This window comes from Nonomuraea sp. NPDC059194, from assembly GCF_042754765.1.
Classification (GTDB): domain Bacteria; phylum Actinomycetota; class Actinomycetes; order Streptosporangiales; family Streptosporangiaceae; genus Nonomuraea.
Genome location: NZ_JBHZBH010000004.1, coordinates 56,534 through 112,116, shown reverse-complemented (window position 1 = coordinate 112,116; position 55,583 = coordinate 56,534). Strand labels below are relative to the sequence as shown.

Annotated in this window: 51 protein-coding genes (2 of these 51 running past the window's edge); 22 read left to right on the top strand and 29 right to left on the bottom strand. The window is 71.1% G+C overall.

The window, feature by feature from the left end; genetic code table 11:
- Positions 1–1,489 carry the 3' portion of a glycoside hydrolase family 15 protein gene (locus ACFXJ8_RS07760; RefSeq protein ID WP_379643039.1) on the top strand. Its footprint begins 341 nt before the window's first position, so the window shows 1,489 of its 1,830 coding nt (coding positions 342–1,830); the start codon falls outside the window, past its left edge; it ends in the stop codon at positions 1,487–1,489.
- Here ACFXJ8_RS07760 and ACFXJ8_RS07755 read toward each other — a convergent pair.
- Complete coding sequence (locus ACFXJ8_RS07755; protein ID WP_379643038.1) at positions 1,486–2,121, bottom strand: TetR family transcriptional regulator; 636 nt, start codon at positions 2,119–2,121, stop codon at positions 1,486–1,488. The two genes, ACFXJ8_RS07760 and ACFXJ8_RS07755, sit on opposite strands and share 4 nt — an antisense overlap.
- 57 nt (positions 2,122–2,178) lie before the next feature.
- On the opposite strand from ACFXJ8_RS07755, the gene ACFXJ8_RS07750 reads away from it, so the two are divergent.
- Together ACFXJ8_RS07750 and ACFXJ8_RS07745 are read left to right on the top strand one after the other, a co-directional pair.
- Positions 2,179–2,667 carry a hypothetical protein gene (locus ACFXJ8_RS07750; RefSeq protein WP_379643037.1) on the top strand — a complete coding sequence of 163 codons (489 nt, stop codon included), beginning with the start codon at positions 2,179–2,181 and terminating at the stop codon, positions 2,665–2,667.
- Between the two features lie 91 nt (positions 2,668–2,758).
- On the top strand, positions 2,759–3,694 hold the full coding sequence (locus ACFXJ8_RS07745; RefSeq protein WP_379643036.1) for an Acg family FMN-binding oxidoreductase: 936 nt from the start codon (positions 2,759–2,761) through the stop codon (positions 3,692–3,694).
- 15 nt (positions 3,695–3,709) lie between these two features.
- Here the strand turns inward: ACFXJ8_RS07745 and ACFXJ8_RS07740 are convergent, their stop codons facing one another.
- Entirely contained in the window at positions 3,710–5,047 is a 1,338-nt protein-coding gene (locus ACFXJ8_RS07740; RefSeq protein ID WP_379643035.1) for an MBL fold metallo-hydrolase RNA specificity domain-containing protein, read from the bottom strand.
- A 96-nt stretch (positions 5,048–5,143) separates the two neighbouring features.
- Between ACFXJ8_RS07740 and ACFXJ8_RS07735 the strand changes: the two genes are divergently transcribed.
- Entirely contained in the window at positions 5,144–5,413 is a 270-nt protein-coding gene (locus tag ACFXJ8_RS07735; protein ID WP_379643034.1) for a DUF1876 domain-containing protein, read from the top strand.
- A gap of 17 nt (positions 5,414–5,430) precedes the next feature.
- Here the strand turns inward: ACFXJ8_RS07735 and ACFXJ8_RS07730 are convergent, their stop codons facing one another.
- On the bottom strand, positions 5,431–6,276 hold the full coding sequence (locus ACFXJ8_RS07730; RefSeq protein ID WP_379643033.1) for a universal stress protein: 846 nt from the start codon (positions 6,274–6,276) through the stop codon (positions 5,431–5,433).
- An 84-nt stretch (positions 6,277–6,360) separates the two neighbouring features.
- Positions 6,361–6,792, bottom strand: coding sequence for a pyridoxamine 5'-phosphate oxidase family protein (locus ACFXJ8_RS07725; protein WP_379643032.1), 432 nt, complete (start codon positions 6,790–6,792; stop codon positions 6,361–6,363).
- A gap of 210 nt (positions 6,793–7,002) precedes the next feature.
- On the opposite strand from ACFXJ8_RS07725, the gene ACFXJ8_RS07720 reads away from it, so the two are divergent.
- Positions 7,003–7,710: a hypothetical protein gene (locus ACFXJ8_RS07720; protein WP_379643031.1), complete on the top strand. Its 708-nt coding sequence runs from the start codon at positions 7,003–7,005 to the stop codon at positions 7,708–7,710.
- 468 nt (positions 7,711–8,178) lie between these two features.
- Here the strand turns inward: ACFXJ8_RS07720 and ACFXJ8_RS07715 are convergent, their stop codons facing one another.
- On the bottom strand, positions 8,179–8,892 hold the full coding sequence (locus tag ACFXJ8_RS07715) for a type 1 glutamine amidotransferase domain-containing protein (protein ID WP_379643030.1): 714 nt from the start codon (positions 8,890–8,892) through the stop codon (positions 8,179–8,181).
- Positions 8,893–9,753: 861 nt separating this feature from the next.
- Here ACFXJ8_RS07715 and ACFXJ8_RS07710 point away from each other — a divergent pair.
- From ACFXJ8_RS07710 to ACFXJ8_RS07700, 3 genes are read left to right on the top strand one after another with little or no spacing between them, the layout of a single operon-like run.
- Positions 9,754–10,509: a beta-phosphoglucomutase family hydrolase gene (locus ACFXJ8_RS07710; RefSeq protein WP_379643029.1), complete on the top strand. Its 756-nt coding sequence runs from the start codon at positions 9,754–9,756 to the stop codon at positions 10,507–10,509.
- A complete protein-coding gene (locus ACFXJ8_RS07705) occupies positions 10,506–12,899 on the top strand; it encodes a glycoside hydrolase family 65 protein (RefSeq protein WP_379643028.1) in 2,394 nt (797 codons plus the stop codon). The genes ACFXJ8_RS07710 and ACFXJ8_RS07705 overlap by 4 nt, the downstream gene beginning before the upstream one ends.
- Before the next feature lie 24 nt (positions 12,900–12,923).
- Entirely contained in the window at positions 12,924–13,274 is a 351-nt protein-coding gene (locus tag ACFXJ8_RS07700; RefSeq protein ID WP_379643027.1) for an STAS domain-containing protein, read from the top strand.
- Positions 13,275–13,328: 54 nt separating this feature from the next.
- Here the strand turns inward: ACFXJ8_RS07700 and ACFXJ8_RS07695 are convergent, their stop codons facing one another.
- Positions 13,329–13,670 carry an Lsr2 family protein gene (locus ACFXJ8_RS07695; protein WP_379643026.1) on the bottom strand — a complete coding sequence of 114 codons (342 nt, stop codon included), beginning with the start codon at positions 13,668–13,670 and terminating at the stop codon, positions 13,329–13,331.
- Between the two features lie 246 nt (positions 13,671–13,916).
- Between ACFXJ8_RS07695 and ACFXJ8_RS07690 the strand changes: the two genes are divergently transcribed.
- Both ACFXJ8_RS07690 and ACFXJ8_RS07685 read left to right on the top strand, forming a co-directional pair.
- Positions 13,917–14,261, top strand: coding sequence for an isoamylase early set domain-containing protein (locus tag ACFXJ8_RS07690; protein ID WP_379643025.1), 345 nt, complete (start codon positions 13,917–13,919; stop codon positions 14,259–14,261).
- 122 nt (positions 14,262–14,383) lie between these two features.
- Complete coding sequence (locus tag ACFXJ8_RS07685; RefSeq protein ID WP_379643024.1) at positions 14,384–14,926, top strand: hypothetical protein; 543 nt, start codon at positions 14,384–14,386, stop codon at positions 14,924–14,926.
- Here ACFXJ8_RS07685 and ACFXJ8_RS07680 read toward each other — a convergent pair.
- From ACFXJ8_RS07680 to ACFXJ8_RS07670, 3 genes are all read right to left on the bottom strand, one after another.
- Complete coding sequence (locus ACFXJ8_RS07680; protein WP_379643023.1) at positions 14,862–15,236, bottom strand: hypothetical protein; 375 nt, start codon at positions 15,234–15,236, stop codon at positions 14,862–14,864. The genes ACFXJ8_RS07685 and ACFXJ8_RS07680 overlap by 65 nt on opposite strands.
- 203 nt (positions 15,237–15,439) lie before the next feature.
- The gene (locus ACFXJ8_RS07675) at positions 15,440–15,835 is read right to left on the bottom strand and encodes an STAS domain-containing protein (protein WP_379643022.1); all 396 of its coding nucleotides are present in this window, start codon (positions 15,833–15,835) and stop codon (positions 15,440–15,442) included.
- 119 nt (positions 15,836–15,954) lie between these two features.
- Positions 15,955–17,205 carry a hypothetical protein gene (locus tag ACFXJ8_RS07670; protein ID WP_379643021.1) on the bottom strand — a complete coding sequence of 417 codons (1,251 nt, stop codon included), beginning with the start codon at positions 17,203–17,205 and terminating at the stop codon, positions 15,955–15,957.
- Positions 17,206–17,525: 320 nt separating this feature from the next.
- Here ACFXJ8_RS07670 and ACFXJ8_RS07665 point away from each other — a divergent pair, with 320 nt between their 5' ends.
- Positions 17,526–18,398: a hypothetical protein gene (locus ACFXJ8_RS07665; RefSeq protein WP_379643020.1), complete on the top strand. Its 873-nt coding sequence runs from the start codon at positions 17,526–17,528 to the stop codon at positions 18,396–18,398.
- A 34-nt stretch (positions 18,399–18,432) separates the two neighbouring features.
- Entirely contained in the window at positions 18,433–18,891 is a 459-nt protein-coding gene (locus ACFXJ8_RS07660; RefSeq protein WP_379643019.1) for an ArsR/SmtB family transcription factor, read from the top strand.
- A gap of 12 nt (positions 18,892–18,903) precedes the next feature.
- Here ACFXJ8_RS07660 and ACFXJ8_RS07655 read toward each other — a convergent pair whose 3' ends face one another.
- On the bottom strand, positions 18,904–19,608 hold the full coding sequence (locus tag ACFXJ8_RS07655) for a DivIVA domain-containing protein (protein WP_379643018.1): 705 nt from the start codon (positions 19,606–19,608) through the stop codon (positions 18,904–18,906).
- 241 nt (positions 19,609–19,849) lie between these two features.
- Here ACFXJ8_RS07655 and ACFXJ8_RS07650 point away from each other — a divergent pair, with 241 nt between their 5' ends.
- The gene (locus ACFXJ8_RS07650; RefSeq protein WP_379643017.1) at positions 19,850–21,049 is read left to right on the top strand and encodes an MFS transporter; all 1,200 of its coding nucleotides are present in this window, start codon (positions 19,850–19,852) and stop codon (positions 21,047–21,049) included.
- Between the two features lie 88 nt (positions 21,050–21,137).
- On the opposite strand, the gene ACFXJ8_RS07645 is transcribed toward ACFXJ8_RS07650, so the two are convergent.
- The 5 genes from ACFXJ8_RS07645 to ACFXJ8_RS07625 all read right to left on the bottom strand — a co-directional run bounded on the left by ACFXJ8_RS07645 (position 21,138) and on the right by ACFXJ8_RS07625 (position 26,926).
- Complete coding sequence (locus ACFXJ8_RS07645) at positions 21,138–21,650, bottom strand: GNAT family N-acetyltransferase (RefSeq protein ID WP_379643016.1); 513 nt, start codon at positions 21,648–21,650, stop codon at positions 21,138–21,140.
- 250 nt (positions 21,651–21,900) lie between these two features.
- Positions 21,901–24,177: a hypothetical protein gene (locus ACFXJ8_RS07640; protein WP_379643015.1), complete on the bottom strand. Its 2,277-nt coding sequence runs from the start codon at positions 24,175–24,177 to the stop codon at positions 21,901–21,903.
- A gap of 71 nt (positions 24,178–24,248) precedes the next feature.
- Positions 24,249–25,508, bottom strand: a complete 1,260-nt coding sequence (locus tag ACFXJ8_RS07635) for a glycosyltransferase (protein WP_379643014.1) — start codon at positions 25,506–25,508, stop codon at positions 24,249–24,251.
- Between the two features lie 223 nt (positions 25,509–25,731).
- Positions 25,732–26,481, bottom strand: coding sequence for a Mut7-C RNAse domain-containing protein (locus tag ACFXJ8_RS07630; protein WP_379643013.1), 750 nt, complete (start codon positions 26,479–26,481; stop codon positions 25,732–25,734).
- Between the two features lie 43 nt (positions 26,482–26,524).
- On the bottom strand, positions 26,525–26,926 hold the full coding sequence (locus ACFXJ8_RS07625; protein ID WP_379643012.1) for a winged helix-turn-helix transcriptional regulator: 402 nt from the start codon (positions 26,924–26,926) through the stop codon (positions 26,525–26,527).
- A gap of 117 nt (positions 26,927–27,043) precedes the next feature.
- Here ACFXJ8_RS07625 and ACFXJ8_RS07620 point away from each other — a divergent pair, with 117 nt between their 5' ends.
- Positions 27,044–27,937 carry an NADP-dependent oxidoreductase gene (locus ACFXJ8_RS07620; RefSeq protein ID WP_379643011.1) on the top strand — a complete coding sequence of 298 codons (894 nt, stop codon included), beginning with the start codon at positions 27,044–27,046 and terminating at the stop codon, positions 27,935–27,937.
- Positions 27,938–27,990: 53 nt separating this feature from the next.
- Here the strand turns inward: ACFXJ8_RS07620 and ACFXJ8_RS07615 are convergent, their stop codons facing one another.
- The 8 genes from ACFXJ8_RS07615 to ACFXJ8_RS07580 form a co-directional block, all read right to left on the bottom strand.
- Positions 27,991–30,909 carry a YbhB/YbcL family Raf kinase inhibitor-like protein gene (locus tag ACFXJ8_RS07615; RefSeq protein ID WP_379643010.1) on the bottom strand — a complete coding sequence of 973 codons (2,919 nt, stop codon included), beginning with the start codon at positions 30,907–30,909 and terminating at the stop codon, positions 27,991–27,993.
- A gap of 138 nt (positions 30,910–31,047) precedes the next feature.
- Positions 31,048–32,430 carry an amidase gene (locus tag ACFXJ8_RS07610; protein ID WP_379643009.1) on the bottom strand — a complete coding sequence of 461 codons (1,383 nt, stop codon included), beginning with the start codon at positions 32,428–32,430 and terminating at the stop codon, positions 31,048–31,050.
- A 16-nt stretch (positions 32,431–32,446) separates the two neighbouring features.
- Positions 32,447–33,199: an ABC transporter ATP-binding protein gene (locus ACFXJ8_RS07605; RefSeq protein ID WP_379643008.1), complete on the bottom strand. Its 753-nt coding sequence runs from the start codon at positions 33,197–33,199 to the stop codon at positions 32,447–32,449.
- Entirely contained in the window at positions 33,196–34,122 is a 927-nt protein-coding gene (locus ACFXJ8_RS07600) for an ABC transporter ATP-binding protein (protein WP_379643007.1), read from the bottom strand. Before ACFXJ8_RS07600 ends, ACFXJ8_RS07605 begins: the two co-directional genes overlap by 4 nt.
- A 2-nt stretch (positions 34,123–34,124) precedes the next feature.
- On the bottom strand, positions 34,125–34,976 hold the full coding sequence (locus ACFXJ8_RS07595; RefSeq protein WP_379643006.1) for an ABC transporter permease: 852 nt from the start codon (positions 34,974–34,976) through the stop codon (positions 34,125–34,127).
- Complete coding sequence (locus ACFXJ8_RS07590) at positions 34,976–35,950, bottom strand: ABC transporter permease (protein WP_379643005.1); 975 nt, start codon at positions 35,948–35,950, stop codon at positions 34,976–34,978. The genes ACFXJ8_RS07595 and ACFXJ8_RS07590 overlap by 1 nt, the downstream gene beginning before the upstream one ends.
- Positions 35,920–37,533, bottom strand: coding sequence for an ABC transporter substrate-binding protein (locus tag ACFXJ8_RS07585; protein WP_379643004.1), 1,614 nt, complete (start codon positions 37,531–37,533; stop codon positions 35,920–35,922). The genes ACFXJ8_RS07590 and ACFXJ8_RS07585 overlap by 31 nt, the downstream gene beginning before the upstream one ends.
- A 46-nt stretch (positions 37,534–37,579) precedes the next feature.
- Complete coding sequence (locus tag ACFXJ8_RS07580) at positions 37,580–39,214, bottom strand: amidohydrolase (RefSeq protein ID WP_379643003.1); 1,635 nt, start codon at positions 39,212–39,214, stop codon at positions 37,580–37,582.
- Between the two features lie 108 nt (positions 39,215–39,322).
- On the opposite strand from ACFXJ8_RS07580, the gene ACFXJ8_RS07575 reads away from it, so the two are divergent.
- From ACFXJ8_RS07575 to ACFXJ8_RS07550, 6 genes are all read left to right on the top strand, one after another.
- Positions 39,323–40,021, top strand: a complete 699-nt coding sequence (locus ACFXJ8_RS07575; RefSeq protein WP_379643002.1) for a TetR/AcrR family transcriptional regulator — start codon at positions 39,323–39,325, stop codon at positions 40,019–40,021.
- A gap of 197 nt (positions 40,022–40,218) precedes the next feature.
- On the top strand, positions 40,219–40,641 hold the full coding sequence (locus ACFXJ8_RS07570; RefSeq protein WP_379643001.1) for a hypothetical protein: 423 nt from the start codon (positions 40,219–40,221) through the stop codon (positions 40,639–40,641).
- A complete protein-coding gene (locus ACFXJ8_RS07565) occupies positions 40,641–40,943 on the top strand; it encodes an SH3-like domain-containing protein (protein WP_379643000.1) in 303 nt (100 codons plus the stop codon). Before ACFXJ8_RS07570 ends, ACFXJ8_RS07565 begins: the two co-directional genes overlap by 1 nt.
- Positions 40,943–41,635 carry a thiocyanate hydrolase subunit gamma gene (gene scnC / locus ACFXJ8_RS07560; protein ID WP_379642999.1) on the top strand — a complete coding sequence of 231 codons (693 nt, stop codon included), beginning with the start codon at positions 40,943–40,945 and terminating at the stop codon, positions 41,633–41,635. Before ACFXJ8_RS07565 ends, scnC begins: the two co-directional genes overlap by 1 nt.
- A complete protein-coding gene (locus ACFXJ8_RS07555; protein ID WP_379642998.1) occupies positions 41,632–41,928 on the top strand; it encodes a ScnB in 297 nt (98 codons plus the stop codon). The genes scnC and ACFXJ8_RS07555 overlap by 4 nt, the downstream gene beginning before the upstream one ends.
- A gap of 224 nt (positions 41,929–42,152) precedes the next feature.
- A complete protein-coding gene (locus ACFXJ8_RS07550; RefSeq protein WP_379642997.1) occupies positions 42,153–45,557 on the top strand; it encodes a M28 family peptidase in 3,405 nt (1,134 codons plus the stop codon).
- On the opposite strand, the gene ACFXJ8_RS07545 is transcribed toward ACFXJ8_RS07550, so the two are convergent.
- Together ACFXJ8_RS07545 and ACFXJ8_RS07540 are read right to left on the bottom strand one after the other, a co-directional pair.
- The gene (locus ACFXJ8_RS07545) at positions 45,554–48,334 is read right to left on the bottom strand and encodes an ATP-binding protein (RefSeq protein WP_379642996.1); all 2,781 of its coding nucleotides are present in this window, start codon (positions 48,332–48,334) and stop codon (positions 45,554–45,556) included. The genes ACFXJ8_RS07550 and ACFXJ8_RS07545 overlap by 4 nt on opposite strands.
- 140 nt (positions 48,335–48,474) lie before the next feature.
- Positions 48,475–48,642, bottom strand: coding sequence for a hypothetical protein (locus tag ACFXJ8_RS07540; RefSeq protein WP_379642995.1), 168 nt, complete (start codon positions 48,640–48,642; stop codon positions 48,475–48,477).
- Positions 48,643–48,800: 158 nt separating this feature from the next.
- Between ACFXJ8_RS07540 and ACFXJ8_RS07535 the strand changes: the two genes are divergently transcribed.
- Positions 48,801–49,121: a GYD domain-containing protein gene (locus tag ACFXJ8_RS07535; protein ID WP_379642994.1), complete on the top strand. Its 321-nt coding sequence runs from the start codon at positions 48,801–48,803 to the stop codon at positions 49,119–49,121.
- A 133-nt stretch (positions 49,122–49,254) separates the two neighbouring features.
- On the opposite strand, the gene ACFXJ8_RS07530 is transcribed toward ACFXJ8_RS07535, so the two are convergent.
- Entirely contained in the window at positions 49,255–50,535 is a 1,281-nt protein-coding gene (locus ACFXJ8_RS07530; RefSeq protein WP_379642993.1) for an ATP-binding protein, read from the bottom strand.
- A 313-nt stretch (positions 50,536–50,848) separates the two neighbouring features.
- Between ACFXJ8_RS07530 and ACFXJ8_RS07525 the strand changes: the two genes are divergently transcribed.
- The gene (locus ACFXJ8_RS07525; RefSeq protein ID WP_379642992.1) at positions 50,849–51,766 is read left to right on the top strand and encodes a diacylglycerol/lipid kinase family protein; all 918 of its coding nucleotides are present in this window, start codon (positions 50,849–50,851) and stop codon (positions 51,764–51,766) included.
- Positions 51,767–51,794: 28 nt separating this feature from the next.
- On the opposite strand, the gene ACFXJ8_RS07520 is transcribed toward ACFXJ8_RS07525, so the two are convergent.
- The 3 genes in view from ACFXJ8_RS07520 to ACFXJ8_RS07510 are tightly spaced (at most 15 nt apart) and all read right to left on the bottom strand, a layout consistent with a single transcriptional unit that may run on beyond the window.
- On the bottom strand, positions 51,795–53,798 hold the full coding sequence (locus ACFXJ8_RS07520) for a dipeptide ABC transporter ATP-binding protein (RefSeq protein ID WP_379642991.1): 2,004 nt from the start codon (positions 53,796–53,798) through the stop codon (positions 51,795–51,797).
- Between the two features lie 15 nt (positions 53,799–53,813).
- Positions 53,814–54,725 carry an ABC transporter permease gene (locus tag ACFXJ8_RS07515; RefSeq protein WP_379642990.1) on the bottom strand — a complete coding sequence of 304 codons (912 nt, stop codon included), beginning with the start codon at positions 54,723–54,725 and terminating at the stop codon, positions 53,814–53,816.
- Positions 54,722–55,583, bottom strand: the 3' portion of a protein-coding gene (locus ACFXJ8_RS07510; protein WP_379642989.1) for an ABC transporter permease. The gene runs 98 nt beyond the window's last position; the window shows 862 of its 960 coding nt (coding positions 99–960); its start codon lies off the right edge, out of view; the stop codon is at positions 54,722–54,724. The genes ACFXJ8_RS07515 and ACFXJ8_RS07510 overlap by 4 nt, the downstream gene beginning before the upstream one ends.

The following is a 55,583-nucleotide window of genomic DNA, read 5'->3' as shown; positions in this document are numbered from 1 at the left end:
CCGGTTGATCCGGCGGGTGACCTGCGTCCGCGGATCGCTTCCGTTCCGGGCGCGGGTGGCGCCGCGCTTCGAGTACGGCACCCAGCCGCACACGCTTCGTTTCTCGGAGGGCCAGGCGCTGTTCGAGTCGCCCTCCCTGACTCTCGCGCTGTCGGCCACGGTGCCGATGGAAGCCGACGGTTCGGACGTGTGGTCGGAGTTCAAGCTCCACGAGGGCGAATGCGCCGTCTTCGCCCTCGACCGCGTCGGCGAGGGAGTGGCGCCACGGTCATGCGTGAGGACAGAGGCCGAGGCGCAGTTCGTCGCCACCGTCGACTTCTGGCGGCGGTGGCTGTCCGCCTCGCGCTACCGCGGCCGGTGGCGGGAGATGGTCCACCGTTCCGCGCTGGTCCTGAAGCTGCTGACGTACGCCCCGACGGGTGGCATCGTGGCCGCGCCGACCACCAGCCTGCCGGAGGAGATCGGCGGCGAACGCAACTGGGACTACCGGTACGTATGGGTCCGTGATGCCGCGTTCTGCGTCTACGCCCTGCTCAGGCTCGGCTTCACCGACGAGGCCGAGGCGTTCATGCGCTTCCTGACCGCGAACGTGTGCACCTGCTCGTCCAGCGCGTCGGGACCCCTGCAGATCATGTACGGCATCGACGGACGCGGCGACCTTCCCGAACGCCGGCTCGACCACCTCGACGGCTACGAGGGATCCTGCCCGGTCCGCGTCGGCAACGCCGCCGTCGGTCAGCTCCAGCTCGACATCTACGGCGCGCTCGTCGACGCCATCTACCTTTACGACAAGTGGGGCAAACCCATCTCCAGCGACAGCTGGGACTACGTCAACACCCTCGTCGACTGGGTCTGCGACAACTGGGACCAGCCCGACGAGGGCATCTGGGAGACCCGCGGCGGGCGCAAGGACTTCCTGTTCTCGCGCCTCATGTGCTGGGTGGCCATCGAGCGGGCCATCCGCCTGGCCAACCACCGCGGACTGCCCGCCGACCTGCCCCGCTGGCAGCGGGCGCGCGACACGATCTACCAGCAGATCATGCGCCGCGGCTGGTCACCCAAGCTGCAAGCGTTCGCCCAGCACCTCGACGGCGAGGTCCTCGACGCCTCGGTGCTGATGATGCCGCTGGCCAAGTTCGTCTCGCCGACCGATCCGAAGTGGCTGTCCACCCTGGCGGCGCTCGGCGACCGCCTGGTGTCGGACTCGCTGGTCTATCGCTACGACCCCGAGGCGAGCCCGGACGGCCTGAGCGGCACGGAGGGCACGTTCTCGATCTGCTCGTTCTGGTACGTCGAGGCGCTCGCCCGCGCCGGGCGGCTCGACGAGGCCAGACTGGCCTTCGAGAAGATGCTCACCTATGCCAACCACGTCGGCCTGTTCGCGGAGGAGATCGGGCACACGGGGGAGCAGCGCGGCAACTTCCCGCAGGCCTTCACCCACCTGGCGCTGATCAGCGCCGCGTTCAACCTCGACCGCGCCCTCGGCTAGCCTGTCGCCGCCCGCGAGGTCTTCGCTCCGGTCACCCGGACGCCGGCGAGTAGCTGCCGGATCGCCGTGGAGTACTCGGCTCTGACCCTGGGCTTGTCCGCTTCGGGCGCCTCGGCCAGCGCCATCCCCGCGGCGCCGAGAATGTGGAAGGTGATGCGGGTCATCGGCTCCACCGGCAGCGGCGGGAGCTCGCCGTCGTCGACGAGCGCCTTGATGAGCTGCTCGATCAGCCCGTAGGCGTACTTCTCCTCGCACTCCTTCCAGCGCCGCCACCCCAGCGCGATGGGAGCCTCCTGCCAGACCACGCGCCCGTAGTCGGGATCGCAGCAGTGGTCGAGGAAACGCTCCGTGGCCGCCATCGCCGCCTCCCAGGTGCCGGCCGCCTGCGCGCCCGACTCGATCACCTGGCGGACCATCTCCGTCTCCAGCTCCTCGACCACCGCCTCGAACAGCGCGGTCTTGTTGGCGAAGTGGTGGTAGACCGCGCCGCGGCTGGCCTGGATGTCGGCCGCGACGTCCTCAAGCGCCGTACCGGCGAAGCCATGCTCGGCGAAGCGACGGGTGGCCGCTTCGAGCAGCGCGGACCTGGTCGCCTGAGCGTACTGATCGCGCCGGCGCTTGACAGATGACATGCGCTTAGCATACGACATACATCGTGTATGTCACCGACACTGAGTAGGTCGAGACAGATGTCATGGAGTCAGTCGCGCCGCCGCCACCAACTGGTCCATGCCGTGCTGGCCGGCATCGCCGAGACAGGGCGGCCGATCGTTCCGGCCGAGCTCGCGGCGGAGGTCTCCGCCGAATTCGGCGGCTCCGAGGAGTTCCTGCGTGAGGTGCAGCGCCGCTGGTACCGGGCCTTCGACGCCCGGCTCGACGCCGTGCTCGAAGACCCGCCGCACGACCTGCGCGCCCCTCTCGTCCGGCTGTGGCACGAGCTCGCCGACGCCATGCCGGCCGCCAGGCTCCTGCTGGACGCGCACGCCGGCCACCCGGCTCTGGCCGAGCTGGACGCGCACCACCGTCGCACGCTGGACGCCGCGACCGGCGTCGACCTGGACGACCTGGACCTGACGCGGCCCGTGCCGCCACCCCGGCGTTCACCGGCCGCCCGCCGGTGTCCGACGCGCCTGCCGCTGTACGCGGCCTTTCGCCGACTCAGCTCGGGCAACCCCTGACGATGGGCCCTGAGGAGGGTGACTTTCGGCCCTGACCTGGGCGCCTGGCCGCGTGATGCGCTGGAGCCGACACCGCTGGGAGGTGATGGCCATGCAGGCCGAGGCGATCCGCGCGGCGCTGGAGGCCGCGACCTGGGCTCCGTCCGTGCACAACACGCAGCCGTGGACGTTCGCGGTCGCCGGTGAGGAGATCGGCGTCCGCGCCGACGCCGATCGCAAGCTGCGCGCGGGCGACCCCGAGGGCAGGGAGATGCTCATCGGCTGCGGCGCGGCGCTGTTCAACATCCGCACCGTGCTCCGGAGCAGAGGGCGGGCCCCCGTGACGCGGATCCTGCCCGACCCCGACAGGGCGAACCTGCTGGCGACCGTACGGCTCGGCGAGGTCGTGACACCGGACGAGACCACCCGCCTGCTCTGCGCCGAGATCGAGCGCAGGCGCACCCACCGCGCGGGATTCACCACCCTGCCCGTCCCCGGCAAGCTGGTCGAGGCCCTGGTACGGCAGGCGGCCGCCGAGAACGTCAAGCTGATGCCGATCGGCGACGAGCGGGCCGTCCGCGTGCTCGCCGCCGTCACGCAGGCCGCCCAGGCGGCGCGCGCCGAGGACGCCGAGGTGCGCAGGTGGGGGCGGGCGCCGGGCAGCCCGCGCAAGGACGGGGTTCCGGCGGACGCCTATCCGCACGAGCCCTCCGACACCGGCTTTCCCCAGCGGGACTACGCGTGGGGGATCGAGAGCGATCAGCCCGCGGCCACGGCGACGGGTGTGGTGGCGGTCATGACGACGCCCAGGGACTCCAGGCAGGAGTGGATCGCGACCGGCCAGGCCCTGCAGCGGGTCCTGCTCTACGCGTGCGCCTACGGGGTGAGCGCCGCCTTCCACACCCAGTCCCTGGAGCTGCCGCACCTGCGCGAGTTCCTGCGGGAAGAGGTGTGCTCGGGCGAGTACCCCCAGATGATCATGCGGCTCGGCTTCACCTTCGAGGCGAGCCGCGGCGTCCGCCGCCCGCTGTCGGAAGTTCTCGACTGACGGCCGGAAACCGGCTCAGAGCAGGACGCGTTCGTCCGGCCGTGGCACCACCGCGTGCCAGCCGAGCTGGTCGTGGATCCGGTCGCGCAGCGCCCGGGCGGCGTCGGGTTCGCCGTGGACCACGTAGGTCACCGCGGGCGGCCGGGCGGCGGTCGACAGCCAGGCGATGGTGTCGGCGGCGTCGGCGTGGGCCGACAAGCCCGGAAGGCTCACGATCTCGGCGCGAACGGGGACGTAGCGTCCGTGGATCTTGAGGGAGGTCGCGCCGTCCGCCAGGTCGCGGGCTCGGGTGCCGAGGGCGGCGAATCCGGCGATCAGCACCGTCATCCGCGGGTCGGGCAGCAGGTGGTGGAGGACCCGGCCGCCCGAGGCGGAGACGATGACGCACGGATGGTATTCCTCGGCCACTGTCAGCTCGCGCACCCAGCTCGGGTCGATGGTGTCGCGCGTCAGGCCGGGACGCAGCTCGGCCTCGCGCGCGGCGATGGCGTCGAGGTGGACGTTCCGGGCGGCCAGACCCATGGGGCTGTCCGCGTAGACGGGGATTTCGGGAATGCGGCCCGCCTGGCGGAGCTCGCGCAACCGGTAGACGATCACCTCGATCTGGTCGGCGGCGAGGGCGGGGATGAGCACGCGGCCGCCGCGATCGGCGGTCCTGGTGACGGCCTTCGCCAGGTCGTCGAGCGTGGCGTTGTCGTCGTGGCGGCGGTCGCCGTAGGTCGACTCGACGAGCAGGACGTCGGCTCCCGGCAGCGGCACCGGGGGCTGCAGCAGGGGATGAACGGATCTGCCCAGGTCGCCGCTGTGCACGATCGTCTTCCCCGCGTCCAGAACGAGCTGCGTCCACGACGAGCCGAGGATGTGTCCCGCCCTGTGCAGAGACAGCCGGGCGCCGTGTAGCCGGACGGGCGTGTCGTGCTCGACCGGGACCAGCCTGGCCAGCGCGCGGGTGACGTCCTCGTCGTCGTAGAGGGGCAGGGCGGGATCGTGGACGGACCAGCCGACGGCGTTGGCGTGGTCGGCCTCGTCCACCATGAGCCGGGCGTTTTCGCGCAGCGCGATCGCGGTCAGCTCGGCCGTGCGGGGCGTGGTGTGGACGGCGCCGCCGAAGCCCTGCCGTACCAGAACGGGCAGGTAGCCGCAGTGGTCGAGGTGGGCGTGGCTGAGCACGACGGCCGAGATGGTAGACGGCGGGATCGGAAAGGCCGCCCAGTTGCGGCGCCTCAGCTCGCGCGAGCCCTGGAACAGGCCGCACTCCAGCAGGATCCGCGTGTCGCCGGGCAGGTCGAGCAGGAACCTGCTGCCCGTGACCGTGCCGGCCCCGCCGAGGAACGTCAAGCTCGAAGAAGACATATCTCCAGCCTTCCCCCCTGGTGAACAGGCTCTCCATGCGAGTGAAATGGGAGGTGAGGCCCTACCGGGCGGCGTCGCGACACGAGGGGCATCGTCATGGAAGCCAAGAAGTGGACCGTGCAGATCTACATCACCGAGGACGGCGACGACACCTCGGCCAAGGCGGTCCTCACCACCAAGGACGGCACGCACCTGTCCGGAACCGGCAGTGCCCGCCGCAACCCCGCCGACCCCGCCGTCGCCGAGATCGGCGACGAGCTGGCCGCCTCCCGCGCACTGGCCGACCTCGCCGACCGGCTGGCGGTCGTCACCCAGCACGACATCGCTCGCTTCGTCGACACCCCGACGCCCAGCTGGTCCTGGTAGCCGCGCGCATCACAAGGTCAACGGCGGACCACGGCCACCGGGCAGTGAGCGTGGCAGAGCACGCCGTGGCTCACCGAGCCCAGCACCGCCGCGGCGAACTGGCCGCGCCCCCTGCTCCCGACGACGACCAGGGTCGCGTTCTTGGAGGCGTTGACCAGGGCGGCAGCCGGGTGGGCGCAGACGACGTCCTTGGTGAAGGACACCTCGGGGTGCTTGTCCCGCCAGGGCGCCAGCAGGTCGGCGACCAGTTCGGCCTGCTCCTGCTGGGCCGCGAGCGGGTCGAAACTCATGACGTGCGGCGGAACCTGCCACGCCCGCACCACGCGCAACGGCGCCTGGCGCAGGGCCGCCTCGGTGACGGCGTATTCGAGGGCGGCCTCGGAGTCGGCGGAGCCGTCCACCCCGACCACGATTTCCGCTTGAGCGGCGGCTCCCTGAGCGGCGGCTCCTTGAGCGGCCGCCGCCGGCCGTACGACGACGACCGGGCGGTGCACCCGGCCGGCGACGCCGAGGCTCACCGAGCCGAGCAGCGCGCTGGCGAACCCGCCGAGGCCACGGCTGCCGACCACGAGCTCGTCGGCGTTCTCGGCCAGCGCGCGCAGCTCGGTGGCGGGATGACCGGCCAGGAGCCGTACCGTGACCTCGACCGCGGGGCCGAGCTCCCGGGCGGAGCGCGCCGCCTCGGCCAGCAGCCGCTCGGCGACCTCTCTCGGCGGGTTGTACGGCACGTCGGCGCGGGCGGTTTCGAGCACGTGCGCGATCTGCAGCCGCGACCTCTTGAGCGCGGCGTCCTGCGCCGCCCACATGACGGCGCGGGTCGCCCCCGCCGAGCCGTCCGTCCCGACGACGATCACTGCGTTCATGGGCCGGCCTCCTTCGCCCCTCTGAGCGGCCTGAGCGGCATCGTCCGCTCAGGTCCCCTGCCCGGTGGCGCTCAGGAGGAACCGTTATGCGGGGGTCGCGGATTCGTGGGCAGCGATGATCCGCCGCCCGGACACCTGCTCGATCCGGATCACGATGTAGTGGCTCCTGTCACCGGGCGCCCAGGGTCGCAGCGGCAGCTCGGCGAGCCGGGCCCGCTCCGCCTCGTCCTGTACGGCCCGCGCCCGCCCGACCGCGGTCACCGACCAGCCGGTACGGGCAAGGGTGTCGAAGTCGTCGGCCTCGAAGGCCACCACGGCGTGCCTGGTGGCCGCGGCGAGCTTCGAGCCGGGGTTGGTCCTGATCACGATGTGCCCGTCGCGCAGGCAGAAGTTGACCGGCTGTACGGCGGGCAGCGCGTGGTCGGTGAAGACGATCCGGCCGATCTCCGCCGACGACAGCAACTCCAGGCACTCTGCCCGGGAGAGCACCTGAAGGCCGGAATCGTCCACACGCATACTGTCCAGTTTCTCCGGTCAGGTGGCGGCCGATGAAGGGACTAAAGTCCCGACCTGCCGGTCTTTCCGACCGGGGCCCGCCGCGCGCCCTTCGAGCGCCGCCCGAGGGGCGGGCAAAGCGTTCTTGGGCGAGGGCGGGCGAAAAATGGCTGACCGGTGCTTGAGGCTCATCCTGGGCCGGACGAATCATCGATATTGGGGGTGATTCTCATGGACATCAAGGAGAGTCACGAGCTTCGATGGGGCGGAATGGCCGGTATCGGCGCTCTCGTGGTGGGACTCATCGGGCGTCTGGTGATGGGCAACGCGCCGAGCATCAGCGACAGCACCACGACGATCGCCGGATACCTGGCCGCGTACCGAACCCAGATCCTGACCGCGGCGCTGCTGTTCGCCGTCGCCCTGATGCTGTTCCTGTGGTTCGGCGTCGCGCTGGCGACCGCCTTCCGGCGGGCCGACGAGAGCAGCGACACTCCCGCGCTGGTGCTGGCCGGGTTCGTGGTCGTCACCGTGATCGGGTTCATCGGGGTGGCGGTCTTCGCCGGGATGACCTACGCCATGGTGGCCAATCCGCCGCTGCTGGCGATCGCGGCCGGGCCGTACACGGCGCTGACGGTGATGGGCGGCATCGCCGGGGTCGCCATGGCCGCCACCTTCGCGGCCGTCGCCGCCGCGATCCTGCACACGAAGGTGTTCCCGAAGTGGATGGCCTGGTTCGCCATCGCGGTCGCCGCGATCAGGCTGCTGGCCGCCGCCATGGTGGGCAACACGGGCGGGGTGCTGGCGCCGGACGGCCCGCTGGTGGTGATCCTTCCTGGGCTGCTGACAGCGGCGTGGGTGCTGGTCGCGAGCTGGCTGCTCATCCGCGAGCACCTGCCCCTGCCCTCCGCCGGCGCCAAGCCCGTGATGGGCCACTGAACCCAGGCACGCCTCCGGCCACGCGGGGGAGGGCCGAGCCGAATGGCCGCTGATTGGGGTGAAGCCGCATGTCCTGACCCGCAAGACCCTCGGGGGCATCCAGACCGATCTCCTAACCCGGTACTCACCGCTCCCGAGGACGCCCCCATGCACGACACCGAGCCCCGCCCCCGCTGCTGCACCTCAGACCGGGGCAGTGGGAGCTAGCCTGGCCAGGCCGTGCAGCGGAGCCGGGTCGCCGTGCAGATAGGCGTCCGCAGCCGCAGTAGCCTCCCGCCCGAACACCGGCTCAGAGAGCGAGCCCGAGAGCGATCATCGCGACAATCGTGGGCCATTGGAGATGCCCAGGCAGGTGCAGAGCCAGGAACCACGAGCGCGTGACCCAGGCCGAGGTCGGATTGCGGCCAACGCCGCCGAGGCTGCGAGGAGCAGGACGATGTGCGCCCGCAGTGAGGCGCCTCTCTTGGTCTATGCCGCGGCGGTGAGCCGCTTGACCACCGCTTCGGCGACGGCTCTGGCGCTGCCCGGGTTCTGTCCCGTGATCAGACGTTCGTCCTCGACCACGTACGGCTCGAACGGCTTGTCGGCCGTGCTGTAATTGGCCCCGAGCTTCTTCAGCTCCTCTTGAAGGTTGTAGGGGACGGCATCCGCCCTGTTTGCCAACTCTTCTTCCGGCCACGAGAATCCGGTGACCCGTTTTCCCTTAACCAGAGGGTCGCCGTTTTCGAGTGTCACCTTAAGGAGACCTGTACCGCCATGACAGACGGTTGAGACAATTCTGCCGCTCTCATAGAATTGTGCCATCAGATCCTCCAGATCCCCGCTCTGCGGGAAGTCGAACATGACCCCGTGGCCCCCGGTGAGATAGATGGCGTCGTAGTCCTCGAGATTCACCTCTGAGATCTTCTTGGTTTCCTCGAGGAGGTCCATGAACTTTCTGTCCCTGTAGCGCTTCTCGGTGCCAAGCTCTGCTAGGACCTCGTGAGACAGGCTCTCCGGGTCCAGCGGGATCTTCCCGCCGAGCGGGCTTGCGATGTCCATTGACAGTCCCGCCTGCTCGGCGACGTCCCAGAAGTGGGTGAGCTCGCCAAGCCACAGGCCCGTCCTCATGCCGACCTTCTCATATTCGCCGACGTTGGTGACGATAATCAGAATCTTCTTTGTCGCGGCCATGATGACCATCCCCCGATTTTCGTGAAGTGCGTTTCCCCTCTTCGGACGATATGCCTCGGGGGTTGAGATTTGAATACCAACCGCGATTCGTCCACTTGCTCCGCCAGGTTGTACAGCCGAGCCTGTTCGACCGTGGCGTCCCACTCCCGCTGGGTCTCCAATACGCACGGTCCAGCCTCGATCTCATGAGAGCCAACGGGTCGCCGTTCGGCAGACTCGGGACAGGTAGCCACCGGCAGGTGAGCACCCCCTCGATCTGGACCGAGAGTCCCGACGAAAGACCGTGCCCCTGCCCGGTAACCGGGTGAGTTGATCGCTGAGGCCAAGCAGCAGGCGAAGGAGACGACGGCCGCCACAAAGGCTGCCACCGCCGCTGTTCCCGCCCAGGCCGACGACCGTCCCGGAAACGGCTGCGCGCCACCGTCGAGCGGATGCACCCCGGCGACACCCTGGTCATCGACAAACCCGACCGCGGCGCCCGCAGCGTGAAGGAGCTGCTGGTCCGCCAAGCACCTCGGCGTCGGCCGCTCCACCCTGTACCGGGCGCTGGAGTCCCACGGCGAACCGCACCTCCCGCCCCATCCGGCACCGAGATCGGCCAGGTCCCTCCCATCGAGCCCTCCGCCGCACCCGCGGCAGGAGACATGACGGCCGCCGAGAGGGCTGCTGTCGAAGCCGCTTCCGCATCCAGGCGGCATTCTCCCGGCGACGCGACCGGAGGCAACCGACGCGGGAGTCACCCTGACGGCGAGCTGATTTCGTGCCCTTCCTTTACCTCGGCGACGGGTCGGCCAGGTGGGCCGGTGCGACTTGCCGGGCACGTCTCCCAAGGGGGCCGACCGTAGGGAATGCCTACCGTGGGGGGATGACGTGAAAGGGAGCGACCTTGGACTGCCCGACGGGGTGAGCGCGTGCCTGTTCGACCTGGACGGCGTGCTCACCCAGACGGCGACCGTGCACGCCGCCGCGTGGAAGGAGATGTTCGACGGCTACCTGCGGGAGCGGGCCAGGTCGCTCGGCGAGCCGTACGTCCCGTTCGACCCCGAGGCCGACTACGACACCTACGTCGACGGCAAGCCCCGCGCCGACGGCACGCGGTCGTTCCTCGCCTCCCGCGGCATCGACCTGCCGGAGGGAAGGCCCGACGACCCGCCCGACGCCGAGACCGTGCACGGCCTGGGCAACAGGAAGAACGAGATCGTGCTGCGCCTGATGAAACAGGACGGCGTGCGGCCATACGACGGTTCGGTGCGCTACGTCCAGGCGGTGCGGGAGGCGGGGCTGCGCCGCGCGGTGGTCTCCTCCAGCGCCAACTGCCGCGACGTGCTCGCCGCGGCCGGCATCGAGGACCTGTTCGAGGTGCGCATCGACGGCCGCACCATCGAGCGGGAGCAGCTGGCGGGCAAGCCCGCGCCCGACACCTACCTGGCCGCCGCCCGCGCTCTTGGGATGGACGCGACCGCGTGCGCGGTGTTCGAGGACGCCCTCGCCGGAGTCGCGGCGGGCAGGGCCGGCGGGTTCGGGTTCGTGGTCGGCGTCGACAGGGTCGGGCAGGCCGCCGAGCTCAGCGCGCACGGCGCCGACGTCGTCGTGACGGACCTGGCCCAGCTCCTGGAGCAGCGATGATCAGCCACCCGGCGTTCCCTGTCGAGCCGTGGCGGCTGCGCGCCACCCACCTCGACCTGGACGTGCTGCCCCAGTACGAGTCGCTCTTCGCGCTGTCCAACGGCCATATCGGCTGGCGGGGCAACCTCGAGGAGGGCGAGCCGCACGGCCTGCCAGGCTCCTACCTCAACGGCGTCTACGAGTTGCGGCCGCTGCCGTACGCGGAGGCCGGCTACGGCTATCCGCAGTCCGGCCAGACCCTCATCAACGTGACGAACGGCAAGCTGATCCGCTTGCTCGTCGACGACGAGCCGTTCGACGTCCGCTACGGAGAGCTGCGCTCGCACGAGCTCGAACTCGACCTGCGCGCCGGGGTGCTGCGCCGCCGCGCCGAATGGGCCTCCCCGGCCGACGACGTGGTGCGCGTCTCCACCACCAGGCTGGTGTCCTTCACGCAGCGCTCCGTCGCGGCGATCTGCTACGAGGTGGAGTCGCTGGCGGGCCCGGTGCGGCTGGTGGTGCAGTCGGAACTCGTCGCCAACGAGCCGCTTCCGCTGCCCGGCGGCGATCCCCGGGTCGCCGCCGTCCTGGAGGCCCCGCTGCTCGGGCTGGAGCACGCGGCCAAGGACACCCGTGCCGGGCTGGTGCATCGTACCCAGCGCAGCGGCCTGTGCGTCGCCGTGGGGATGGACCACGTCATCGGGGGTGTACCGGGCGTCCAGGTGAGCGCCGAGAGCATGCCGGACCTCGGGCGGGTGACGGTGACGGCGTCCCTGCAGCCGGGCCAGCGGCTGCGGTTGATCAAGTTCGTGGCGTACGGCTGGTCGGGGTCGCGCTCGCGGCCGGCCGTACGCGATCAGGCCGCCGCCGCCCTCACCGGCGCGGCACAGACCGGATGGGACGGCCTGCTGGCCGAGCAGCGCGCCTACCTCGACACGTTCTGGGCGAACGCGGACGTGCAGGTCGACGGCGACGCCGAGATCCAGCAGGCGGTGCGCTTCTCGCTGTTCCACGTGTTGCAGGCAGGGGCGCGGGCCGAGGGCAGGGCGATCCCGGCCAAGGGCCTGACCGGTCCTGGCTACGACGGGCACTGCTTCTGGGACACCGAGGCGTACGTGCTGCCCCTGCTCACCCAGGTCGTACCCGACGCCGCCGCGCACGCCCTGCGCTGGCGGCACTCCACGCTGCCGCTGGCCGTGGAACGGGCGAGCCAGCTGGGCCTGCGTGGGGCGTGCTTCCCGTGGCGGACGATCGACGGCCAGGAGTGCTCGGGCTACTGGCCGGCCGGCACCGCGGCCTTCCACGTCAACGCCGACATCGCCGACGCGGTCATCCGCCACGGCAACTGCACGGGGGACGAAGACTTCGAGCGCGGAGTCGGGCTGGAACTGCTGGCCCAGACCGCGCGCCTGTGGCGGTCACTGGGACACCACGACGCGCAGGGCCGCTTCCACATCGACGGGGTCACCGGCCCCGACGAGTACAGCGCCATCGCCGACGACAACGTCTACACCAACCTGATGGCCCAGCAGAACCTGGTCGCCGCAGCCGACACCGCGGGCCGCCACCCCGACCGCGCCCGCGAACTGGGCATCGACGACGAGGAGATGGCCGGCTGGCGCGAGGCCGCGGAGACGATGCACATCCCCTACGACGAGACGCTGGGCGTTCACCCCCAGGCGGCCGGGTTCACCGGGCACGAGGAGTGGGACTTCGAGGCCACCACCGACGAGCAGTACCCGCTGCTGCTGCACTTCCCCTACTTCGACCTCTATCGCAAGCAGGTGGTCAAGCAGGCCGACCTGGTCCTGGCCATGTTCCGGCGCGGGGACGCCTTCACCGCCGAGCAGAAGGCCCGCAACTTCGCCTACTACGAACGGCTCACCGTCCGCGACTCCTCGCTGTCGGCCAGCGCCCAGGCGGTGCTCGCCGCCGAGGTCGGGCAGCTGCGGCTGGCCTACGACTACGTGGCAGAGGCCGTGCTCATGGATCTCGACGACCTGGAGCACAACACCGGCGACGGCCTCCACATCGCCTCGCTGGCCGGGAGCTGGATGGCCCTGGTCAACGGCCTGGCCGGGATGCGCCGCCGCGAAGGCAAGCTGACCTTCGCCCCGAGGCTGCCCGACGGGCTGACCCGGCTCGCCTTCAGCCTCCTGATGCGCGGCAGCAGGCTGGGAGTGCAGGTGGACGCGGCCACCGCCACCTACACGCTGATCGACGGCGACCCGCTCCCCGTCGTTCACCACGGCAAGCCGATCACCGTCACCCGCGGCAGCCCGATCGCCTGCCCGATCCCCGCCGTGCCGCCGCCCGGCCCCGCGCCGCGGCAACCGCGCGGACGCGAACCCTCACGGCGCCGCCTGAGACCGGCCGAGGGTGATCCGTCCCCGAGCACAGGGACAGGTTGACGATCACACGGCTATGGTTGCTGCATGCCGTCTCTGATGCTCACCTGCCGGCACCGTCCGGGTGTCGCGTTGATCAGTGTGACCGGGGAGATCGACACGACCACCAGCGGCCAACTGGACGCCTACATCCAGCAGGCCCGCCGGCAACCGGGCGACCACCTGGTGTTCGACCTGGCCGAGATGCCCTTCATGGACAGCACCGGCCTGCGGGTGCTGCTCAACACCTACACCTTCACCAGCCGGCACGGCGGCACCGTGCGGCTGGTGGCCCTGCAACCGGCTCCTTCACGCATTCTTCAGATCACCGGGGTCGACTCCCACCTACCCGTCCACGCCACCGTCGCCGACGCGCTGGCCGCCCTGCAGATCGAGTAGTCGCGCATTCTCATATCGCTTTACCGGACGATTTCGCGAGATATTCCGCGGGATTCAGTGGGCGGCTTCGTACTGCTCGACAATCGCGGAGGAGATCCGGCCCCGCTCGCTTACCTGGAGCCCTTGGGCTTTGGCCCACTGGCGAATCTCGGCGCTCTTCTCGCGGCTCATCGTGGCGCCACCGCGGGTGCCGCCGCGTCCGGCGCGCACGCCCCTGGGCTGGACGACCTTCCTGGCCTTGATGATGAACGGAGCCAGCGCCGCGTGCAGCTTGTCGGCGTTGGTCGCCGAGAGGTCGATCTCGTACTGCTCGCCGTCAAGGGCGAACTTGGTCGTCTTGTCGGCGGCGCTGCCGTCGAGGTCGTCGACGAAAGTCTCCACAATCTGCTTAGCCATGATCACTCTCTCACGTCTTTATGTGAAGACGAGCCCAGCTCGGGTCTTCTTGCGTCAACTATGGGGCGCGGCGGTAGGCACACAGGCCACCTGTGCGCGCGTTGCATGAACCTTATACCTGACGGAGGGCGTCCCTGGCGCGGTCAAAAGGCGGTCATGTACGGCGTGGCTCAGCGGCCGGGTACGCGGCCCGCAGGTAGGACGGCAGAAAGGATCGCCAGTCATCACTGCATGCAGGGGGATAAGATGATCTCGCGCAGTAAGCCGGACAAGCGGGCCATGGTCACGCTCACCTTCACCTTGCCCGCCGAAGTCAGCGGGCCCATCTCGGTCGTCGGCGACTTCAACGACTGGGACCCCTACGCCCACCCGATGACCGTCGGCGACGACGGCAGGCACAGCGTCGCCGTCCAGGTGCCGCAGGGGCTCAGCTTCGCCTTCCGCTACCTGCGTGACGGGGGCTTCTGGTTCGACGATCCGCAGGCCGACGCGTACGACCCCCGGGGCGGCATCCTGCACGTCCCCGCGGCGACGTCCGGCCGTTCCGCCACCGGCAGCGACAAGCAGGCCGCCGAGCCGGTTTCGGCATAGCAGCCGCCCGACCCGCTGACCGGTTCGCCGCCGCCCCGCCTTCCCGTGACCGACCCAGGACAGGGGCGGCGGTCGGCGAACCCGCTCGTTTCGTCCCGCCTCCAGCGGGCAGGCGGGCTGGCATGCTTCGCCAACTGGTCAGAGGGGCGTTCGCCGGGGTGACGGCCACCACGGCGATGAGCGCGGTCATGCTCGCCGGAGACAAGGCCGGGCTGATGGGGGACCAGCCGCCCAAGCACGTCGTCCGCGGCCTGCTGCCCGGCCATCCCGGCCGGGCGAAGACGGGGGAGAAACCGCTGGCGGTGCTGGCGCACTACGCCTTCGGGGCCGGCGCGGGGGCGCTGCTCGGGCTGGTGACCCGCGGGCGCGGGACGGCGTGGCCGGTCGGGGCCGCGTACGGCCTGGCGATCTGGCTGGCCGGCTACGAGGGATGGGTGCCCACCCTGACGGCGATGCCGCCCGCGCACCGCGACCAGCCCGGCAGACCTCTGGTGATGGCGCTCGGCCACGTGGTGTTCGGCTCGGTGCTCGCCCACTCGCTGCGCCGCAGGGCACAGGCCGAGGTCGGAAAGGCCCTCCAGGACGTCGCGGAGCCGGCGATCACGGCGCGCGGTCGAACAACTGCAGTATCTGCTGCAGGTGGTCACGGTAGGCGCACAAGGTAGTGCGCAGGCGCTCGGTGTCCTTGTCGTCCCGCCAATCGTCGCGCAGGTCGGCCAGGGTGCCGAACAGCAGCGAACACGCCGAGCCCGTCACCTCGTCGAGCAGCGTGTCCGCCCGTTCCAGCGCTCCGCGCGGGTCCTCCATGAAGAAGGCCTGCACATCCCGCCAGCGTTCCTGGATGCCGTCGAAGTAGCTGTCCAGCGGGCACGGCGAGGCCGCCGTTCCGTCCGGCGGCGCCTCCCTGGCCCTGGGCAGGCCCTCCACCGCATAGTCGTCGGAGATCACGGCCGAGCGCTGAACGTGCACGGTCACGTCGGGGCGAGTGTCCACCTCGGTCACTTCCTCGGACGCACGCGACCCGCTGGCGCGTACGACATGCGGCACAGGCCGCTGCTATCGCGACCTCTTCCTGCGGGAGCCACGCTGGTCGGCCCATGCCCCTGGCCAGGCAAAACGAAACCGCCGGATCGCCAAAAGAGCGGCGACGGAGGGAAAGGGTTTCTTTGACCGGCCCGTCACGCCGACGAGGCGCCCTCACTGCCGGCGCCGGTCCTGGAGGCCCGGATCTGCGCGTTCAGCACCGCGGCGATGGCCTGCTCGACGCTGGCGTGCACCGGCAACTGGGTGTCGACCTGGGTGATCTCCATGATGCGCCGGGGCTCGGAGCGCAGCGCGGCCAGCTGTACCGTGCCGTCGTGCCGCCTGGTGAAGCGGGCGGCGTCGAGGAGCACCTGAAGGCCGACGCTGGCGATGAAGGTCATCTCGGCGAGGTCGAAGACCAGGTGGTCACTCGGATGCAGGCGGGCTTCGCGGATGAAGGTCTCGAGCTCGTCCGCCGTCGCGATGTCGATCTCACCGGCGATCGCGACCACGGTGATGCCAGGCAGGTGTTGGCAGGAAAGGTGCAGCATTCCCATCGCCTCCAGCAACGCCAGACGCGGAATCGGCCAGCTGGGTGTGATACAGCTCACATCAGACTAGCGAGATGTCGGTCGTGGGGCTATAGGGGAAAACCCTGAGCCGCCCCGGATCAACCGAGGCGGGCGATGACGGCGCGGCGCCAGAAGCCGCCGTCCGCCGACAGCTGTCCGACGGCCCAGACCGTCCCGCCGCGCGGCGCGCCCGCCAGCGCCTCCAGATCGAAGAACTGCGAGCGCCTCAGCCCTGGTACGGCAAGCAGGCGAGCCGGGCGAATCCGCCGGCCGGCGGCGTCCAGGCGCCAGGTGTCGCGGAAGCCGGGACTCCCGGTCGCGAGCAGGATCCCGCCTGATCCGTCTCCGGCGAGCTCGGGACAGCAGTAGCGCGAGCTGGGGGCCGCGTGCTTGGTCCACCGGGCGCCGTCCCAGTGCAGCAGGATCGCCGGCGGGTCGTCCGGCTCGTTGTCCACCTCGCCGTGGTTGAAGGTGTGCGTGCCCGTGGCCCACACGTCGTCGCCGGACAGCGCGACCACCCCGTCCAGCCCGGCGCTGCCCTCTGGAGGCTTCGGCTCGGCGAACGCGTAGGCCGGCGTGGGCACCAGCCGCCAGGCCCGGCCGTCCCAGTGCATCGCGGCGGGCTGGCTCAGCTCGTCGTCCGATATCGCCGGTCCCGAGTGTCGCGCGCCCACGGCCCACAGATCCCCTGGCCCGGTGCCGCTGAGCGACTCGGCGTCCGCCGGGAGCCGTACCGTGCGCCAGGCTCGCCCGTCCCAGTGCCTGGCGTAGGGCTGTTCGACGCCGTGGACGGTCCACGCGTCGTCGCGGCCGAGCACCTCGAAGTCGGCGACATTCCCGGTGTCGAGCTCGGCCGCGATCGGCTGCCAGTGCGAGCCGTCCCATCTGAAGGCCGTCATCCTGTCGATCTGCCCGTCGCCGCCGACCCGGGGCACGAGCAGCCAGACGTTGTCCGGCGCCGACGCGGCCACGTGCACCTTCATCCCTGACGGTACCTCGCCCACGCCCGCTGGAGGCTCGACCTGCCGCCAGCCGCTGCCGTCGTGGCGCAGCAGCAGGATCTTCCCGCCCGCGCTGCCGACAGCCCACGCCTGTCGCGGCCCCGCGGCGGCGACATCCAGCAGCTCGGAGTCCGGCTGCTCGCTGATGTAGGCGTACCGCCAGCCGGAGCCGGCCGTAGGAGTGACAACGGGTCCTGGTATGGGCGTCTCCTCGGCAGGGGACGTGGGGCTCTCCACCGGCGTGGATGCACTCCTGAAAGCCGGGGTGGCAGCCTGTCCATCGGTCGTGGGCGCGCACCCCGCCATGGCCACGGCGAGGGCGACGAGCGGGACGCCGATCAGCCTCATCCCCGACATGCTAGAGCCTGTCGTTCGGGTACGGCGGAGCGATGGCGGTCCCCGCCTCCCGGCCCGCTTCTCAGGTGGTGGGCGAGCAGCAGCCGTCGGAGCAGGTGGCAGCTCGATCCTTTGAACCCTCAACATGTGAACATCTGCTCAGGCATGGCACAGAGCGTGATACCCGCAGGTGAGAGCGTCAACCGGGGCGGGTTTCTTTGCCAGGGCAGACGTTTGCGCCCCCTTTGCTTCCGGCATAACCACGTCGCGATGAGTAGTCGATCGAACACGTAGCGCAGCCGCCGGCGGCGGCCCGTCGAAAGGGAGCCACAGTGCGGTCATCAGGGATGCAACTGGCAGGGACACCACTGGAGGGCGGGCAGCCCTCGACCGCCTCATGGGTCGCCGTGGGGCTGATCTGTGCGGCCACGCTCGCCGGAGCGTGGCTGGCCAGGCGCGAGTCCGAACGCGTGTCGGTCTGGCTGGCGATCGCGTCCGCGGTCATGCTGGTGGTCGCGGTCGCGGACATGCTGCCCGACGCCTGGCACGACGCGGTGGAGACCGGCATGCCGCTGTGGGTGGTGGCCGTCGCGGTGGTCACCGGCTTCCTGGTCGTCACCTACTTCACGCGCAAGGGCTGCGGGTGCGCGGCCGACACCGCCAGGCGGGCGGCCGGACTGCACGCTCCCGGGCTCCACCGGAAGGTGAAGGAGGCGGCGGGAGCCGCCCTGTTCGGCGGCATGGGCACCGCGGCGGCGCTGACCACGCATCGTGCCATCGAGGGCGCGACGCTGGCGCTGACCGTGTCCGCGGTGGTCGTGGCCGCCCTGATGATCCACTCGACCAGCGAGGGCCTCGCGCTCACTGCCCTGCTGGACATGGCCAGGCAGCGACTGGCGCCGTGGCTGGTGGTCGCGTGCCTCAGCCCCGCGCTCGGCGTCCTGGCCGCGGCCTACAGCCCGCTCCCGCCGACCGTGGTGCCGGTGCTGCTGGGAGTGGTCACCGGCGTTCTCCTGCGGACCGCGATCGTGGGCATGCGACTGGCGGCGAGCAAGCAGCAGAACGGCGCGCTGCCGAGAAGGTACGTCGTGGCCGCCGCGGTCGTCGCGGTCGTCGTCGGCGCGACGCTGGTGGTCGCCCACTGGGCCGGTGAGGAGGCCGAGCCGGCCGCCGCCACCCACTCCTCGGACGCGAACAGGTCTTGACCATCCGGGCCCTGACTCGCTTATGGTCCCTCGTATGAAGAGCTCTTCAACTGGCCAGGTGACCGACATCGAGAGCTGCGCGGCCAAGGTGGTCGACCCCGACAGGGTCGCGGCCGTGCGCTCTCGCATGCCGGCCGAGTCCGATCTCGGCGACACCGCGGACGTCTTCGGGCTGCTGTCGGACCCCGGGCGGCTGCGGCTGCTGCTGGCCCTGCTCGAAGGAGAGCTCTGCGTGTGCGACCTGGCCGTGGTCAGCGGGCTCAGCGAGTCCGCGGCCTCGCACGCGCTCCGCCTGCTGCGGGCGCACCGGGTCGTCGCGGTACGGCGAGCCGGCCGCATGGCGTACTACCGGCTCGACGACGCGCACGTCCGCATGCTGCTCGACCTGGCCGTGGCGCACACCGAGCACACCGAGGCCATCCATCCGGAACGGCGGGGGACGGAAACGAAAGCGGAGGCCAGCCCTCCTGAGAGGAGCCAGACCTCCGGCTGATCGTGACGCGAGTCAGACGTCCTCGCCCACCGGTCGCGGCGAACGGAACGGCGGGTGGCCGGTGTGGCTGTCTGCCCCCGGCTGGTGCGCCCCTGGCTGGGGTGGCCCCGGTTGATGTGCCCGTGCGTGCTGCTGCACCAGCGCGACATCCCGCGCCGTCATCGCGCGCGGCAGGGTGGCCGCTTCGCCGCGATCGGGCTCGAATTCGTCGAGCAGGCCGCGCAACTCGCCGACCGGCATCTGCAGGATGTTCCTGACGCGGTTGCGCGACCTCTGGAGGTTTTCGGCCGCCTCCCGGTTCATCTGGGCTGCCTCACCCAGCAGGGTGTCGGCCTGGGCCCGCGCCTCGGCGAGGATCTGTTCGGCCATTCCGCGGGCGTCGGACAGCGCCTGGTCGGCGGCCTCCTGGGCGACCGCCACGATGCGCGCGGCGCTGTCGCCGACGGCGGCCGAGCCGGGACGGATGGCCTGCGCCGCGGCCAGCTGCGCGCTCAGCTCGGTGTTCTCGCGCAGGATGGTGTTGATGGTGACCTCGACCTGTCCGAGGAAGGCGTCGACCTCGGCCAGGTCGTAGCCCTCGCGGAAGCGGACCGTCGTGAAGACCTGGTGGTGGACCTCGGCGGGCGTCAGGAGAGCGCCCCCGCGACGGTAGAGGGTCGGATGGAGATGCGTGGTCGCGCCACCGGCGTGATCGTGCCCTTCGTGTCCTTCGCACATGGCCCCTTCACCAGCCCTTCGTTCGTTCGTCCGGCCCGCGGCCGGCAGCACGCCTGAACAGATGCTCAGGTATGGCCTCTCACCCCTGGTGAATCCCCAAGCGCACCTGACCCAAAACTGAAAGACGACGGAGAGTAATGATGTTGTCACTCTCCGGGTTGCTGGAAAACAAGTGGATTCCGGATGGAAGAGTTGTCAACCTTGTGTTGACGTTTTCGGCCCGCTCGAAAGGCCCCACCGCGTGTCGTTATGGCGCAACAGGAACTTCTCCCTCTTTCTGGTGATCCAGGCCCTGTCGGTCGCCGGCGACTCCTTCTCTTTGATCGCCATCCCGTTGCTGGTGCTGCGCGAGACCGGCTCGGTCGTGCAGATGGGCCTGATGACCGGGCTGTCCGGAGTGGCCTCGCTGGTGGCGGGCGCGTTCGCCGGGCTCGCCGCCGACCGCCTGGACCGGCGGCGGCTGCTGATCGCCTGTGACGTCGCCAGGGCCGCCCTCTACGCGCTCGTTCCCCTGGCGTGGATCTTCTCGCCGCAGATCTGGCTGCTGTACGTGGTCGTTCCGCTGGGCGCGGCCCTCGGGATGGTCTTCCAGGTCACCTACGTCACCGTGGTCCCGCGCCTGGTCGACAAGGAGCGGCTCACCGAGGCCAACGGCCGCCTGTACGCCGTCTACGCCGCCGCGAGCGTCGGTGGCCCCGCGCTGGCCGGGCTGGCCTCCCAGCGTTACGGCCCGACCGTCGCGCTCGGCATCGACGCGGCGAGCTTCGCGATCTCGGCCCTGGGCCTGTGCCTGGTACGGCTGCGCCCGGCCGAGGCGCCGGCCGGCAAGCGCGGCGGCTTCCTCGACGGGGCCAGGTTCCTGTGGCGGCACCCGGTGCTGCGCTGGCTGACGATCCTGCTGACGTTCTTCATCTTCCTCACCGCGGGGCTGGACGACATCGTCATCTACTACCTGAAGCACGACCTCGGCCAGAACGACGACGCCGTGGGTGTCGTGCTCGCCTGCGGGGCGGTCGGATCGCTCGCCGGGGCCGCGGTGGTGGCCCGGGTCAGGGGACGGCTCGGCTTCGGCCCGACCTGGATAGCCGCGGTCGCCGTCTCCGGTACGGCTGTCGCCTGCCTGGGCCTGGCCCCGCAGGTGCCGGGCATCGCGGCGATCATGGCGGGCTTCCTGCTCGGCTCCGCGATCGCCGGGATCTGCTCCCAGACGCTCCGCCAGGAGATCACCCCCGACCACCTGCTCGGCCGGGTCACCTCGGCGTTCTGGACGATCCACTTCGCGCTGGGCCCCCTCGGGGCGGCCCTGCTCACATTGGCGGCCTCCCGCTACGGCGCGCCGGAGATCGCGCTGGCCGCCGGTGCCGCCATCGTGGGAACGGCCCTGGTGGGAATGCTGACCCCGGTCAGAAGCCCCCACCCCGAGCCCGACCCTTCGACATGACCCCGATGAGCTGACCGGCACCGCGTGGTCCGTGCGAGAAGCGGTCCGTGCGGGAGCACCAGGTGTCCCCGCACGGACCGCGTTGGTGCTAGACGCCGAAGGCCGCCGGGTAGCGGATGGTGCCGGTGGGGATCGGGCGTGCCGGATCGAAGGCGAGCGCCATCATGTACTGGTCCTCGACGTCGAAGGGCGGGCGGATGCCGTACCCGGAGGCCGGGGTGAAACCGAAGCGGGGGTAGTACTCGGCGTGGCCGAGGACGAGCACGAGGTTCTCGCCCTGCTCCCGGGCGGCTCGCAGCGCGGCGCGGATGGCCGCCGAGCCCGCGCCCTGCCGTTGGCTGCCGGGCAGTACCGCGCACGGGCCCAGGGCGAGCGCGGGGGAGTCGTCGACGTGGCACCGGGTGAGCAGCGCGTAACCGGCGATGCCGCCGTCCCGGGTCTCGGCGACCCAGGACAGGCCGGGCAGCCAGGCCGACGGGTCGGCACGCAGTGCCTCGATCAGGTCGGCCTCGAGGGAGGTGGGGAAGGCGGCGAGGTTGACCTCGCGGATCGCGACGAGATCGGCGTCGGTCTCGGGACGGGTGATCCAGGTGGTGGTCATTGCGGTGGTCGGGTCCGTTTCTGTGCTTGGCCGCGGTCGAACTCCCGACGACAACGCAGGCGTCGCCTCACCTCATGAGCCGCCAGGCTCACGGCGAGGGAAGGGAGTGGGTCAGACCGGGGCCCGGGATGTGAGGATGGTCCGGGCGCTGCGCATGGCAGCGATCTTCACCGCGGTCATCAACCTCACCTCCCCTTCATCCAGCAGTTAGACACCGACGGCCAACACGATAGCACTCTGATGGGCGCGCTCAGGGGGTGAGCTCGTAGACGGCGAACTGGCCGCTCACGTAGCGGAGCGTGGCGTACGCGTCGAGGTAGGGCGCGACCGGCGCCTTCCGCCCGCGATCGGCCATCAGCCAGCGCACGCCGTACCGGTCCTTGAGAGAGGCCACCGTCTGCGCGGAGGGCGCGGTGAAGACGGCGTCGTTGGCGGCCAGCAGCGCGCCGTCCCAGAACGGGCGCCCGGCCATGGACTGCCGGTTGACGTCCTCCAGGGAGGCCAGGTTCCTCGCGGTGTACGCCCAGCCTTCGACCAGGACGCGCCGCTCGGCGTAGGCCGAGATCCAGAAGTGCCTGCTCTCGCACCTGCGGGAGTCGAAACGGCAGTGCGCGTTGGTCGCCACGACGTCGCCGGGGTCGGAGTGGTCGCGCAGCCAGCGCGCGGCTTCGATGCCTCCGTCGGCGATCTCCTGCCCCGTGGGGACCTCCGACGGCGTCAACGCCTTGGTCACCGACAGGATCGCCGTCGGCGCCGAGAGCCCCGTGACCAGCAGCAGGACCGCCGCCCGCCGCCAGGGAAAGCGCCACAGCGCCAGGGCCACGACGACCACGACCAGCCCCAGCGCGGCGAAGGGCAGGATGAAGGCCTGGCTGAATCCAGCCGCGCCGAGTTCGGCTAGCTGCGGCGGGGACGGGTCCGCAACCGCCCTGAACAGGAGCACGATGGCCGTACCCGCGGCGAGGGCCGTCACGGCCAGCACGGGGCGCAGCCGCCGGGGCACCGGGTCGAGCGCGGCGGCCAGTCCGGCGACGGCGACGATCCACAGGTACGGCCGGCCCCCCGAGAGGAAGTAGAGCTGGCTCATCCCCGGATGTCCGAGGAACAGCACCGCGGCGAGGGAGGCGATGCCGAGGCCGAGGAACAGCGTCAGCCCGCGGTCCCTGCCCGAGCCGGGATGGCGCCGGGGCCCGAACGCCCCCGCCCACAGCGCCGCCCACGCCAGCGCGAAGGCCGCCGAGACGGCGACCAGGGCAAGCGGAAGATCGTCGATGACGGCCTTCGTCGGCCATGACCCCACCTGCCTGATGGCCGTGGAGAACGGCCACAGCCGCATGCCCTGCGAAGCCCCGCCGAAGACGACGAACTGGGCGAACGCCAGCGTCGCGAGCGTGAGGGCGCCGAGCAGCAGCAGGTTCCTGTCCAGCCGCCGTGACCGCACCAGGTCCACCACGACGAGCAGGCCGATGCCCGCCAGCAGCAGAGGGAGGTAGGTCGCCTTCGCCCCGGACAGCGCCACGAGCAGCACGGCCACCGGAACGAAGAGCAGCCTCTTGCGGCCTCTCTCGCGCAGCAGGCCGAGCACCAGCAGGGCGAGGGCGGCGAAGAGGGCGGAGCCGAAGACCTGCGTGGGGCTCAGCCACGCCCACGCGTTCAGCGGGCCGTAACCGAAGGTGTCCGTCACCCACGCGTACGGGTTCGGCGGTGTGAGCAGATAGGTCGCGGCGATCGCGATCGCCCCCGGCAGCCAGGAGCGGGTGATCATGAAAGCGGCCGCGGGGACGAGCACCACGAAGATCGCCAGCATCGGCAGCATCGCCAGCCGGTACAGCAGCGTCTGGGCCTCGATGCCGGTCGCCCAGCTCGTGGCGGCCATGTCCGCGTAGACGAACCAGTGGTAGGACAGCGGCTCGCCCGCGACGTGGGGCACGGTCGGCGGCATGTGGTTCTTCAGCTCGCCGACGAGCGAGATGTGGAACGGCATGTCGACGTAGGGGACCGCGTTCCCCGGCCAGGTCAGGCCGTGGCGGCGGAAGAAGGTGAGGCCGCTGGAGACGGCCACGTAGCAGAACACGACGCTGAGCGCGCAGCCGTACCGGAAGGGGATGCGGGGCCGCTCGACGGCGCGCCAGTGCCGGCGCAGGCGCGGGACCGCGACGAAGGCCAGGACGACCAGCACGGGTCCGAGCACGGACAGGCGGGGCTGGCCCGCGGCCCTGGCCGCCATGTAGGTGAAGATCTCCAGGGCGTACCCCAGAGCGGTCCCGGCGGCCAGGTCGACCGCCGTCGGCAGCGACAGGCGGGTCAGCGCGCGCCAGAGCAGGGTCCCGGGGAGGGTGAGGGCGAGCAGGACGTAGGCCGCGAAGACGACGATGTCCTTCGCCGGGGTGTCGCAGGCCACGAGCGTCCCGGCGGTCACCAGCAGGGCGACCACGCCCGGGACCGCTCCCAGCCACCGCCGTCCGGGCCAGGGTCTGGACGGCCCGCTCGGCGCGGTCCTCGCGCCCTCGGCGATCGCTGTCGTCATCGCGTCGTCTCCTCAGTCGTCAGTGGCGGCCTGCGTCGGGAACCTCGGCCCGCACAGGAACCCTCGGCGGCCTATGCCGTGAACGTCGGCTCGGTGGATCGGAACACCCAGCGGTCGAGGGCGACGAACCGGAACACCGTCACCGCCAGATAGGCGACGAGCAGGGTGACGACCTCCAGGCCGCGCCCGTGCTCCGGCAGGGCGTCGACGGCCGCCGTCACGGCGACCGTGGTCACCAGGTAGTTCAGGGCGAACAGCAGGCCGGCCCGGAAATGGGCCCGCAACGGCGGACCGCCGTGACGCCGGAAGGTCCAGCGCCGGTTGGCCTCGGTGTTGAACAGCGTGGCCACGCAGAGGGCGGCGAAGTTGGCCACCGCCGGAGACCAGGCCGAACGCAGCAGCAGGTAGAGCAGCGTGTGCAGCACCGTGCTGGCCACGCCGACCACCGCGAACGACAGGAGCTTGGCCAGCAGCGGGTTGCGCGGCTCGGCGATCGTGGCCTGCGGGTGCAGCGGAGTCAGCTCGGAACGTCTGGGCACGGGCACCCGGGCCGCTCCTGTGGACATCGCCCAGGCCATCCGGCCCAGCCCGCGGATGTCGTCCCAGGCGGTACGGCAGACCTTGACCCGCGTGTCCACGTCCTCGTACCAGTCGACGGGGGTCTCGTGGATGCGCAGCCCGTTGAACTCGGCGAGCAGCAGCAGCTCCGTGTCGAAGAACCACCTGTCGTCGGAGATCTTGTCCAGGATCGGCCGGACCAGGTCGGCGCGGACGGCCTTGAAACCGCACTGCGCGTCGCTGAACCCGGCCCCGAAGCCGATCCTGATCATCAGGTTGTAGACGCGCGAGACGATCTCCCGCTTGGCGCTGCGGTGGACCCGGGCCGAGCGCGCCAGCCGCGTCCCGATCGCGACCTCGGAGTGCCCGCTGATCAGCGGGGCCACCAGCGGCAGGAACGCGTCCAGGTCGGTGGACAGGTCCACGTCCATGTAGGCGACGATGGCGGCCGGGCTCTCCCGCCAGGTCTGCTTCAGCGCCGCCCCGCGGCCCCTGATGTCCAGGCGGCGCGCGAACACGTCCTCGTAGGTCTCGCTGAGCTCCTGCGCGATGGCCCAGGTCCGGTCGGTGCTGCCGTTGTCGGCGATCGTGATCCGCCATGGCAGGGGGAAGGACGCCGACAGGAAGGCGTGAAGTGTCTTGACGCAGCCGGGCAGCGCCAGTTCCTCGTTCAGCACCGGGATGACGACGTCCACGACCGGTTGCCGCGTGCCGTCCGGTGTGAGCTCGGGCCGGAGCGCCGACGTCGTCCGGGTGGCGGCACCGGGCGCCATCACCGCTCCCCCCGGCTCGCTCCGGCGTGCCCGATCTTCACATCACGCATGAATTCACCCGTCCGTTCACCGCGCATGACCATGCCGGCCCGGGGTAACCCCGCAGCCCAGAGACGATCGTCTTGCCCGGGGGCAGGCGAATCGGTGCGATTCATCGTTCGACGACCGTGCCCTTGCCGATCCTTTGCACAGCGCAGACCCGGCTCACGGACGTGGGTCTCGGCTACCCGCCGGAGACGGCACCCCTCGCCGTGCGCACGATCTCCTCGAGATGGTCGCTGTGGGCGCCGTGCCAGTAGACCTGCCCGCACTCGCCGCACTGGCCGTAGGTGTCGTAGCTGCGCCGGGTGCCCGCTTCGAGCAGCGGCTCGACCTTCTCCTTGCCGACGGTGACCAGCTCGCCGTTGCACGCCGTGCAGCGCGTCCACGGCCGCAGCGGCGGCGCGAACCGGTCGAGCAGGTCGCGCAGCTGTTCGTCGGCGCGCGAGCCCCGCACGTACGCGCCCAGCCACAACGCGCGCCGCCGCAGCAGCCCGCGATCCTGCGTCAGCAGCACCCGCCGCTCCTCGTTCGCCTGGACGACGAGCGAGGGGTCGTCCATGTCGTTGTGGTAGGCGGTGTCGATGCCCAGCAGCCGCAGCCGCCGGGCCAGCGTGCCCAGGTGCACGTCGAGCAGGAACCGCGGCCCCTCGGGCAGCCGCTGCGGGCGCGGCACCGGCGGCACCTCGACCACGTCGCCCGCGGCCGGCTGGTACGACGGCTCGACCCCGCTGTGGCCGACCTTCATCGGCCCGACCTCGGTCAACGGGATGCCGAGCGACTCGACCAGGTGCCCGAGCGTGGACGTGCCGTCGAGCGGCACCTGCTGCCATTCCCGGCGACGGGCCACCGGCAGGAACATTCTCAGTTCCGCGGCGATGCGGAAACGTACGGACACGTTGTCAGCATGCCATCGCGGCCGACGGGCGCGCATGCCCGTTTCCGCCCCGCGTGTGGGGTACGGCCAAGCGCCCGCCCTAGCCCGCCGCGTCGTAGTGTTCGCGGGCCGCGTTGACCTGCTCGATGTGGCTCTCCGCCCAGTCCTTCACCGCGGAGAGCAGGCGGCTCAGGCTGCGCCCCAGGTCCGTGAGCTCATAGTCCACGCGCACGGGCACGGACGCCGTCACCGTGCGGGCCACGATGCCGTCCCGCTCGAGGGAGCGCAGCGTCTGGGTGAGCATCTTCTGGCTCACGCCCGGGATGCGGCGGCCCAGCTCGCTGTAGCGCATCGGGCTCTGCTCGCGCAGCGCGCTCACGACCAGGCTCACCCACTTGTCGCTGATCCGGTCGAGCAGCCGGCTGGTCGGGCAGTCCTTGAGGAACGCGTCGTAGGCCAGGCGCTCCTCTGCTCGGCGCTCGGCGGCGGTCAGGGTCGCCATGGCTCACCTCCGGGTCGGGTACGCACTTCGAGGTACGTACTTCCCGAGAGAGAGTAACACTCCCTAGGGTTGCCGACAGCGGAAAGACTGACAAGTAATCAAGGAGCTCTGTTGACCATGCGTGCTGCGATCGTGAGGACCTTCGGCGGGCCGGATGCCGTCGAGATCGCCCAGGTCCCGCTGCCCGAGCCGGGCCGGGGCCAGGTGCGGATCAGGGTGGCCGCCGCCACGCTCAACCCCGTTGACGCGGGCGTGCGCGCGGGCGTCTTCGGCGGGGACGGCACGCCGCTCGGCCTCGGCTGGGACGTGGCCGGAACCATTGACGCCGTCGGCGAGGACGTGACGGACCGGGTGGTGGGCGAGCAGGTCGTCGGCCTGGCCTACGGGCCGCGCAAGCCGCTGGGCACCCACGCCGACCACGTCGTGCTCGACGCCGCCGCCGTGGCCGCCGCCCCGCGCTCGGCCGACCCCGTGCACGCCGCGACGCTGCCGCTCAACGCCCTGGCCGCCGCCCAGGCCCTGGACCTGCTCGCGCTGGAGCCGGGGAACAGCGTGCTGGTCACCGGTGCGGCGGGCGCGCTCGGCGGCTACGCCGTCCAGCTCGCCCACCTGAGGGGGCTGAAGGTCGCCGCGCTGGCGGACGCGGCCGACGAGGAGCTGGTCCGCTCGTTCGGCGCGCACGAGTTCGTGCCCCGGACGGCGAGGCCCGCACCGGTGGACGGCGTGCTGGACGCCGCCGTGATCGGCGCTCCCGCGCTGGAGTTCGTGCGCGACGGGGGCGCGTACGCGGGCGTGATCCCCGGCCTGGAGCCCGAGGGGGTACGGAGCATCCGTACCGGAGCCATCGAGGTGAGCCCGGACGGAGCCCGGCTGGCCGAACTGGTGGAGCTGGTCGACCAGGGGCAGCTGACGCTGCGGGTGGCGCGGACCTACCCACTGGAGCAGGCGGCCCAGGCGCACGCCCGGTTGGCCGAGGGCGGCCTGCGCGGGCGACTGGTGCTGGTGCCGTAGCGGGTCTTCTGAGTGGATCGGGGGCCGGGTGGTCCGGCCCCCGATCGGTGCGGTCAGCCGGTGGAGGCGTTGGACCTGCCCGCCAGCTTGGCGGAGGCCAGGTCGTGGGCCAGGATCGCCGTCTGCACCTGGGCGACCGTCGAACTCGAGCTCAGGCCGGGCAGCGTCGCGGTGTCCACCGCGTAGAGCGTGAACTCGTAGGTGTGCGTCGAGCCGCCCGGACACGGCCCGAAGTACTGCAGCGACTTGTTGCCCGAGCTCATCGCCTTCTGCCTGGCGGGCGACTGGTTCGGCACGTTGAAGCCGAGCCCCAGCCCCTCCGGCAGCGACAGCCTGGCGGCCGGGATGTCCCAGACGGCCCAGTGCCTGCCGTTGTTGGCCGTGTCGACGAAGGTGATGGCGTAGCCGCGCGTGCCGGAGGGCCCGCCGGTCCAGGCCAGCGGCGGGGAGATGTCGTTGCCCGACACTCCGTCCTGCGCGCAGGTGTGTCTGGCGGGGATGGTGGCGTTGTCGGCGAAGGCCGTACTGGAGATCCCGAACGGCGGATCGGCGAACCTGAGGCGGACGATGTCGTTGTCGATGGTGGACGGCGTGCCGCCGTTCTTGTCGTTGTTGGTGGAGGTCAGCCACAGGCCGCCGTCTGGCGTCTCGACGACCGTGCGCAGGCGTCCCCACCGGCCGTTGAAGAAGGCGCGGGGGGTGTCGGTGCTGTTGCCGTTGATCTTCATGACCCACAGGCGGGAGCCGCGGACGGCGGCCATGTAGATCCAGTCGTTGACGATCTCGATGCCGCTCGGCGAGGCGGCGGCGACGTCCCACTGCTGGACGGGGTTGACGTAGCGGGTGTCACTGCAGCGGCCCTCGCAGGTCGGCCAGCCGTAGTTCTTGCCCGCCTGGATGATGTTCAGCTCGTCCCAGGTGCCGTCGCCGAACTCCGACTCCCACAGCCGGCCCTGGGAGTCCCATGCCAGGCCCTGCGGGTTGCGGTGGCCGAGGCTGTAGACGCGCGGCGCGTTCGGGAACGGGTTGCCTGGCGCGCCCGCCCCGGTCGGCGTCACCCTGAGGATCTTGCCGTTGAGCGAGCTGAGGTCCTGGGCCCTGCTGGAGACCTGCCCGTCGCCGGTGGTGATGTAGAGCATGCCGTCGGGGCCGAAAGCGATCCGGCCGCCGTTGTGGAACCTGTTCTTCACGATGCCGGTGACCAGCGCCTCACGCGGGCCGATGGTGTTGTTCTCGTACCTGAAGCGCACCACCCTGTTGTCGTTCGCCGCGGTGTGGAAGGCGTAGACGTAGTGGTCGGTGGCGAAGGCCGGCGACAGGGCCAGGCCCAGCAGGCCGCCCTCGCCGGTGGTGGTGACCGCCTCGGTGATCTTGCCGACGGTGGTCTTCTGGCCCGTCGCGGTGACCCGGACGATCTCGAAGCGGTCGCGCTCGGCGACCAGCGCGCTGCCGTCGGGCAGGAAGACCACGCCCCAGGGCAGGTCGAGCTTGGCGATGTCGCGGTCGTGGACGGGGTCGCCGCCGGTGGCCGTCGAGGTGGTCCTGACCTTCACCTCGCCGCTCCTGGCCGAGACGTTGCCGTTGGCGTCGAAGGCCTCGACCTGGAAGGCGTACTCAGTGTTGGGGGTCAGGCCGTCCGCGGTCGCGGTCAGGTCCGGGACCGTGGCGACCTTGGCGCCGTCGCGGTAGACGTTGTAGCCGGTGACCTGGATGTTGTCGGTGGAGGCGGCCCAGGCCAGCGTGATGCTGGTGGCGCTGACGTTGGTCGCGCGCACGCCGGACGGCACGCTCGGCGCCTGGTCGTCGTCGCTCGGCGGGGTGGTGACCGGCACGTTGTCGCTGCCCTGTGAGGCGTTGCCCGCGGCGTCGTAGGCCAGCACGCTGAGCACGTAGCCGGTGTTCGGGCTCAGACCGGCGACCGTGGCCGTGGTCTGGTTGCCGCCGACGGTTTTGAGCACGTTGCCGCCGTTGTAGATCACGTAGCTGGACACGCCGACGTTGTCGGTGGCGGCGTCCCAGGCCAGGTCCACGGCGGTGGGCCGGACGTCGCCGACCACCCGCAGGTTGCCGGGCGGGGTCGGGGCCTCGGCGTCGGGCGGCACGGTGGTGCTGATCCGGTCCAGGTTCGGCCCGCCGTTCGCGGTGCTCGCGGTGGCGCGGATCTTGTTGGCGCCCGCGATCAGCGGGGCCGTGACCGGCTTGTCCACCCAGGTGGTCCAGGCGCCGGTGGCGGGGAAGCCCACGCGGGTGGGTGTCCCTGCGTTGACCGTGATGTCCATCGGGCGGTCGGCGGCGCTGCCGTTGGCGAAGCGGAAGCGCACCTCGTAGTTGCCCGCGGTGGCCGCGTTGACGGTGAATTCGACGTAGGACCCGGCGGTGTTGTCGTAGTTGACGAAGCCGGTGCCGGTGAAGCCCGCGTGGTTGGACTCCACGGCGCCCTGCGAGATCGTCGCGTTCTCGGCCTGCAGATCGGTGCTGGAAGCGGTCACCTCGACGTCGACGAAGTCGAGGTTGGGATTGCCGGTGGCCGTGGTGGCGGTGAGACGGATCGTGTTGGCGCCCGCGGTGACGGGCGCCGTGAGCGTGGAGGTGGCCCAGGTGGCCCACGCGCCGGTGCCCTCGAAGGCCCGCCCGGCCGAGACCAGGCTGCCGTTGACCGAGACATCCGATGGCCTGTTCACGGTGGTGCCGTTGGCGTAGCGGATGCCGATCGTGGCCTGGCCGGCGACGGCGGCGTTGACGGTGAACTCGACGTAGGAGCCGGCCACGTTGTCGCCGTTGACGAAGCCGCTGCCGGAGTAGCCCGCGTGGTTGGACTCGACCGCGCCCTGGGAGATGGTGGCGTTCTCGGCCTCGTGCCTGGTCGGAGCCGCTTGGGCGGGCGTCGCCGCCGCCAGGCTCGCCACCGTGCTCGCCAGTAGTGCGGCCACGAGCGCGCCGGCTAACGAACGCGCCCGGGTGAGAGGTCCCATGGATCCTCCTCGCTGGGGGTTAGTTAGGAAGATTTCCTAACTTGCGCGAGCTGTCAAGCCACCTGACTTGAGGGCGAGACATCCCGCCGAGACCACGCCGACCCCACGCGCCGACCCCATGCGCCGACCCCACGCTGGTCAGCCGGCGGGCCGGCCGATGCCGGGAAGGGCGGCTTCCAGGCAGGAGGCGATCTGGAAGACCGTCACGTCGTCGTAGGTGCGGCCCACGAGCTGCACGCCGGTCGGGACGCCGTTGGCGGCCAGTCCCGAGGGGACGGACAGGACCGGGCAGCGGCTGGCGATGTTGAAGGGGATCGTCATCACCCCGAGCATGTAGTGGCCGGACTCGCCGTCGATCGCCAGCGGGCCCCCGTCGTGCTCGGCGGGGAACGCGGACACGGCCGTGGTCGGGCAGAGCAGCGCGTCGTAACGCTCGAGCAGCTCGCCGAGCGGCCGATAGATCTCCCCCTCCAGCTCGAGGCCCTGATAGAAGCTGAGCTCCGGACGAGTGTTCGCGAACGCGCGCGTGTAGCCCGTCAGCTGGTCGGCGTGCGCCGCGGCCAGTTCGCCGATGCCGGCGCCGAAGATCCCGCCGAAGTGGGCGTCGGCGGCGGCCATGATCTGCTTCCTGGTCCAGGGCAGTTCGACCTCCTCCACGATCGCCCCGGCCGCGCGCAGCGCCTCGGCGGCGGCCAGCGTGTTCGCCACGATGTCCGGCTCCACCACGTAGTCGCCGAGCGTCACGGACAGGGCGACGCGCAGTCCGCGCACGTCACCGGTGAACGGCGGCAGCTCCAGCTTGGGCCGGATGGAGACGACGTCCCACGGGTGGGGACCGGCGATCACGTTCTGCAGGAGGGCGACGTCGGCGACGGTGCGGGCCATGGGGCCGTCGTGGCAGTACTGGTCGAGGTTGAACGGCGGCAGCGCGGGCACCCGCCCGAAGGGCGGCTTGAACCCGACCACGCCGCAGAACGACGCCGGAATGCGGATGGAGCCACCGATGTCGGAGCCGGTGGCAAGCAGCGAGGTGCCCGCCGCCAGCGAGGCGCCTGAGCCGCCGGAGGAGCCCCCGGGCGAGCAGTCGAGGTTCCACGGGTTGCGCGTCACGCCCCACAGCCTGCTGTGGGTGAAGCCGGCGCAGCTGAACTCGGGCGTCGTGGTGCGGGCGTGGATGATGCCGCCGGCCTGCGTGATCCGGGAGACCACCGGGTGGGTCGCCTCCGCGATCACGCCCTTGAGCAGGAGTGAGCCCTCTTCGTGGGTATGGCCCTCGATCGGCTGCTCCTCCTTGACCGCCACCGGGATGCCTTCGAGCGGCCTGGCCGTGCCGTTCAGGTAGGCGGTCTCGGCCGCCCTCGCCTGCTCCATCGCCGACTCGTACAGGCGCTCGGTGAAGGCGTTGACCCGCGCTTCCACCACCTCGGCGCGATCGATCACGGCGGTCAGCAACTCCACGGGCGACAGCTCGCGCCTGGACATGAGGGCGTGGGCCTCGGTGGCCGAGAGATAACACAACATTCCCGGAAATCTCCTCTTAAAGCTCTTTAACGGCGTGCTGTGGCACGGACTCCAGCAGGAGCCGCGTGTACTCGTGCTCCGGCGCGGTCAGCACCCGCGCCGTCGGACCCGACTCGACGATCCGGCCGCGCCGCATGACGGCCACGTGGTCGGTGACGCAGCCGACCACGGCCAGGTCGTGGGTGATGAACAGGTAGGAGACGCCGGCGGCCGCGCGGATCTCGGCCAGCAGGCCCAGAATCTGCGCCTGGACGGAGACGTCCAGCGCGGCCACCGCCTCGTCCAGCACCAGCACCTTGGGCCGGACCGCCAGGGCCCTGGCGATGGCGACGCGCTGCCGCTGCCCGCCCGACAGTTCCCTGGGCAGCGCCCCCGCCTCACGCGGGCCGAGACCGACCTGGTCGAGCAGTTCGGCCACCCTCGGCGCGTGCGGCTCGCCGGGAAAGTGCAGCCGCAGGACCTCGGTCAGCGACTCTCGTACGGCGAGGCGAGGGTCGAGCGAGCCGAAGGGATCCTGGAAGACGATCTGGATCAGCCTCGCCCTGGCCTTGCGATCGAGTGTTGCCAGCGGCCTGCCGGCCACCAGCACCGTGCCCGCGTCGGCCCGCTCCAGGCCGAGCAGCAGCCTGGCCGTGGTGGTCTTGCCCGAGCCCGACTCACCGACCAGGCCGAGCGAGCCGCCCGCTGCCAGGTCGAAGGCGATGTCGTCAACCGCGGTGAACGTGCCGTAGCGCTTGCGCAGGCCGCTGACCTCGAGGTCGATGTTCACAGTTCCGCCTTCACACAGGCGACCCCGTCCACCAGGGGCGGGGCGGCAGCCGTACAGGACTCCATGACGTGCGCGCAGCGCGGGGCGAACCGGCAGCCCGGCGGCGCCGACAGCAGGTCTGGCGGGCGCCCGGGGATCGCGGGCGGCAGCGTGCCCAGGTCGGAGACGCGCGGGGTGGCGGCGAGCAGGCCGGCGGTGTAGGGGTGGCGCGGCTCGGCGAACAGCCGCCGCGTCGGCCCGGTCTCCATGATCCGTCCCGCGTACATGACGTAGACGCGGTCGCAGATCATCGAGGCCAGTTCCAGGTCGTGGGTGATGAAGAGCATCCCGGTCCGCATCCTGGCCCGCAGGTCGCGCAGCAGCCGGATGATCTCGGCCTGGGTGGTCACGTCCAGCGCGGTGGTCGGCTCGTCGGCCAGCAGCAGCCGGGGCTGTCCGGCCAGGGCCGCCGCGATCACCACGCGCTGGAGCATGCCGCCGGACAGCTCGTGAGGGTACTGGCGCACGTGCCGCTCCGGCTCCGGCAGGCCGACCAGGCCCAGCAGTTCGACGGCCCTGGCGCGGGCCGCCTTCGCGCCGATCTCCTCGCGCAGGATCTCGGCCAGGAAGTCGCCGATCCGCCGGAAGGGGCTGATCGCCGCGCGTGGATCCTGGTAGATCATCGCGGCCGAGTGGGCGCGGTGGCGGCGCAGCTCGGCAGGGGACATGGACAGCACGTCGGCGCCGTCCACCCGGATCTCGCCCGAGGTCCGCGCGTCCTTCGGCAGCAGGCCGAGCACGGCTCGCGCGGTCAGCGACTTGCCGGAGCCAGACTCGCCGACCAGGCCGACGGTCTCGTTCTCGGCCACGGTCAACGAGATCTGGTCGATCGCCGGGCGGGCGGTGCGCGGAAGCCGTACGGAGAGATCGTCGATCTCCAGCATGGTCACCTCCTGGAGACGCGGTCGGCGAGGCTCTCACCGACGATGTTGAAGGCGATCACGCTCAGCACGATGGCCAGGCCGGGGACGAGGATCGGGCCGAGCGCGCCCTGCAGGACGGCGGACTGGCCCTCGTTGATCATGGCTCCCCAGTCGGCGGCCGGCGGTTGCACGCCCAGGCCGAGGAAGGCGAGCCCGGCCAGGTCGAGCAGGGCATAGCCGAAGTTGATCGTGGACTGGGCCAGGATCACCGGGGCGATGTTCGGCAGCAGGTGACGCAGGCAGATGGTCAGGCCGCCGAAGCCCAGTGCCCGGTAGGCGGCGATGTAGGGACGGCCCATCTCCCCTCTGGCCACGCCGCGGACCAGGCGGCCGACGAACGGTGTGTAGGCGACGGCGAGTGTGATCATGGGTCCGGTCTGGCCCGGGCCGTACATCGCGACCACCAGGATCGCCAGCAGCAGGCCGGGAAAGGCGAAGACCAGCTCCATCGATCGCGACAGCGCGGTGTCCACCCAGCCGCCGCGCCAGGCGGCGGTCAGCCCGACCAGGACGCCGAGCACCGTGGAGATGGCCACGACGCCCAGTGGTCCGAGCAGGCCGGTCCTGGCTCCGTAGATCACCCGGGAGAGCAGGTCGCGGCCGGAGGCGTCGGCGCCGAGCAGGTGGTCGCCGCTCGGCCCGGCCAGCGCGGCCGACAGGTCGACCGCGTCGGGGTCCGCGGGGGCGATGAGCGGAGCGGACACGGCGGCCAGGACCAGCAGCGCGATCACTACGAGCGCGGCCCTGAGCAGGCCGCTCCCCTTGCCGCGGCGGCCGATACCGCGCAGGCCCGGTCTGACGGCGAATGTTTCCATCAGTCCCTCGCTCCCAGTCGCACGCGCGGATCGGCCAGTGGCGCGAGCAGATCCACCACGAGGTTGGCGGCCACGAACACCGCCACGGTCAGCAGGGCCAGCGCCTGCACCACGGGGAAGTCCTTGACCGTCACCGAGTACTGCAGCAGCTGGCCCAGGCCGTTGACCCCGAACGTGGTCTCCACCAGCACGGTGGAGATCAGCAGGCCGGGCACCAGGAGGCCGCCGTAGGTGAGGGTGACGGTCATGGCGCCGCGCAGCACGTGCCTGCGGACGATGGCGCGCTCGGGCACGCCGCGGCCGCGGGCGACCGTGACGTACTCCTGGCCGAGCTGGTCGATCATCGCCGTGCGCGACACCCTGGCCAGCACTCCCGCGAAGGTGAGCGCGAGGGCCACGGCGGGCAGCGCGAGGTGGTGCAGCCGGTCGGCGAGACCGGCACCCGCGCCCATGGAGGGGAACCAGCCGAGGTTCACCGAGAACACCGCGATGAGCACGAACCCCAGCACGAACGAGGGGGTGGCGACCGCGACCGAGCTGCCTACCAGCACCGCCCTGTCGACCATGCCTGACCTGGTCGCGCTCCACACGCCCAGCGCCAGGCCGAGGACCATGGTGAGCGCGAAGGCCATGCCGATCAGGGTGAGCGTGATGGGCGCGCGGGAGGCGATGAGCCCGCCGACGTCGGCGCGGAACTGCACCGAGCGGCCGAAGTCGCCGGTGAGCACGCCGCCTATCCAGTGCAGGTACTGCACGGGGAACGGGTCGTCGAGCCGGTACTGGGCACGGATGGCGGCGATCGCCTCGGGGGTGGCCGAGCGCCCGCTGAGCAGGAAGCTGGCGGGGTCGCCGGGCGCGAGCTGGAGGGCGCCGAACACCAGGAACGAGGACGCTCCCAGGATCGCGGCCATCCCGGCCAGCCGCCTCAGCAGGAAGCCGATCATCAGCCCGCCGCCCCGATGTCCGCGGCCCACGGGTAGTACAGGTAGGAGATGCTGGTGGGCGCACCGGTGATGCGCTTGCCGAGGAACATCACGTTGTCGAGGTCGGCCAGCGGGATCCAGGGCAGCAGCGTGGCCACCGTCTCCTGGAGCTTCGCCGTCAGCCGCGCCCGCTCGACCCGGTCGAACTCGACTTCGGCCGCGTCGACGAGCTTGTCGTAGGCGGGGTCGGAGAAGCCGCCGTAGTTCTCGAACTGCCCCGTCTGGAACAGCCCGTAGAGCTCCAGGGGGTCGGTGGCCGACAGGTACCAGAACGTCGGGAACAGGTCGATGCCCTTGCGCGCCTCCGGGTCGGAGAACAGCGCGGTGTAGGCGTCGGGGGCGACGGTCCGCACCTCGGCCTGCAGTCCGATCTCCTTGGCCGCCGCCTGCACGGAGTTGGAGATGACCGGGAACTCGGGCGCCGCGTTGGAGGTGGCGATCACGATCTTCTTGCCCTGCGCCCCGGCCGCTGCGACCAGCTTCTTCGCCGCTTCGAGGTCGCGCTTGCCGGTCGGAGCGGCGGGTCTGGCCTCCGTCACGTTGCGCCAGGCCTGGACGGGCCCGGGCACGAGCGTCGGTGCGCTGTACTCGCCGAGGGCAGCCTTGACCAGGCCTTCCCTGTCGATGGCCAGGGAGAGCGCCTGCCGTACCCTGGCGTCGGACAGCGGGCCGGCGTTGAGGTCGGAGACGATCAGGTTCGCGGTGGTCAGGTTGGGACCGCCGTAGACGGTGCCGGCGCCCGAGGAACGCAGCGCGGCGATGGAGGCGGCGGGAATCATGTAGCCGCCGTCGGCCTCGCCGGTCACCAGGGCGTTGGTCCTGGCGGCCGTGTCCGGTACGAAGGTGAAGGTGACCTTGCCCGCCTTGGCCTTGTCGCCCCAGTAGCCGGCGAAGCGGTCCAGCTGGATCGACTGGCCCTTGGTCCAGGTGCCGAGCTTGAACGGTCCCGTGCAGTCCAGGCCGCCGTCGGCGGTGCCGAACGCCCTGCCCTGAGCCTTGAGCGAGGCGGCGCTGACCACGGTGCCCGGCGAGGCGCCCATCTCCAGGTTGAACAGCGCGTCAGGCCGCTTGAACTTGACGGTCACCTCCATCGGGCCGGTCTTGCTGATCGACTCGACGTTGCGGAAGCTGGAGATCCAGTAGGAGCCGACCTTTTCGTCCAGGTGCCGGTTGAGGCTGGCCACCACGTCGTCGGCGGTCATCTCGGCGCCGCTGTGGAACCGCACGCCCTTGCGGATCGTGTAGACGAGCGTCTTGGGATCGCGCTGCTCGGCCTTCTCCGCCAGGCCGGGCTCCTCCTTCAGGTCGGGTGTCCAGCGCATGAGGCTTTCGCAGACGTTGGCCAGCACCATGTTCTGCGGGTAGTCGAAGGCGTGGACGTAGTCGAGGGTCGGGGGCTCGGCATAGGAGACCCAGGTGAAGGCATCGATGTCACCCTTGGGCTTGGGGGTGTCGGAGCTCAGGCCCTGGCCCGGCACGGGGGCGGCGCCCCTGCTACCGCCACCCCCGCCGCACGCGGCCGCGGCCAGGGCGAGGGAGAGTACGGCGAGCGCTGCCCGCGGTCGTCTGCTCATGAGTCACGCCTTTCGGGGGTATTTCGCGAAGGATCAGGCCCGGAGATCAGGCGCAGTAGACGAGGCAGCCCTCGACATAGGTCCTGACGACCCGGGTCGAGCCGATCGCCTCGGGCGGCCCGGCGAAGGGGTCGCGGTCCAGCACCACCAGGTCCGCGTACTTGCCCGCTTCGACCGTGCCGGTGACGTCGTCCAGGTGGTTGATCCAGGCGCTGCCCGCCGTGTAGGCGGTGAGCGCCTGGGCCAGGGTGAGCGCCTGCTCGGGCAGGAACGGCTCGCCGGGCTCGCCCTCGGGCACCGTCCTGTTGACCGCGACATGCACACCCCACAGCGGGTTGGGGCTGCTCACCGACCAGTCGCTGCCCGCGACCAGACGGGTGCCCGCGCGCAGCAGGTCGCCGAAGGGGTACTGCCGGGCCGCGCGCTCGGACCCGAGGAACGGGATGGTCAGCTCGTCCATCTGGCGTTCGTGCGCCGCCCACAGCGGCTGCAGGTTGGCGGCGGCGCCCACCTGCGCGAACCTGGCGATGTCGGCGGAGTCCACGACCTGCAGGTGCGCGAGGTGGTGGCGGTTGTCGTTGGCGCCGTTGGCGGCACGCGCCCCGGCCAGGGCGTCGAGCGCCTCCCTGACCGCACGGTCGCCGAGCGCGTGGAAGTGGATCTGGAAGCCGAGCGCGTCCAGCTCCCTGACCGCCTCGCGCAGCAGGCCGGGGTCCACGAAACTGATGCCGCTGTTGGCGGTCGCGCAGCCGCAGCCGTCGAGGTACGGCTCCAGCATCGCCGCGGTGAAGTTCTCCGCGACGCCGTCCTGCATGATCTTGACGGTGGTGGCGTTGAACCGGCCGACCTGCCCGGTGCGGCGCCGTTCCACCAGTTCGGGGATCTGCTCCAGACCGCGCTCGCGCTCCCACCAGAGGGCGCCGACGACGCGGGCCCGCAGCGTTCCCTCGGCGGCGGCCCGGAGATAGACCCCGTAGTTGTCGGGGTGGCCGGGGAAGGCGCCGATCATGGCGTCCTGCCAGCCGGTGACGCCCATCGAGAACAGGTGGGCCTGGCCGGCGAGCAGGCCGGCGTAGGCCTCCTCGGCGTCGGCCACCGGCACGTGCTCGCTCACCAGCGTCATGGCCCCCTCGTGCAGGGTGCCCTGCGGGGTGCCATCCTGCTCCCGCTCGATCCGGCCGTCCACGGGGTCGGGCGTGTCACGGTCGAGGCCCGCCAGGCGCAGGGCCAGGCTGTTGGCCCAGGCGCCGTGCCCGTCGCGGTTGGTCAGCAGCGCGGGCCGGTCGGGAACCGCCTTGTCGAGCAGCTGCCTGGTCGGCGTGCCGCCGGGGAAGGCGTCCATCGACCAGCCGCCACCGTGGATCCACGCCTTGTCGGGGTGCGCCTCGGCGTAGGCGGTGATCGCCGCGAGGTACCCCTCGACGCTGTGCTCGGCCGACAGGTCGCAACGCAGCATCTGGCCGCCGCCGAAGGCCGGATGGACGTGGGCGTCCTGGAAACCGGCCATGAGCAGCCCACCGGCGAGGTCCACCACCTCGGTGTCCTCGCCCGCCGACGCCCGCACCGTCTCCTCGTCGCCGACCAGCAGGATGCGGCCGTCGCCGACCGCGACCGCCGCCTCGATCGGGGCATCGGCCGTGCCGGTGAAGACCCGCCCGCCAACGAAGATCGTTTCCACCATGACAGCACCTTCCGCTCACGCAGTGTTGGGGAGGAGTGAACGCCAGCGCAACATAGATGTCAACACTGTTGCGCTAGGCGGAGACCGAACCGATACACTGGGGCGATCATGGCGAAGACACCTGTGAGGACCAGGCGCTCGGGCAGTCAGCTCAGCCCCGAGGCCATCATCGAGGCCAGCCTGCGCATCGCCGCCAGAGGCGGCGAGGACGCGTTCACCGTGCGCCGCCTGGGCGAGGAGCTGGGGGCCGACCCCACGGCGATCTACCGGCACTTCCGCGACAAGGACGAGTTGCTGCTGTCGGTGGCGGACCGGGTCTACGGCGAGGTCCTGGAGGGCGTTCCCGGCGGGCTGGGCTGGAAGGACCGGTTGCGGGCACTGGCCCGAGAGTCACTGCGGGTCGGACTCAAGTATCCGGCGGTGGCCTCCATCACCGCGAGCCGTACGACCAGGCGGATCAACGAGTTCAGGATCGTCGAGCTCATCCTCGGCGTGGTCACCGAGGCGGGGCTCGACGGCGCCGACGCCGCGCTGTACTACCGGGTCGTGGCCGACGCCCTCCTGTCGTACGTGGGCCAGTCGGCCGCCTATGTGCTGTTCGCCCCCGAGATCAGGGCGGGTGACGAGTCGGCGTGGGTGCGGGAGTACCGGACGGTCGACCCTGAGCGGTTTCCCGTGATCACCCGGCTCGGCACGGAGCTGGCGGAGGTCAGCTCTGAGGCGGTCTATGACGTCCGCGTGGAGGCCCTGATCGCCGCGATCGAAGCGCGGGCCGCGTCGCTTCCGGAGGACGCGGCGCGGGCCTGACAAGCGAAATCAGGCGCCTTTCCAACGGTTATTTCTCCGAGAAAGGCGCCTTTTTGTTCTGCCGAGAAACTCTTTTTCCATGGGCCTGATTTCGCGGTCAAGGATTCTTTTCGCGCCCTTGATCCACATCGGGAACTCGGCGTAAAGCGCCTGGGTACGGTCCCCTTCGACGTTTTCTCGACGGAGAGGAGAAAACAATGTCCAGAATGCGGTACGAAGCGCTCCTGGCGAAGGTCAGGAATCTGGCCCCCGAAGAGCGCGACACGCTGGACTCGCCGTACACCATCTCGAACGAGTTGTACGCCGCGCTGCGGGCGGTGCCCCACGACGTCGGCGGCCAGCCCGACACTCCTCAGGCCCACCTGGAGAAGGGCGAGGAGGAGTGGGAGATGAACGCCTATCTCACCTGCGAATGCCTGGCCTGGCGGACCGGATGGAACGCCGAGATGCGGCGCAGGGCCGAGAACGACCTCGGGGTGACGCTGTACTACGGGCTGCCCTACTACGCCCGGTGGATCACGGTGGCCGCGCGGTACCTCGTCGACGAGGGACTCATCACCACCGACGAGCTGAGCGCCAAGATCGACGAGGTGCGCGCCCGGTTGGAGGCGAAAAGCTGATGGCCCCGCCGAAATACAACATCGGTGACCGAGTCGTCGTCCGCGACGAGACGACGCTTTTCCACGCCCGCACCCAGAAATTCACCCGGGGCCATACCGGCGTCGTCGTGGAACACCGGCCCGAATGGGTGATTCCGGAGGACGAGGCGTTCGGCAGGGACGAGGACGGACGCAAAGAGCACTTCTACGTCGTCCGTTTCAAGCAGACCGAGTTGTGGCCGGACTACACCGGCTTCGACGTCGACACCCTGGAAACAGAGTTCTCGGAGCGCTGGCTGGAGCCGGCGGACAAGGGGGAGTGATGAGCGGGCACGACCATGAGCACACCGCTTTTCCCGTGGCGTCGCGGGTCAGCGAGTTCGAGGTGCTCGAACTCGCGGTGCGGGAGCTGGCGATCGAGAAGGGCCTGTTCTCAGCCGAGGACCATCGGCGCTTCGCCGAGTGGGCCGACGGCGTCGGCCCGCACGGGGGCTCGAAGCTGGTCGCCAAGGCGTGGACCGACCCCGCTTTCAAGCAGCGCCTGCTCGCTGACGGCACGGAGGCGTGCAAGGAGGTGGGAATCGACTGGCTGCAGCCCACCGGCGCCGGGACACCGAGCGACTACACCTACTTCTACGTGCTCGAGAACACGCCGCGGGTGCACAACGTGATCGTGTGCACGCTGTGCTCGTGCTACCCCAGGCCGGTCCTCGGCATGTCGCCGGACTGGTACCGGACGCCGAGCTACCGGCGCCGGATGGTCAGACGGCCCCGCGAGGTGCTGGCCGAGTTCGGCCTGCACCTGCCGTCCGATGTCGAGGTGCGCGTGCACGACTCCAACCAGAAGTCGCGCTTCATGGTGATGCCCATGCGCCCCGAGGGCACCGAGGGGTGGACCGAGGAGCAGCTCGCCGAGATCGTCACCCGCGACACCATGATCGGCGTCGCGCTGCCCGCGGTGGGCAGGACGTCGGACAGGTCCACCGAGAACCTCGCCGCAGGAGGCCGGGGATGAAGGCGTACGACGTCCTCATGGAGACCCTGCGGGAATTCGACGAGCACGAGCCCGCCGTGTGGGAGTCGAGGATGCAGGCGACCTGCGAGTGCCTGTCGGCGGGCGGCGCGCTGGACGACCTGGAGCGCCGCCAGGCCGAGGACCGGCTGGGGGAGAGCGTCTACGCCGGCTTTCCCGTACGGACCCGGTCGGCGCTGGCGGTCGCCCACTCGCTCATGGACCGGCGCGTCTTCACCGAGGATGAGCTCCGGCGCAAGATGGAAGGAGTGCGCGCCCGCCTGACCGAACAGTGACGTCGGCTACCAGGACAGACGACAGGGCGGGCGGCGGCGTGTCCCAGGTGTCTTCCCCCTAGACAGATCATGACGCGTCCTCATTTTCCGTACCTATACCGATGGTCATACGGATGTCTTTTCGGCGAGTGCGGATCTACTGTCAAGCCGCCACACCCCCCACCTCCACACCGCTCCGCCCACGCGGCGGAGCCGTACGGAGGACGCACGAAAGGAACTGGCGAGTGAGACGCAGATCCGTCCTCGCGGCCGTCGCCGGGCTGGCCACCACGACCGCCCTGGTGATCAATCCGGCCGCCGCCGCAGCAGCACCGCCTGGCGTCCGACCACCGCAGAACCTGACCGCCGCCAACGACCCGGAGAGCCTCGCCGCGAAGGCCGCCGACCAGGCAGTCTCCAGCGGGCTGGACGAGTTACGCAAGGGACCCGACGAGACCTACTGGCGCCGAGCCGTGACGGCCGGCGCCAGTGGCATGTTCTACGTCTCCTACGACCGCACCTACAAGGGCCTGCCGGTCGTCGGCGGCGACGCGGTCGTCGTCACCGACTCCGAGGGACGGGTGCGCGACACCACCGCCGCCTCGGGGCCCGCCCCGCAGAACCTCAGCGTCAAGCCGCGGGTGAGCGCCGAGCGGGCGATCAGGACGTCCAGGGCCCGGCTGTCGCGCGTCGACGACAGCGAGGCTCCGCGCCTGGTCGTGCTGGCCTGGGGCGAGCGGCCCAGGCTCGCCTGGGAGACCGTGGTCTCCGGCGAAGCCGACGGCAAGCCGAGCAAGCAGCACGTCTTCGTCGACGCCCGCACGGGCAAGGTCGCCGACTCCTACGACGAGGTGCGCGCCGGCACCGGCAACGGCAACTACTACCCGAGCGTGACCATCGACACCAGCCAGTCCAGCGGCACCTACCGCATGGTCGACACCTCCAGGCCGGGCATCCAGTGCGGCGGGCAGAACGGCCAGCCGTACACCGGACCCGACGACGCCTGGGGCAACAACTCCGGCACCAACCTGGAGACGGCCTGCGTCGACGCCCTCTACGCCGTGCAGCGCGAATGGGACATGCTGCGCGACTGGCTCGGCCGTAACGGCATCGACGGCCAGGGCCGCGGCTTCCCCGCCAGGGTCGGCCTGAACCAGGTCAACGCCTACTGGAACGGCAGCTACACCAACTTCGGCCACTCCCAGGACAACCAGCGCCAGGCCACCCCGATGGACGTGGTCGGCCACGAGTACGGCCACGCCATCTTCCAGACCACGCCCGGCGGCGCCGGATCGGGCAACGAGAACGGCGGCATCAACGAGGCCACCGGCGACATCTTCGGCGCCCTGACCGAGGCCTTCGCCAACAACGCCAGTGACCCGCCGGACTACGAGGTCGGCGAGGAGGTGAACCTCGTCGGCGACGGCCCGATCAGGTACATGCACGACCCGTCGCGCGTCGGCGACCCGAACTGCTGGTCCACCTCGATCCCCGGCACCGAGGTGCACGCGGCGGCCGGCCCGCTCAACCACTGGTTCTACCTGCTGGCCGAGGGCTCGTCGCCGGGCGGCGGCAAGCCGAACAGCCCGATCTGCTCCGGCGGCCCCTCGTCGGTCACCGGCGTCGGCATCCAGAAGGCCGGCAAGATCTTCATGGGCGCCCTGGCCCGCAAGACCTCGTCCTGGCGCTACGCCAACGTCCGCTCCGCGTCGCTGGCCGCGGTCGTGGAGCTGTACGGTGCCAACAGCGCCGAGTGCGCCACGACCAAGGCGGCGTGGAACGCGGTGAGCGTGCCGGTGCAGTCCGGCGAGCCCACCTGCACCGCCCAGGGCCAGGACTTCTCCATCGCCACCAACCCGGCCTCCGGCACCGTCCAGCCAGGGCAGTCCGTGACCACCACGGTCGGCACCCAGACCACCTCGGGCGCCGCGCAGACGGTCAACCTCACCGCCTCAGGCCTGCCCTCCGGCGCCACCGCCACCTTCAACCCCACCTCGGTGACCAGCGGGAACTCCTCCACGCTGACGATCACGACCAGCGGCTCCACGCCGAGCGGCAGCTTCACCGTCACCGTCACCGGCACGGGACAGACGGCCACCCACACCGCCACCTACGCCCTGACCGTGGGCGGCGGGCCGAACCCGACCGATCCGCCGGACGTCAGCCTGGCCAACGTGAAGGCGCACCTGACCCAGCTGCAGACGATCGCCACCAACAACGGCGGCAACCGCCGCTCCACCGGCGCGGGCTACACCGCCTCCGTCTCCTACATCGAGCAGAAGCTGACCGCCGCCGGCTACACCGTCGTGCGCCAGAACTGCGGCTCCACCTGCAGCTCCAACGCAGGACCCAACCTGATCGCCGACTGGCCCGGCGGTGACGCCAACCAGGTGATCATGGCGGGCGCCCACCTCGACAGCGTCTCGGCCGGACCGGGCATCAACGACAACGGCTCGGGCTCCGGCGCGCTCCTCGAGGTCGCGCTCACCCTGGCCGCCAAGAACCCGACGCTGGCCAAGCACGTCAGGTTCGGCTGGTGGAGCGACGAGGAGCAGGGCCTCAACGGCTCCGAGGGCTACGTCGCCTCGCTCAGCTCGGCCGAGCGCGCGAAGATCCAGGTCTACCACAACTACGACATGGTCGGCTCGCGCAACGGCGGCTACTTCATCAACAACATCAACACCACCGCGGCCACCCACCTCAAGGCGTTCTACGACGCGCTGAACCTGCAGCCGGAGGAGAACACCGAGGGCGCCAACCGCTCCGACGACGCCTCCTTCCGCAACGCGGGCATCGCGACGTCGGGCGTGGCGGCCGGCGCCAGCTCCCGCAAGACCGCGGCCCAGGCCGCCAAGTGGGGAGGTACGGCAAGCCAGGCCTACGACTCCTGCTACCACGCCTCCTGCGACACCACCACCAACATCAACGACACGATCCTGGACCGGGCGGCCGACGCCTCGGCGTACGCCATCTGGAAGCTCGCGGTGGGCAACCCCACCTCGCGTGACTTCTCCGTCGCGGTCAACCCCTCCTCGGGCACCGTCCAGGCGGGACAGGCGATCACCACCACGGTCGGCACCCAGACCACCGCGGGCACCGCGCAGACGGTCAACCTGACCGCCACCGGCCTGCCGGCGGGGGCCACGGCGGCCTTCAACCCGTCGTCGGTCACCTCCGGCGCGAACTCCACGCTGACGATCAGCACCACCGCCTCGACACCCGCGGGCAACCACCAGGTGACGATCGTCGGCACCGGAGAGACCGGCACCCGCACCACCGTGTTCACGCTGACCGTGCAGAACACCCAGCCGGGCCGCACGTTCCGCAACGACACCGACTACCAGATCGAGGACTTCGGCTACATCCAGAGCCCCATCACCTCCACCGCGAGCGGTAGCGCGGTGTCCCCGGTGAAGATCTCGATCACCAGCACGCACACCTGCACCGAGGACCTGTCGATCTGGCTGCGCGGCCCCAACGGCACGTGGTACCAGCTCAGGGCCCCGGGCGGCTCGTCCTGCACGGTCTTCGGCACCAGGAACTTCTCGGTGCCGGTGAACCAGCAGGCGGCCGGCACATGGGTGCTCGACATCGAGGACGTCTACTTCCTCGACGAGGGAGTCCTCGATTCCTGGAGCATCACCGTCTAGGCACCGGTGGTCCCGGCCGGATCCTCGGCCGGGACCACGATCTCGGTGCGCGAGCGCACACCGAGCTTGCGCAGCAGGGTGGCCACGTGGGTCTCGACCGTACGGCGCGACAGGAACAGCACCTCCGCTATCTCCTTGTTCGTCCGGCCGAGCGCGACCAGCCTGGCCACCTCCCGCTCGCGCGGTGACAGCAGGCCCGCGGCCCGGCGACGGACCGCGGGTGTGGCCACGCCGAATCCGCGCAGCTCGTGCCGGCACCTGGCCGCGTCACGGGTGGCGCCCAGCGCGGCGAAGCGCTCCGCCGCCTCCGCCAGCGCAGCGGCGGCCGCCGTACGGTCACCCATGGCGAGCCTGGCACCGGCCTCCGCCTCGCCCGCGCGCGCCGCGCCGTACGGCTGGGGCATGGCGGCGTAGCAGGCGCGAGCCCGTGCGAAGTGCTCGGCCGCCGCCTCGTGCCTGACCGCGCTGTCGGTGCCGGCCGCCTCGATCGTGCCGCGCGCGAACTCCACCGCGGCCGCCGCCGACGGCGCCTGTTTCCCCCGGATCCCCTCGGCGAAACGCGAGGTCAGCTCGGTCGCGTCGGCCACCCGCCCGGCCTGGACCAGGGCGGCGACGGCCGGCGGCACCAGCTGGTCGCCCCAGACCCACACCCCCGTGGCGCCGAGCCTGGCCACCGCCTTGCCCGCCTCCGCCGCGGCCCGCGCCGGTTCGCCGCGGGCCAGCAGCAGCTCGATGAGGCCGCCCCACGCGCCCAGCACCAGCGGCAGGTAGTGCGCGTCGGGCGCGCCGAGCCCGGCGGCCCGCAGCCGCGCGGCCGCCTCGGCCCACTCGCCCGAGGCCAGCGCCAGCCGCCCGAGCACGAAGTGCGCCTCCATCGCCGCCACCGGCGACTCCTCCATGGCCTCGATCGCCGCGGCGGCCCTGGCGGCCAGGCCGTCCCACCGGCCGGTCAGCAGCTCGACGCGCAGCGTCACCCCCTGGGCCAGGTAGGCGGGGAAGAACGCGCCGGTCTCCTCGGCGAGCGCGCGCACCTGCCTGCCGTACTCCTCGGCCTCCTCGTAGCGGCCGAGCGTGGCCGCCAGGTCGTACAGGTTGCAGAAGGTGCGGGCGACCTGCCTGCGCACGGCGGCCGACGGATGCGTGGCGGGCAGCGTCGCCACCATGGCGCCCGTCTCCGGCGCGCCGACGGACATGGCCAGCGCCGCCCTGTTGCCCCGCACGGCAGCCTCGAGCTCGGCGTCGTCGGCCGTCGCGACCAGCTCCTCCGCCCGCGCCATCCACTTCTCCCGCGTCGGCAGGGACTCCGCGCCCCACCCCGGCATGGCCAGGGCGGCCAGGCCCCTGGCGGCCAGCGGCCGGTCGCCCAGCTCCTCCACGGCCGCCAGGATCGCCGAGCGGCCCGCCACCACGTCGCCGCCCTGCCCGAACAGCATCAGGCCGAGCGACAGCCGCGCCTCGCCACGCAGGTCGCGCGCCAGCCGGTCGTCGGTGAGCAGGTGCCTGAGCAGCCTGATCACCCGCGGATACGACAGCCCGGCCAGCGACAGGCGGCCCAGAGTGAGCACCAGCGCCACCTGTTCGGAGCCGGGCAGCTCGGGGTCGGCCAGCATCTCCTCCAGCACCTCGACGGCCAGCGGCGTGTCGCCCATCGCCGCGGCCCTGGCCGCCGCCGCCGCGCCGTACCGCAGCCAGGCGGCCAGGTTGCCCGACCTGCGCGCGTGGAAGGTGAGCTGCACCAGCGGCGGAGGGTCGAGCGCCGCCAGCGCGGCGACGGCCCGCTCGTGGGCGAGCCTGCGGTCGGGGCCGGGGATGGTGTCGTAGACGGCCTCCTGGGCCAGGGCGTGGCGGAAGCCGTAACTGTCGTCCCGGTACTCGTGCAGCACGCCGAGCCGCAGCGCCTCGACCAGCCCGCCCGCGTCGCCCGCCACCGCGGCCAGCTGCGGCTCGCCGACCGGCAGCCGCAGGACGGCGGCCGCGCGCACGGTGCCGAGCGCCGCGGGCGACAGCCTGGACAGCCGCTCGGTCATCGACTCGCGCAGCAGCCGCGGCACGCCCGCGCGTTCGAGCGCCTCGGGACGGCGGTCGTCACCGAGGGAGCGGACCACCTCTTCGACGAGGAACGGAATGCCCGAGGTGCGCTCGTGCAGCCGCGCCACGAACCCGGCGGGCAGGCCGGGCCTGCCGAGCAGCGTGGCCGCCAGCGTGCCGACGTCGTGTGCGTCGAGCGGTTCCAGGGAGATCACCACGGTGGTGGCGCCGGGGGAGTGGCGGTAGGAGGCGCCGAGCGGCAGGCCTTCGGCGGGCAGGTCCTGATCGCGGTAGGTCAGGACCAGCGCCAGACCCTCGGGGGGGCGGCGGCGCAGGAAACGCAGCAGGTCCTGGGTGCCGTCGTCGGCCCAGTGCAGGTCCTCGACGATGAGGACGGTGGGCCCGGCCGCGGCCAGCAGCTCGTGGACCGCGCGGAACAGCCGGTGGCGTTCGGCGCCGGGATCGGTCAGCGGCATGGGCGCGGCGGGCAGCACGCCGGTCAGCTCGGGCAGGTGGCCGCGCAGCGCCCCGGTCACCGGGTTGAGCCGCTCCGGCCCCGGCAGCCGGTCGGCCAGGTCGCGCAGCGCCTCGAAGACGGGTCCGTAGGGGAACGGCTCGCGCAACTGGTGGCAGTGGCCGAGCAGGATGGTACGGCCCGGCCGCACGGCCCGCGCCGCGGCGTGCACCAGCGTCGTCTTGCCGATGCCCGGCTCACCCTCCACCAGGGCGACCGACGGTGGATGCGCCATGGATTCCATGAGGGCCCGAAACGCGGCGTCCCGCCCAACTAATCCGCCCACATCGCGCATGAACGACTCCGAACGGCTAGGTGAATCCCCCCGGACGTTATCCACGCAGGACACAATGTTCAATCCCGCACCAAAGCGGGCTAGTCGATGATCGCGATGCCGCGCTCCGACCAGAGCGCCCGTGAGGACGACTCCGGGTCGTCGACGTCGAACAGGTGGGTGGTCGCCTTCGCCGTCTCGCAGGCGGGCCGGCCGGGATCGCCGGTGGCGGCCAGCGCACTGGGCATCCTGAACAACCAGTCCGACATCAGAGAGCTCCTCGGCCGAAGTTCCGCGTCATGCGCTCAACGTGATGGCCGGACTCGCGCCAAGCGGAACCGAGGACAGCCCGTGGGATTACCGTCATCCGATGCCGAGAACGTCGTCTGATACAGCCGTAGTGGTGACGTAGAAGGAGACGAAGACCATGCCCAAGTACCTCATCCAGGCGACCTACACCCCGGAAGGACTCAAGGGTCTGCTTCGCGAGGGGGGCACCGGACGTCGTGAAGCGCTGGACCGCATGATGGAGAACATCGGCGGCCGGGTCGAGAGCTTCTACTACGCTTTCGGCGAGTGCGACGTCTACGTCATCACCGACGTACCGAACAATGTCACCGCGGCCGCGGTGGGCCTCACGATCTCAGCGACCGGCGCGGTGCGGACGAAGACCGTCGTGCTCCTGACGACGGACGAGATCGACGAGGCCGTCCGGCAAGAGGTGGCGTACCGGCCGCCTGGCGCGTGACAGCGACGCGTGTTCGCCGGGATCGGCGGCCCAGCCAGTGGAACTGGCTCCCGCGCGTCCAGTGGCCCTCAGTCACGCTCCGCGATCTGCCCCGGCCCATGCTCCACCGCGACCGCTGACCCCTCCGCGGGGCTCAGAGGCGGGCGTGCGAGGTGATGTCGGCAGTGAACTCGTCGCTCATCGCGGCGGTGACGGTCGGCCTGCACTGGCCGATCGCGACCAGGTAGTCGGCCGTTCCGGCGCCCGCGGGGGTCCCCTCGGGCAGCGCGGCGTCGATGAGGTCGCGCTCGAAGGCGGTCTGCGCCGCCGACCTGGCGGCGTGCTCGATGTCGGCGGGGGTGAACAGCTCGCTCGCCGCCACCAGCGTGTCCAGGTCCACGTCGGGCCGCCCGCCGGAGTACCGCCCCCAGATCGCCGAGCGGGCCGCCGCGTCGGGGGTGCCGATCGGAATCAGGTAGTCGAAGCGCCCGGGCCGCAGGAACGCCGGGTCCAGCGAGCGGATGGAGTTGGTCGCGCACACCAGCAGCCGCTCGTCGCGCTCCCTGAAGCCGGGGATGAGCTTGAGCAGTTCGTTGGTGATGCCGTGGCTGCCCGCCTCGGGGCGTTCGGCCCGCACGGCGGCGATCTCCTCGACTTCGTCGATGAAGACCAGCACCCGCTCCAGCTCGGCGATCCTGGCGAAGGCGGTGCGCAGCGCCTCCGCCAGGTTGCCGTCGCCGGCCAGCCGGGAGGGCAGCAGCTCGACGAACGGCCAGCCGAGCCTGGAGGCGATCGCCCGCGCGAACGTGGTCTTGCCGGTGCCGGGCGGGCCGAACAGGGCGATCGCCCGGGGCGGGCGTACGCCGTGCCTGGCGGCCCGCTCCGGCTCGGCCAGCGGCAGCACGATGCGCCGCTCGATGAGATCCTTCTCCACCTCCATGCCCGCCACCTTGTCCCACAGGTCGCCGGGAAGGAGCCGGCCGCCCAGCTCGGCCAGCAGGCCGGCGCCGAGGCCGACGGCGGGCTCGGTCTTCTCGAAATAGGCGACGGCGGGCCGCCTGGTGTAGCCGGCGTTCACCAGCCCCTCGCCGAGCAGCTCCTCCTCCGGCAGCACATAGGCGATCCGCCGCACCCGCGCGTCCATCAGCCGCCGCTCCAGCTCTCTCAGCAGCGCGCTGGCCAGCCCGCGCCCCCGCCACGTGGAGGCGATCGCGATACGCATCACCCACGCCCGTTCGCCGGACACGTGGGACAGGGCCGCCCCGATGGGCACACCCCGGTGGACGGCCACGACGGCCGGCTGGCCCGAGGTCAGGGCCCCGATGCACTCGGCGAGCGAGAACACCGACTCCTGGCCCAGGCCTGCCGTGGTGTCGATCAAATGGACCACGGCGGCGAGGTCGTCCTCGCGGTAGTCATGAATGTGCCAGTTCACGGGTGTCGCCTCCTCATCAGGGGGCTACCGACGTTAGGGCAGCTCAGGCCGCCGGTCCCGCTCCACGCTGCACAATATGACCGCCAAAAATGTACTGAGTGGAAGGTTTGCCATAGTTCCCTGGCGGCTGTCCCATGCGAGGATCGGCACGTGCCCGAGCGCGTGCTCATCGTGGAACCAACCTGGAGGAGTCGCCGCATCGGCATCGGCGGGTGCTGGCCGTGCTGACCCTGTTGCGGTCGCGCTGACTCTACTTTGTAAAGGAAGGTGCCGGGATAACGGGGTAGGTGATCGGCCTGCGAAGGAGGAGAGCATGAAGTTGCTCGTGATCTGCAACTCGGCGGCAGGCGGGGCCGACGACGACAGCCGCCGCGCGGCGATGGACGTGCTCGAGGCGGAGGCCGACGTGCTGGTCCGCGAAGATCCCGACGACCTCGGCGCGGTGCTGGACGAGGCGCCCGATCGCGTCCCCGTGGTCATGGGCGGCGACGGCAGCCTGCACGCGCTGGTGGCGGCGCTGGCCGCGCGCGGGGAACTGGACTCCAGGCCCGTCGGGCTGGTGCCGATGGGCACGGGCAACGATCTGGCCCGAGCCCTGGACCTGCCGCTCGACCCGGAGGAGGCGGCGCGGGTCGTCCTGGACGGGCACACCCGCCCCATGGACCTGCTCACCGACGACCGGGGCGGCGTGGTGGTCAACGCCGTCCACGTCGGCGTCGGGGCGCGGGGCTCGCGCGAAGCCGTACCGCTCAAGCCGCTGTTGCGGCGGGCCGCCTACGCGGTGGGCGCGATGATCGCGGGCGTGCGGGCGCGGGGGTGGCGGCTGCGCGTCGTCGTGGACGGCACGACGGTGGCCGACGGGCGGCGCAGGGTCCTGATGGTCGCCATGGGCAACGGCACGTCCATCGGCGGCGGCGTCCCGCTGACCCCGGCCGCCCTGCCCGACGACGGGCTGGTGGACGTGATGGTCTCCTTCGCCACGGACCCGCTGGCTCGCCTCGCCTTCGCGCTACGGCTACGCCGCGGCACGCATCCGTCCCAGGCGGAGGTGCGCACCTACCGGGCCAAGGAGATCGCGATCGCGGGGCAGCCGGTCCCGGTCAACGCCGACGGCGAGCTCGGCCCCGACGTGACCCGCCGGACGTGGAAGGTACGCCAGTGGGCCTGGCGCATCCTCGCCCCCGCTCCCGAGGACACCCGCGCACCCGAGGACACCCGCGCACCCGAGTAGATCCCCGGCACGCGCGGTGGCCAGGCGCTCAGCCGCGCAGCGGGAAGTGGCAGGCCACCTGGTGCGCGCCGCCCGTCAGCGGCGGCTCGCTCTCGCAGATCTCCTGGGCCAGGGGGCAGCGCGTCCGGAACCGGCAGCCCGTGGGCGGGTTCTGCGCGCTGGGCAGCTCGCCCCGGATGGCGATGCTCTCGCGCGGCGCCGCGCCCGGGTCGGCGGAGGGGACGGCGTCGATCAGGGCCTGGGTGTAGGGGTGCCTGGCCGCTCTGACCACGTCGTGCGCCGGCCCGACCTCGACGAGCTTGCCCAGGTACATGACGCCGATCCGGTCCGCCATGTAGTCGACGACGGACAGGTCGTGGCTGATGAACACGTACGCCAGACCCAAGTCGCGCTGCAGGTCCCGCATGAGGTTGAGCACCTGCGCCTGGATCGACACGTCGAGCGCGCTCACCGGCTCGTCGCCGACGATCAGCCGTGGCCGCAGGGCCAGCGACCTGGCCAGGCCGATGCGCTGCAGCTGGCCGCCGGAGAACTCGTGCGGGTAGCGTTCGAGGACCCGCCGGGACAGGCCCACCTGGTCCAGCAGCGTCGCGATGCGGGAGCGGCGTGTGGCCGGGTCGTCCACCTGCTGGATCTCCAGCGGTTCGGTCAGGATGGCGTCGATGCGCATGCGCGGGTTCATCGCCGCGTAGCTGTCCTGGAACATCAGCTGGACCTGCCGGTGCATCCGGCGGCGCGCGCGCCGGTCCAGCGTGGCGATGTCGGCGCCGTCGACGACGATCTGCCCGCCGGTCGGCTCCTCCAGCCCGACGACCAGCCGGCCCACGGTGGACTTGCCGCATCCTGACTCGCCCACGAGCCCGAACGTCTCGCCGGGCCGTACGTCGAACGACACCCCTGCCACGGCGCTCACCTTGCCCGAGGCCCGTCGCAGCCCGCCGCCCGCCGCCTCGTAGTCCTTGACCAGCCCGCGGATCGACAGGATCGCGTCCGCGTCGGGACCTGACGGTTGCGCCGCCGCAGCGGGCGCGGGCCGGGGCGCGGCCGTCAGGGGCCGGGTGACCGGGTGCAGGCACGCGTGCCGATGCTCGCCATCCGAAAGGCTCACCTCGGTCGTACGGCAGGCGTCCGAGACGAACCGGCAGCGCGGCGCGAACCTGCACCCCGTCATGGGCCTGGACAGGTCCGGCGGAAGACCGGGAATGCTGTAGAGCCGCTCCTGGGTGGCCGAACCGGGACGCGCCTCCATGAGCGCCTCGGTGTAGCGGTGCCGCGGCGAACGGAACAGCTCGGCCGTCGTCGCGGACTCCACCACCCGGCCCGCGTACATGACCGCGACCCTGTCGGCCCGGCTGGCGATCACACCCAGGTCGTGGGTGACGAGGATGACGGCCATCTCGAACTCTTCGCGCAGGTCATCGATCAGTTCGAGGATCTGCCGCTGGGTGGTCACGTCGAGCGCCGTCGTCGGCTCGTCGGCGATGAGCAGGCGGGGGGAGCAGACCAGCGCCATGGCGATGACGACCCGCTGGCGCATGCCACCGGAGAGCTGGTGGGGGTAGGCGTCGACGATCTTGTCAGGACGGGGCATCCCGACCCTGCGCAGGATCTCGATCGCCCGCTCCCGCGCCTCCGCCCGGCCGACCCCCTGGTGGACGCGCAGCGGTTCGGCGACCTGGACGCCGATGCGCATCGTCGGGTTGAGCGAGGTGAGCGGGTCCTGGAACACCATGCCCATCCGGACGCCGCGGATCCCGCGCACCTCCGCGGGCGGCAGCGACCGCAGGTCACGGCCCTCGAAGAGGATCTCGCCGCCGACGACCTCGCCGCCGGGCGGCAGCAGGCCCATGACCGACAGCGCGGTCATCGTCTTGCCGCTGCCCGACTCTCCGACGATGCCGAGGGTCTCGCCTTGCCGTACCTCCAGGTTGACGTCGTCGAGGGCGTGGACGACGCCCTTGCGCAGGGCGATGTCGGTGCTGACGCCACGCAACCGCAGCAGGGGCTCGGCCGGGTCGATGGGTGCGCTCATGTTCTCGTGCTCCTGCTAGCGCCGCCGGAGGCGGACCTCGAAGACGTCCCTCAGGCCGTCGCCCATGAAGTTGAAGGCGAGGACGATGAGGATGATGGCGATGCCCGGCGGGTACAGCAGCCACCAGTGGCCGCTGTAGGTGTCCGCGAGGCCGTCGGAGAGCATCCCGCCCCAGTTGGCGGCCGGTGGCGGCACGCCGAGGCCGAGGAACGACAGGTAGGCGACGTAGAGGATGGCGTCGGCGACCTGGAAGGTCGCGTTGACGATCACCGTTCCGATCGCGTTCGGGATGATGTGCCGCCGTACGGCACGGCCGCCGGTGCCGCCCATGGACCGCATGGCGTGGACGTACTCGCGCGAGCGCAGGCTCAGCGCCTCGCCGCGCACCAGCCGGGCCGGGCCCAGCCAGGCGAAGGCCCCGATGATGAGGATGAGCATCGGCACGCTCGGCGTGACGATGGTCGCCATGAGCATGAACAGGAACAGCGACGGGATCGACATCATCGCGTCGACCAGGCGCATCATGGCCGCATCGACCCATCCGCCGGCGAATCCGGCGATGGCTCCCCACACCGTGCCCACGACGGTCGCCAGGATGCCCGCGGCGAGGCCGACGACGATGGAGGTCTGGCCGCCGAGCATGAGGCGTCCGAGCTGGTCGTAGCCGACGCCGTCGGTGCCGAGCGGATGGCCCGGCGTCCCGGGCGGCAGGTGGACCGCGCTGAGATCGGTGTGCACCTGGTCGGTGTGGTAGAAGAGCGGGCCGAGGAAGCAGACCGCGCCCAGCACGACGAACAGGGCCAGGCCCAGCAGCGCCAGGCGGTTCTCGGCGAAGACCTCCACGCCCTGGCGCCACAGCCCTCGGACGGGCGCCTCGTCGTCGAGTGCTGCGCTCTGCTCGGCGGTCGTCTCTGTCGACGTGGTCATGAGCGGGCCGCCCTGAGCCGTACGCGAGGATCGACGGCGGCGTAGAGCAGGTCGGCCAGCAGCGCGCCGAGCACGGTCGCGACCGCGACGATCAGGGTCACGCCGAACAGGATGGGGAAGTCGCGCTTCAGCGCCGCCTGCCAGAACAGCTGGCCCATGCCGGGGAAGTTGAACAGCGACTCCACGACCAGCGCGCCGCTGAACAGCGCCGGCAGGTACATCCCGAGCAGCGTGATGACGGGGAACAGCCCGTTGCGCAGGGTGTGCCGCCCGACCACCCGCACCTCCGACAGCCCCTTGCTGCGGGCCGTGCGGACGTAGTTCTCGTTGAGGTTGTCGACCATCGAGGAGCGGACGTAGCGGGAGTAGACCGCGATGGTCACGATGGCGAGCGTGACGGTGGGCAGGACGAGCCCGGCCGGGTCGGCGAGCACCTCGCCCAGGGTGAAGCCCTGCGGCGCCTCAGGCGGCAGGATCGGCCAGACCTGGGAGAAGACAATGATCATCATGAGGCCCATGAAGAAGATCGGGGTGGCGTAGGCGAGCAGCGACAGTGCGGTGATGGCGTAGTCGGGCCACCGGTTGCGCCGCACCGCCTGGACGACGCCCAGCGGGATGGCGACGACGACGGCCAGCAGCGTCGACAGCAGCGACAGCACCATGGTCTTGGGCAGGCGCTGGCCGATGGCCTCGGTGACCGACTGGTTGAGCTGGAAGGAGTAGCCGAGGTCGCCGCTGAGCAGGCGCTCGACGTACATGACGTACTGCTGGGCCCAGGGCCGGTCGTAGCCCATCTCGCGGTTGAACGCCGCCAGTTGCTCCAGCGTGGCCTCCTTGCCCAGGGTGGCCCGGGCGACG

Bases quoted from the DNA above. Each gene is read 5' to 3' on its own strand.
- ACFXJ8_RS07755 (WP_379643038.1), bottom strand. From the start codon at position 2,121: ATGTCATCTGTCAAGCGCCGGCGCGATCAGTACGCTCAGGCGACCAGG.
- ACFXJ8_RS07750 (WP_379643037.1), top strand. From the start codon at position 2,179: ATGTCATGGAGTCAGTCGCGCCGCCGCCACCAACTGGTCCATGCCGTG.
- ACFXJ8_RS07745 (WP_379643036.1), top strand. From the start codon at position 2,759: ATGCAGGCCGAGGCGATCCGCGCGGCGCTGGAGGCCGCGACCTGGGCT.
- ACFXJ8_RS07740 (WP_379643035.1), bottom strand. From the start codon at position 5,047: ATGTCTTCTTCGAGCTTGACGTTCCTCGGCGGGGCCGGCACGGTCACG.
- ACFXJ8_RS07735 (WP_379643034.1), top strand. From the start codon at position 5,144: ATGGAAGCCAAGAAGTGGACCGTGCAGATCTACATCACCGAGGACGGC.
- ACFXJ8_RS07730 (WP_379643033.1), bottom strand. From the start codon at position 6,276: ATGAACGCAGTGATCGTCGTCGGGACGGACGGCTCGGCGGGGGCGACC.
- ACFXJ8_RS07725 (WP_379643032.1), bottom strand. From the start codon at position 6,792: ATGCGTGTGGACGATTCCGGCCTTCAGGTGCTCTCCCGGGCAGAGTGC.
- ACFXJ8_RS07720 (WP_379643031.1), top strand. From the start codon at position 7,003: ATGGACATCAAGGAGAGTCACGAGCTTCGATGGGGCGGAATGGCCGGT.
- ACFXJ8_RS07715 (WP_379643030.1), bottom strand. From the start codon at position 8,892: ATGGTCATCATGGCCGCGACAAAGAAGATTCTGATTATCGTCACCAAC.
- ACFXJ8_RS07705 (WP_379643028.1), top strand. From the start codon at position 10,506: ATGATCAGCCACCCGGCGTTCCCTGTCGAGCCGTGGCGGCTGCGCGCC.
- ACFXJ8_RS07700 (WP_379643027.1), top strand. From the start codon at position 12,924: ATGCCGTCTCTGATGCTCACCTGCCGGCACCGTCCGGGTGTCGCGTTG.
- ACFXJ8_RS07695 (WP_379643026.1), bottom strand. From the start codon at position 13,670: ATGGCTAAGCAGATTGTGGAGACTTTCGTCGACGACCTCGACGGCAGC.
- ACFXJ8_RS07690 (WP_379643025.1), top strand. From the start codon at position 13,917: ATGATCTCGCGCAGTAAGCCGGACAAGCGGGCCATGGTCACGCTCACC.
- ACFXJ8_RS07685 (WP_379643024.1), top strand. From the start codon at position 14,384: ATGCTTCGCCAACTGGTCAGAGGGGCGTTCGCCGGGGTGACGGCCACC.
- ACFXJ8_RS07675 (WP_379643022.1), bottom strand. From the start codon at position 15,835: ATGCTGCACCTTTCCTGCCAACACCTGCCTGGCATCACCGTGGTCGCG.
- ACFXJ8_RS07670 (WP_379643021.1), bottom strand. From the start codon at position 17,205: ATGAGGCTGATCGGCGTCCCGCTCGTCGCCCTCGCCGTGGCCATGGCG.
- ACFXJ8_RS07660 (WP_379643019.1), top strand. From the start codon at position 18,433: ATGAAGAGCTCTTCAACTGGCCAGGTGACCGACATCGAGAGCTGCGCG.
- ACFXJ8_RS07655 (WP_379643018.1), bottom strand. From the start codon at position 19,608: ATGTGCGAAGGACACGAAGGGCACGATCACGCCGGTGGCGCGACCACG.
- ACFXJ8_RS07645 (WP_379643016.1), bottom strand. From the start codon at position 21,650: ATGACCACCACCTGGATCACCCGTCCCGAGACCGACGCCGATCTCGTC.
- ACFXJ8_RS07640 (WP_379643015.1), bottom strand. From the start codon at position 24,177: ATGACGACAGCGATCGCCGAGGGCGCGAGGACCGCGCCGAGCGGGCCG.
- ACFXJ8_RS07635 (WP_379643014.1), bottom strand. From the start codon at position 25,508: ATGGCGCCCGGTGCCGCCACCCGGACGACGTCGGCGCTCCGGCCCGAG.
- ACFXJ8_RS07630 (WP_379643013.1), bottom strand. From the start codon at position 26,481: ATGCGCGCCCGTCGGCCGCGATGGCATGCTGACAACGTGTCCGTACGT.
- ACFXJ8_RS07625 (WP_379643012.1), bottom strand. From the start codon at position 26,926: ATGGCGACCCTGACCGCCGCCGAGCGCCGAGCAGAGGAGCGCCTGGCC.
- ACFXJ8_RS07620 (WP_379643011.1), top strand. From the start codon at position 27,044: ATGCGTGCTGCGATCGTGAGGACCTTCGGCGGGCCGGATGCCGTCGAG.
- ACFXJ8_RS07615 (WP_379643010.1), bottom strand. From the start codon at position 30,909: ATGGGACCTCTCACCCGGGCGCGTTCGTTAGCCGGCGCGCTCGTGGCC.
- ACFXJ8_RS07610 (WP_379643009.1), bottom strand. From the start codon at position 32,430: ATGTTGTGTTATCTCTCGGCCACCGAGGCCCACGCCCTCATGTCCAGG.
- ACFXJ8_RS07600 (WP_379643007.1), bottom strand. From the start codon at position 34,122: ATGCTGGAGATCGACGATCTCTCCGTACGGCTTCCGCGCACCGCCCGC.
- ACFXJ8_RS07595 (WP_379643006.1), bottom strand. From the start codon at position 34,976: ATGGAAACATTCGCCGTCAGACCGGGCCTGCGCGGTATCGGCCGCCGC.
- ACFXJ8_RS07585 (WP_379643004.1), bottom strand. From the start codon at position 37,533: ATGAGCAGACGACCGCGGGCAGCGCTCGCCGTACTCTCCCTCGCCCTG.
- ACFXJ8_RS07580 (WP_379643003.1), bottom strand. From the start codon at position 39,214: ATGGTGGAAACGATCTTCGTTGGCGGGCGGGTCTTCACCGGCACGGCC.
- ACFXJ8_RS07575 (WP_379643002.1), top strand. From the start codon at position 39,323: ATGGCGAAGACACCTGTGAGGACCAGGCGCTCGGGCAGTCAGCTCAGC.
- ACFXJ8_RS07570 (WP_379643001.1), top strand. From the start codon at position 40,219: ATGTCCAGAATGCGGTACGAAGCGCTCCTGGCGAAGGTCAGGAATCTG.
- ACFXJ8_RS07565 (WP_379643000.1), top strand. From the start codon at position 40,641: ATGGCCCCGCCGAAATACAACATCGGTGACCGAGTCGTCGTCCGCGAC.
- scnC (WP_379642999.1), top strand. From the start codon at position 40,943: ATGAGCGGGCACGACCATGAGCACACCGCTTTTCCCGTGGCGTCGCGG.
- ACFXJ8_RS07555 (WP_379642998.1), top strand. From the start codon at position 41,632: ATGAAGGCGTACGACGTCCTCATGGAGACCCTGCGGGAATTCGACGAG.
- ACFXJ8_RS07545 (WP_379642996.1), bottom strand. From the start codon at position 48,334: ATGGCGCATCCACCGTCGGTCGCCCTGGTGGAGGGTGAGCCGGGCATC.
- ACFXJ8_RS07540 (WP_379642995.1), bottom strand. From the start codon at position 48,642: ATGTCGGACTGGTTGTTCAGGATGCCCAGTGCGCTGGCCGCCACCGGC.
- ACFXJ8_RS07535 (WP_379642994.1), top strand. From the start codon at position 48,801: ATGCCCAAGTACCTCATCCAGGCGACCTACACCCCGGAAGGACTCAAG.
- ACFXJ8_RS07525 (WP_379642992.1), top strand. From the start codon at position 50,849: ATGAAGTTGCTCGTGATCTGCAACTCGGCGGCAGGCGGGGCCGACGAC.
- ACFXJ8_RS07520 (WP_379642991.1), bottom strand. From the start codon at position 53,798: ATGAGCGCACCCATCGACCCGGCCGAGCCCCTGCTGCGGTTGCGTGGC.
- ACFXJ8_RS07515 (WP_379642990.1), bottom strand. From the start codon at position 54,725: ATGACCACGTCGACAGAGACGACCGCCGAGCAGAGCGCAGCACTCGAC.